Source organism: Pararoseomonas sp. SCSIO 73927, from assembly GCF_037040815.1.
Lineage (GTDB): Bacteria > Pseudomonadota > Alphaproteobacteria > Acetobacterales > Acetobacteraceae > Roseomonas.
This window is the reverse complement of record NZ_CP146232.1, coordinates 3,763,564-3,817,314: the sequence shown is the minus strand read 5'-3', so window position 1 is coordinate 3,817,314 and position 53,751 is coordinate 3,763,564. Positions and strand designations below refer to the sequence as shown.

Sequence of the window (53,751 nt, the reverse complement as noted above, 5' to 3'; positions counted from 1 at the left end):
GCATGGTCTTCACCGCCGTCGTGATCTTCGTCGGCCTCTGGGCCATGGGGATCCCGCTGGCCGGGCTGCTGGCCATCATGACGGGGATCTTCAACTTCATCCCCTATCTCGGCCCGGTGCTGGGCGCGGTGCCCGCCGTTCTCTTTGCCGCCTCACAGGACCCGTCGATGATCCCCTGGGTCATCGCCCTCTTCCTGGCCTCCCAGATGATCGAGGGCAATTTCCTCACGCCGATGGTACAGAGCCAGTCCAGCGACGTGCCGCCCGCGCTCCTGCTCGGCGCCCAGGCTCTGTTCGGCACGGGGCTGGGCTTCCTCGGCATCCTGCTCGCCGCGCCCATCGCCGCCGCCGCCCTGGCCGCCATCCGCATCTCCTACGTGGAGGGCTGGGTGGAGGACCCCGCCGACCAAGAGGGGGAGCGGCACATCATCCGGCCGTGAGCGCCGCCACCCGCGCCGGATCCACCGTCACCCCGTGGTCCAGCGGCCCGTGCCCGCGCCCGTACCCGGGCGCGGCGCGGATCGCCGCCGCCACATAGGCCAGCGCCCGCGCCACCGCGTCCCGCAGCCCCATGCCCTGCGCCAGCCCCGCCGCGATCGCGGAGGCCAGGGTGCAGCCCGTGCCATGGGTGTGCCGCGTCTCGATCCGCGGCCGCTCGAACACCTCCACCCCGTCCTCGGTCGCCAGCACGTCGTGCAGCACCGGCCCCTGCATGTGCCCGCCCTTCAGCAGCACCGCCGGCACGCCGAGCGTCATCAGCAGCTCCGCCGCGCGGCGCATCGCGTCCAGGTCCGGAATCGCCATGCCGGAGAGCACCTCCGCCTCCGGCAGGTTCGGCGTCAGGATCGTCGCCAGCGGCAGCAGGCGCCGCTTCAGCGTCTCCACCGCGCCCGGCTCCAGCAGCCGCGCCCCCGTCGTGGCCACCATCACCGGGTCGGCCACCAGCGGCACGCCGCAGCCCGCCAGCTCGTCGCAGACCGCGTCGATCGTCGCGGCGTCGGCCAGCATCCCCGTCTTGATGCAGTCCGCCCCGATATCCTCCAGCGACATGCGGATCTGCAGCCGCAGGAAATCCAGCGGCACGGGGTGCACGGCGCGCACCCCCTCCGTGTCCTGCGCCGTCAGCGCCGTGATGGCCGTTGCGGCGTAGGCCCCCAGCGCCGTCACCGCCTTGATGTCCGCCTGGATGCCCGCCCCGCCGCCGGAGTCCGATCCGGCGACGATCAGAACGCGCCCCCTCACTCCGCCGCCACCTTCGGCGAAGCGGCCGCCGCCCGGATCACGCCGGCCAGCCGCTCGGTCAGCGACTCCACCAGCGCCTCCTCCTCCGCCTCCACCATCACGCGGATCAGCGGCTCCGTCCCGCTCGGGCGGATCAGCACGCGCCCGCGCGCGCCCAGCTCCGCCTCCGCCGACGCGATCGCCTCCTCCACCCGCGGATCGGCCAGCGGGCTGCCGCCGGCGTGGCGCACGTTCACCAGCTTCTGCGGCAGCGGCCCGAAGCGGCGCAGCATCTCGCTCGCCGGCTTCCCTTCCTCCACCAGCACGGCCAGGACCTGCAGCGCCGCCACCAGCCCATCCCCCGTGGTGCCGTACTCCGAGAGGATGACGTGCCCGGACTGCTCGCCGCCGAGATTGCAGCCCCGCTCGCGCATCGCCTCGCCCACGTAGCGGTCCCCCACCTTGGTCCGGTGGAGCTTCAGCCCCCTGCCCTGGAGGAACCGTTCCAGCCCGAGGTTGGACATGACAGTCGCCACCACCTCGCCCCCGCGCAGCCGCCCCTGCGACGCCCAGGAGGAGGCGATGAGGGCCAGGATCTGGTCCCCGTCCACCACCACGCCCGTCTCGTCCACCAGCACCAGCCGGTCCGCATCGCCGTCCAGCGCGATGCCGAGGTCGGCCCGGCGCTCCCGCACCAGAGTCGCCAGCGCGCCCGGCGCCGTGCTGCCGCAACCGTCGTTGATGTTGAACCCGTCCGGCGCCACGCCCACCGGCACCACCTCGGCGCCCAGCTCCCACAGCACCGTCGGCGCGACCTTGTAGGCGGCGCCGTTCGCGCAATCGACGACGATCCGCAGCCCTTCCAGGCTCCGCCCGCGCGGGAAGCTCGCCTTCACCGCCTCGATGTAGCGCCCCGGCGCGTCCTCGAGCCGGGAGGCGCGGCCGAGCTTGCCCGGCCCCGCCAGGGCGGAGGCCAGGTCGCCCGCCATCAACGCCTCGATCGCCTCCTCCTGCGCGTCGGAGAGCTTCAGCCCGTCCGGCCCGAACAGCTTGATCCCGTTGTCGTGGAAGGGGTTGTGGGAAGCGCTGATCATCACCCCGAGATCGGCCCGCAGGCTCCGCGTCAGCAGCGCGATGGCCGGCGTGGGCAGCGGCCCCACCAGCACCACGTCCATCCCCGCGCCCACGAAGCCGGCCGTCAGCGCCGGCTCCAGCATGTAGCCGGAGAGCCGCGTGTCCTTGCCGATTACCACCCGGTGGCGGTGGCCGCCGCGGTTGAAGTAGCGCCCGGCCGCCTGCCCCAGGCGCAGGGCCGTCGCCGCATCCATGGGCGCGCGGTTGGCCACGCCCCGGATCCCGTCCGTGCCGAACAAGCGTCTCGCGCCGTCACCCATGCTCGTGCCTCCCGCCTCCGGCCCTCTGTCTAGCGCAACCCGCTGCGTGGCGGCAGGGAGGGGCTCAGGCCCCGGCCAGCGCCCGCCGGTGCGCCTCCATCCCCTCCTCCGGGATCATGGCGCAGAGGTCCACGGCCCCCGGCAGGAAGCGTCGCACCGGAAGCGGCCCCGGCCGGCGGCGCAGGATGAAGCCGGCGATCGCCAGCCGCGGCACCTCCTCCGGCCCGAGGGGGGAGGATTTGCTGGAGGCGTTCATCTCCGCCGGCCCGTCGCGCAGCACCTCCAGCCGCAGCCGGCCGCCCTGCGGGCCGACGCCGCGGCGCAGCGGCCAGATCGCGAGCATGGGCTTCTCCCGGCGGGGATCATTTTCCTTCACCGAGACGAAGATGCTCGTGCTGCCCTCCCCGCTCACCCGCAGCACGCCGCGGCTGAGGTTGAAGTCGGCGATGACGGAGATCGCCTCCCACCCCTCCTCCAGCCGCATCTCCACGATCTCGTCGCCCTCCATCAGGACGAGCGTGCCCTCGATCAGCGCCGTGCTCCGCACCACGCTCCGCACCGGCCCCAGGGCGCGCGCGGCAAGTTCGGCCAGCCCCAGGGCGACCCCCTGCTCCTCCTCCACCGGCCCCGGCCGCGCCCCGGCCAGAACCTGGCGCAGAACCGGCCCCAGTTCGCGGCCGAGCACGGTGGAGACGGGAACCTCGATGTGCATGTTGTCCCGGAACAGCCGGAAGGGCGGCGCGCCCGGTCCCGCCAGCCGGTCCAGGAAGTCGTAGCCGTCGAGGAACGGCAGGGCGTAGCGCTCCGCCAGGTCGCGGTAGATCGCGCGCACCGGGCCGCCCCCGCGCGCCCGCAGGCTCTCTACGGGAAGAATGACCAGCACGGGCAGGCAGCCCGCGGCGGAGAGCTCCGACACCGCCCAGCCGATCGCCGCCCGTACCCGCCCCTCATCCAGCATCCGGCCGCCGAGGAGGGTGGCGTCGTTGCAGGCGAATTCCAGCAGGCAGAGGTCGTAGCCGGCCGGCTCAAACTGCGGCCGGCGGAAGGCGAAGAGCTCGCTCGGGCACATCCCCAGGCAGGCGCTGTCCACGGCGGCGAAGCCGGGATCCTCGCCCAGCGCCCTGAGATAGCCCGAGACGGCGACGCTGTTGGAGGTACCGATGGCAAAGACGCGCGGCCGCGCCGCCCCGCCGGGCCCGGCCCCGCTCAGCCCTGCGGCTCCGGCGGCCCGCCCGCGCAGGCCCGCCAGAGCCGGAGCGCCGCCACCGTCTCCGCCACGTCGTGCACGCGCAGCATCGCGGCCCCGCGCGCCGCGGCGGAGACGGCCACGCCAAGGCTCCCCGCCATCCGGTCCCGCGGGCCCGACGCGCCGGAGAGCGTGCCGACGAAGCGCTTGCGCGACGCGCCGACAAGGATCGGGCAGCCCAGGTTCAGCAGCACCGGCAGCCGGTCCAGCAGCTCCAGATTGTGCTCCATCGTCTTGCCGAAGCCGATCCCGGGGTCCACCGCGATCCGGTGGCGCGGGATCCCCGCCGCCTCGCAGGCCTCGATCCGCGCGGCCAGGAACTCCAGCACCTCCAGCGCCACGTCCGCGTACTCGGCGTGCTGCTGCATCGTGGCCGGCTCGGTGCCGGGCATGTGCATCAGCACCACCGGGCACCCGGCATCCGCCACCACCGCCATCGCCTCCGGGTCGTGCCGCAGGGCGGAGACGTCGTTCACCACCTCGGCCCCGGCCTCCAGCGCCGCGCGCATGGTGGCGGCGTGGCGGGTGTCCACGCTCACCGGGGCGTCCTTCGCGATCTCCCGGATCACCGGCAGAATCCGCGCGATCTCCGCCTCCGGATCCACCGGCGCCGCGCCGGGGCGGGTGCTCTCCCCGCCCACGTCGATCATGTCGGCGCCCGCTTCCAGCATGGCGTTTGCCGCCATGATGGCCGCCCGCGGGTCGGCGTAGCGGCCGCCGTCGGAGAAGCTGTCCGGCGTCACGTTCAGCACGCCCATCACCAGCGGCCGGCCCAGGGCCGCCGCATCGGGCAGGCCGGCAAAGGGCGCGGGCGCGTTGGTGAGCGCGAGGACCGCCGCCTGCCAGTCCTCGGGCGTGTCCACGGCGGGGATCAGCCCCAGCGTCGCCCCGCCCTCGATCAGCCGGACTAGGGTGAAAGCCGTCCCCCCGCCCTCCAGCGGCACGGCGGCACCGGCGGCCACGGCGGCCAGGGCGCCGCGCCCGTGCAGGAGCCCCATCGGTTCGACCCAGCGCGCCATCGGCCCTCCCCTCGTCCGGGAATCGACACCCCCGGACGGAAACGGGGGCCGCATAGGGCCCCCGTTCCATTGAAGCGCTTCGCGGAGCCCCGCACCAGAGGGTGGCTCAGGCCCCCGCCGGCTGCATCCCGCCCGTGTCCGGACGGGGGTTGGGACGGCCGGAGCTGGGCACGCTGCCCCGCCCCTGGTTCACCGGCTCGTCCGGCCGGTCCCGCACGATCGGGTCGCCGCGCAGCAGGCTCTTGATCTCGTCGCCCGAGAGGGTCTCGTACTCCAGCAGCCCCTTGGCCAGGGCGTGCAGGTCCTCGATCCGCTCGGTCAGCGTCTTCTTCGCGCGCTGGTAGGCCGTGTCGATGATCGAGCGGATCTCGCTGTCGATCGCCTGCGCCGTCGCCTCGGAGAGGTTCTTCGACTGCGTCACCGAATGCCCCAGGAACACCTCCTGGTCGTTCGAGCCGTAGGCGACCATGCCGATCTTGTCGGACATGCCCCACTCCGTGACCATCCGGCGCGAGAGGTCGGTCGCCATCTTGATGTCGCCCGAGGCACCGTTGGACACCTTGTCCGCCCCGAAGATGATCTCCTCCGCGACGCGGCCACCCATGGCCATTGCCAGCTCGGCGTTCATCTTGGACTTGTGCTTGGAGTAGCGGTCGCCCTCCGGCAGGGACATCACCAAGCCCAGCGCGCGGCCGCGCGGGATGATGGTGGCCTTGTGGACGGGGTCGCACTCCTCCTCGCTCATCGCGATCAGGGCGTGGCCGGCCTCGTGATAGGCCGTCATCCGCTTCTCGGCCTCGCTCATGACCAGCGAGCGGCGCTCGCTGCCCATCAGCACCTTGTCCTTGGCCTGCTCGAACTCGTGCATGCCCACCGTGCGGCGCCCGGTGCGAGCCGCCAGCAGCGCCGCCTCGTTCACGAGGTTCGCCAGGTCGGCGCCCGAGAAGCCCGGCGTGCCGCGCGCGATCACCTTCGGCTCCACGTCGGAGGCCAGGGGAACCTTCCGCATGTGCACCCGCAGGATACGCTCGCGCCCGTTCACGTCGGGGTTCGGCACCACGACCTGCCGGTCGAAGCGGCCGGGGCGCAGCAGCGCCGGGTCCAGCACGTCCGGCCGGTTGGTCGCCGCGATGATGATGACGCCCTCGTTGGACTCGAAGCCGTCCATCTCCACCAGCATCTGGTTCAGCGTCTGCTCGCGCTCGTCATTGCCGCCGCCCAGCCCGGCGCCGCGATGGCGGCCCACCGCGTCGATCTCGTCGATGAAGATGATGCAGGGCGCGTTCTTCTTGCCCTGCTCGAACATGTCGCGCACGCGGCTGGCGCCGACGCCCACGAACATCTCCACGAAGTCGGAGCCGGAGATGGTGAAGAAGGGCACGTTCGCCTCGCCGGCGACCGAGCGCGCCAGCAGCGTCTTGCCCGTGCCGGGGGGGCCGACCAGCAGCACGCCCTTGGGGATCTTGCCGCCCAGGCGCTGGAACTTCTGCGGGTCGCGCAGGAAGTCCACCACCTCCTCTAGCTCGCTCTTCGCCTCCTCGATGCCCGCCACGTCCTCGAAGGTGACGCGGCCCTGCTTCTCGGTCAGCAGCTTCGCCTTGGACTTGCCGAAGCCCATGGCCCGCCCGCCGCCGCCCTGCATCTGGCGCATGAAGAAGACCCAAACGCCGATCAGCAGCAGCATCGGGAACCAGGAGATGAGGATCTGGAAGAGCGGGTTCACGTCGCTCTCCTCCGGCCGCGCCACCACGCGCACGCCCTTCTCCGTCAGCCGCTGGATCAGCTGAGGATCCTCGGGCGTGTAGGTGCTGAAGGTCCGCCCGTCCTGGAGCTGGCCGGAGACAATGCGCCCCTGGATGGTGGCGTCCCGCACATGGCCCTGCTGAACTTCGTTCAGGAAGTCGGAGTAAGCCACCTGCATCCCGCGCTGCGAGGAATTCCCCGAGGGCTGAAACAGGTTGAACAGCGCCACGAGCAGCAGGGCGACGATCACCCAGAGCGCGAGGTTGCGGCCGAAATTGTTCACGTGACGGTCCCGATCCTTGGCCGGTCCTGCCGGCTCAGCGAACAAGATAGGGATGCCCGGCTCTACATGGAACCACCGCATGACAGCGCTTTCACGCGATGGGTCCCGATTCCGGCCGGAACTCCACCCGCCAGCCCGGCCCGGGTCCTGGCCCGGCCACCACCTGCCCGGCCGCGTCCCACAGCACCGGCAGCCCCGCCACCACGAAGCCCGGCAGGCCCGGGCGGGCCGCGCCCGCCCCGCCGCGGGCGAAGCCCGGCCCTGCCGCACCGACCGACGCCGCCTCCGGCGCCTCCACCACCCGCCACCGCCCGTCCCACACCTTGCCCGGTGCCGCGGCCACGCGCGGCGCGCAGCGCCCGGGCTCCCGACCGATGAACCGCCCTCGCCAGAACGCCCCGCCCAGGCTGCCGCCCCCCCGCGCCAGCATCGCGGCCACCGCCGCCCGCGCTGGCGGGTGCGCCCCCCCGCCCAGGGCCTGCACCAGCACCGAGAGCGCCGCCTCGGCCACGGGGTCCCGCCCCAGCGCCGGCCCGTCCAGCACCGCCCACCCTTCCGGCCGGAAGCCAGCGCACGCTGCCAGCCTCTCCGCCACCGCCGCCCGCAGCCGCGCCCGCCTCGCCCCGAAGGCCCCGGCCGCCTCCACCAGCGCCGCCACCCCCGGCCCTTCGCCGCCCGGGTCACCCAGGGAGCGCCGCAGCCGGGCGCGGGCAAAGCGCGGATCGTCGTTGGAGGGATCGCGAACCGGCACCAGCCCGCGCGCGGCCAGGAAACGCTCGATCGCAGACGGCGCCACCCCCAGCAGGGGCCGCAGGATCATTACCCCGCCCGCCGGCCGCGCGGCCGCCATGCCCGCCAGCCCCGCCACGCCCGATCCGCGCAGCGCCCGGAATACCAATGTCTCCGCCTGATCCGCCCGGTGCTGCCCCAGCAGCAGCCAGGGCGCCCCCGCCGCCTCGGCCGCGCCCGCCAGGGCCGCCAGCCGCGCCACCCGCGCCCGCTCGTGCAGCCCAGATCCCGGCAACAGACCCAGCGGCAGCACCCGCGCCTCAATCCCGATCCGGGAGAGGCGCGCCGCCACCCCGGTCGCCTCGGCGGCGCTCTCCGCCCGCAGCCCGTGATCGGCCACCAGCGCCAGCACCCGCCCACCGCGCCCGGCGGCCCATCCGGCAGCCAGCACCGCAAGGGCAAGACTATGCGGCCCGCCCGAGACACCCGCCGCCAGCAAGGGCGAGGCCCCGAACGGCCCCAGCCCCGCCATCGCGGCCGCGAAATCCGCTTCCAGTCCCCCCGGCGGCGCTGCCGCCGGCACGGCCCTTAACGGCAGCCGGCGCGCTGCCGCGCCTGGGCTGCCCGGTCCGCCTGCGCCCCCGCCAGCCGCGGGAAGCCCGTCCGCAGGTTGTCCAGCGTCTGGCAGGCCTCGACCTTGGCGTTGAAGCCGTTGAACGCGTTCGCCAGCCCGATCAGCGCGTCCGGCGCCCGGCCGGAGGAGCGCGCCCGGCGATAGGCGTCGTCATAGGCCAAGGCCGCGCCCTGGAAGTCGCGCTTGCCCATCAGCGAATCACCGAGCAGCACGCCCGCATCCTGCCCCCGCGCGGTGGAGCGGGAGGCCAGCACCTCGCGCGCGGCCGACTCGGCCGCCGCGTAGTCGCGGCGCCCCAGCGCCGTCTGTCCCTCGCGCAGCGCGATCTCCGGCGTGCGGGGCGCCGGCGCCGCCGGCTGGCCCGGCGGGGGGGCTGGAGCATCACCCGGCGGGGTCAGCGCGCCCTGCTGCTGCCCGCCGGCCGGTCGCCCCGCCGGGGGGGCTCCTCCGGCCGGTGCCGCGCCGCCACCCCGGCCTTCCAGCGCGTTGAAGCGGTACTCCATGTCGCCCTGCAGCTTCTCCAGCCGCTCCTGCAGGGTGCGGTTCTGGTACTCCGCCTGCTCGGCGCGGCCGCGCTGCCGCCGCACCTCCTCCTCCAGGTCGCCCACGCGCCCCAGGAGCTGGCCGACGATCTCGTTGCCCGCCGCGGGCGCGCCGCCGCGCCCGGGCGGCGGCAGCTGCGCCTGCGGGTAACCGCCCCCGCCGCCGCGCCGCATCAGCTCCAGCTCCTGCCGCAGCTGCAGGATCTGGTTCTGCAGGAAGATGCCCTCCCGGCTCTCCGCCTGCGCCAGGGCGCCGCCGGCCGGCACCAGCCCGGCCAGCACCGCCCCTGCCATCAGCAGGCCCCTGAGCGGAAAGCGTCTGAGCGGAAAGCGTCGGGTCCGTCGCATCCCTGAAATCCCCTCGAAGCGCGCCGCGTCCTCGGCGCACCCATCCACGGCGCGGCCCGGCCGCGCCCAATCATTGGTTCCGCCCGCGAACGCGGGCAAGCATCGGTTCACCCCGCGGAAGCGGGCGAGCCGGGATCTCCGCACGCCGGAGGAGCGGGCAAGGCCCGGCGCGCGGGGCGCCGGGCCATCCGCGATCAGCGGCCCCTTAGCGGACCGTCGTCACCGCGCGGCGGTTCTGCGCCCAGGACCCCTCGTCGGAGCCGAGCGCCGCCGGGCGGTCCTTGCCGTAGGACACGGTCTGGATGCGCTGGCCGGAGACGCCGGCCGCCACCAGCAGGTCGCGCGCGTTGTTGGCGCGGCGCTGGCCGAGGGCGAGGTTGTACTCGCGGGTGCCGCGCTCGTCGGCATGGCCCTCCATGTACACCGTCACCTGCGGGTAGCGGGCCAGCCAGGCGGCCTGGCGCCCCAGGACGTCGCGGCCATCGGCGCGCACTTGGCTGCTGTCGGTGTCGAAGAACACGCGGTCGCCGACATTCGCCACCAGGTCCTCCTGGCTGCCCGGGCGGGCATTGCCGGCGCCCATGCCGCCGGCGCCCGCCAGCCCGCCCGAGCCGCCGGCGCCGGTCGCCGCCGCGTTCTGGTCCTCGTTCGAGCAGGCGGAAAGCAGGGCGATGGCGCCCAGCGCCGCCAGAATCTTCACGTTCATCATGCGCTCCTGTGGAAAGGTTTCGTTCGAAAGGCGATCAGGCCAACAAAGGTGACCAGGACGGATCGGTTGCATCGGTCGGCGTGACGATCTGCCGCTCGTTGAAGCCGGCGATGTCGATCTGCGCCAGCCGGGCGGAGTAGCCCTGCCCCCGCGCCCCGCTCGCCCGGCTCTCGCGGTAGAAGGCAAGAACGCGGCCGTTCGGCGCGAAGGTCGGCCCCTCCATGCCCCAGCCCTCGGAGAGGATGCGCTCGCCGGAGCCGTCCGGCCGCATCACGCCGATGCCGAACTGCCCGCCGGAGATGCGCGTGAAGGCGATCAGGTCCCCGCGCGGCGACCACACCGGCGTCGCGTAGCGACCGCGCCCGAAGGAGATGCGCCGCGCGCCCCCGCCGCCCGCGGACATGACGTAGAGCTGCTGGTCCCCGCCCCGGTCGGAGTTGAAGACGATCTGCGACCCGTCCGGGCTGTAGCAGGGCGAGACGTCCAGCCCGCCGCCGGAGGTGAGCTGCCGTTGCGCGCCCGATCCGGCATCGACGGCGTAGATGTTGGCGTCCCCGCCCGTGGCGTAGGAGAGCACCACCGTCCGCCCGTCCGGGCTGAAGCGCGGCGAGAGCGTCATGCCCGGGAAGGAGCCGAGCACGCGCGAAGAACCGCTGTTCAGGTCGAACAGGTACACGCGCGGCTGGTTCTGGAAGTAGGACATAAACACGATCTGCTGCGCGTTCGGGTGGAAGCGCGGCGAGAGCACCTGGAACGATCCGTCCGTCAGGAAGCGGTTGTTCTCCCCGTCCTGGTCCATGATCGCCAGGCGCCGCGTGCGCCGGTCGCGCGGCCCGCTCTCGGCCACGTAGACGATGCGCGTGTCGAAATAGCCCTTCTCGCCCAGCAGCCGCTCGTAGATCACGTCCGAGATGAGGTGCGCGATGCGGCGCCACTGCGCGGCCGGCGCCGTGAAGGCGGTGCCCTGGATCTGCAACTCGGGCAGCACGTCCCACAGGCGGAACTCCACCCGCAGCCGCCCCCCCTGGTCCTCCACCCGCCCCGTCACCAGCGCGTTCGCGCCGATCACCCGCCAGTCCTGGAAGCGCGGGGTCGCGGCCGCGGCCTCGGCGCTCTGGATGAAGGCGGCGTTGTCCACGGGGCGGAACAGGCCGGAGTTGCGCAGGTTGGCCTGGATCACGCGGGCGATATCGGCACCGCGCCCGCCGCCCGCCAGGGCCGGAACGGCGATCGGGACAGGATCGGTGCGGGCCTTCGTGATGTCGATCACGGCGCCCGCCTGGCCGCCCTGTCCACTGGGGGCGGTGCCCTGTGCGCGCGCGGTGGCCGGCACGGTGAGAAGCGCGGCGCCACCCAGGATCAGGCCACGCCGATCGGTCGTCATCATGGATGCGAAACCTCGGAGCTGCGGAGGGGGGAAAGAGCCGAAGCCGGGCCAGGGCGCAAGCCACCCCGCCCGGAATCGGCCCCGACCTGCCGGAAGTTGATGGGGGGCGCGGGCATCAACGCGTCAGCCCGCGCGGGTTGAAGCGGAAGATGGCGTTGTTGATCGCCGCCAGCTTGTCCCGCGGGAAGGGCAGCGGGGAGCAGCGCGGATCCATCAGCGCGCGCCGCGCCGCCTCGAACACCGCCCGCGCCCGGGGATCGGTGGGGATGCCGCTGGCCGGGCGCACCACGCGCACCGTCCCGCTCGCATCCGCCTCCACCTTCAGCTCCACCACGATGGAGGCGATATCGGGCGCCCCGGCATCCACGGACCAGCACTCGCTGATCTTGTCCGCCACGCCCCGGATCTCGCCGGAGGTGAGCGCGGCCGTCCCCGTCGGCGCCCCGCCGCCCCGGGCGGGCGCGCCCGCCGCCGGGTTCACGCGGCTCGTCGGCGCCTGGTTCTGCGCCTGGGCCGCGCGCAGCCGCTCCAGCGTGTTCTGCACGGAGTTGCTGTTCTCCGCCGGGTTCCGCACGGGCGGCGTCTGCCCCGTGCCCGGGCGGTTGTTGCTGTCCCGCGCCGGCGGCACGGGCGGCTGGTTCGGCACGGCGTTCGGCCGCGGCGGCGCGGGCGGGGCCGGCGGGCTGGCCGCCGCCTGCTGCTGCGTGGGCTGCGGCGGCGCCGGGGGAGAGGGCGGCGCGGGCGGGGTCTGGGCCGCCTGCCGCGGCGGCGTGGGCGCGGCCGGGCGCGGCGGCGCCGGGGGCGTCGGCGTCGGCGGCGTCTGCTGGGCCTGCTGCTGCACCCCGTCCGGCATCGGCGGGGCGGGCGGCGGCGGCAGGGGAAGCGGCGGCAGCGGCGGGGCGGGCGGCGATGCCTGGGCCTGCTGCTGCGCGGGCGCGGGCGGTGATGGCCGCGGCGGGGTCGGGGCCGGCGGCGCGGGGGTGGGCGCGGGCGGCGCCGGCAGCGGCGGCACGGCCGTCGGCGTGGGCGGCACCGGCGTCGGCGGGGCCGGCATCGGCGGCGCGGCCGGGTTCGGCGGCGGGGGCGGCGGCAGCGGCGTCGGCGGCTCGTTCCGCGGCGGCTCGGGCGGCGTGGGGCTCGGCGTCGGGGTGGGCGGCGTCTGCTCCGGCGCGGGTGGGGCCGGCAGGGGCAGCGCCTCCGGCGCCTGGGCCAGCTGCGGCATGTCCGGCGTCACCACCTCGACCGGCACCGCCGTCTCCATCGGCTCCGGAAGGTCGCGGCCGGGCAGCTCGATCAGCAGCAGCGCGAAGACGAGGGCGTGCGCCGCCAGCGACGCCACCAGCCAGGGGCGAAGCCGGTCGCCGCCCCCATTCATCACGCCCCCCCCGTGCATCACGCCCTGCGCCCCCGACATCGCCTGCTACCGCCTCGGGGCGCCCGCCGGGGCCGCCGGGGCTGTGACGGCAGGGGCGGTGGCGGCAGGGGCCGCCCCGCGCGCGGGCGCGGCGCCGGCCGGGCGGGCCGGCGCGCCCGCCGGCTGCTCCGCCAGCAGCGCGACGCGGGAGAAGCCGGCAGAGGAGACGATCCCCATCACCTCCATGATCTTGCCGTAGGCGATGCTCCGGTCTCCGCGCACGAAGATGCGCCGCTCCGGCTGGCCCTGCGGCTGGTTCTCCATGATGGCGCGGAGCTGCGGCACCAGCCCCTCTGCCTGCACCTCCGTCTCCTGCAGGAAGATCCGCCCCTCCGGGTTGATGGAGACGGTGATCGGCTCTTGCTCCTGGTTCAGCGCGGCCGCCTGGGTCTTCGGCAGGTCCACCGGCACGCCCACCGTCATCAGCGGCGCCGCCACCATGAAGATGATCAGCAGCACGAGCATCACGTCCACCAGCGGGGTGACGTTGATCTCGGCCATGGGCCGGCGGCGGCGCCCGCCGCGCCCGCCTCCGGTCTGGATCGAGGCGGCCATCGCCCTAGACCTGCGCCGGCTGCCGCGGGGGAGCGTTCGGCGGGGGCGCCGCCGGCGCCTCGTCCGCCTGGCGGGAGAGGATGGCGCCGAACTCCGTCGCGAAGCCCTCCAGCCGCCCGGTGAAGCGCGACAGGTCCGTGTTGATCTTGTTGTAGGCCAGCACCGCCGGGATGGCCGCCACCAAGCCGATGGCGGTGGCGAACAGCGCCTCCGCGATGCCCGGCGCCACCACGGCAAGGTTCGTGTTGTTCATCCCCGCGATGGCGGAGAAGGAGTTCATGATGCCCCAGACCGTGCCGAACAGCCCGATGAAGGGCCCGACGGAGCCGACGGAGGCGAGAAAGGTCATCCACTTCTCCAGCCCGTCCATCTCGCGGTTGATGGCCACGTTCATGGCCCGGTCCGCCCGCTCCTTCATCCCCGTCATGGCCAGCGCGCCCGTCAGGCCCATATCGGCCGCCCGCGACCACTCCCGCATGCCCGATCCGAAGACGGCGGCCATCGGGTGCGTCGGCCGCTCCCCCTCCGTGCGGTAGAGGTCCTCCAGGCTGCCGCCGGACCAGAACTTGTCCTCGAAGGCGTCGGCCGCGCGGTTCACCCGCCGCATCGTCGTCCACTTCTCGAACACCACGGCCCAGACCCAGACGCTGGCGAGAAGCAGCCCGATCATCACCGCCTTCACGATCCAGTCCGCCTGGAGGAACAGCCCCCAGAGCGAGAGGTCGTGCCCGGCCGCGGCCAGGTTCTGCGCAGTCACACCACCGTTCACGGGCGGCCTCCTCGTTCACGCGCCCGCACCGAGCGCCATCCCCTGGCGCCCCCCGGCGCCCCCCAGGCCCTCTCGGGCCACACCATCATCCCCGCCGGAACCTGCCCGGCCGGGAAAGCGGCAATGCGGCAGCCCCGCCACCGCAAAGCCCAACTTCGCCCGGCCAAATTCAGCCGGCCGCCGGACCGGAAGCCGGCGCCGGCCGCAGCGCGGAGCGCCAGGGCTCCGGCAACGGCACCGGCCGCAGGCTCTCCCGGGAGACGCAGACCAGCCCGACCGTCAGCCGCGCCAGCACGCCCCCGTCTTCCGCCACCACGTCCTGCCCCACATCCAGCGAGGCGGCCCCCGCCTTCAGGATCCGCGTCTCGATGAACACGAGGTCATCCAGCCGCGCGGGCCGCAGATACGCCACTTCGATGCGGCGCACCACAAGCAACGAAGCATGACGTTCCATCAAAAGATGATGCGGCAACCCTATGTCACGCAAGGATTCCGTTCGCGCCCGCTCCGCCCAGCGGAGATAGTTGGCGTGGTAGGCCACCCCGCCGGCGTCGGTATCCTCGAAATAGACGCGGATCGGATAGCGGTGCACGGCCATGGCGCCCGCCCCTAGCGCCATTCGTCGCGTCCGCCCAGGGGGGCCGCAGAGCCGATCCGCGTCGCCGCACCCCCCGTCGGGGTGAGGATCAGAGCTCCGTCCAGAACGTCCCTTCATAGGGCACCGCCGAGAAGTCCCGGTTGATCGTCGCCAGGGTAGCCGCCGGGTCCAGATCGGCGAAAAGCTCCGGCCGGATCGCCCGCGCCATCGCCTCCAGCTGCACGATGTTCGCGGCCAGGGCGTTGAAGTAGTTCCACATCCCAAGCGCCCGCCGCGATCGCGCCGCCGGCAAGGCCGAGAACTCCGGCGCCCGCAGCACCCGCTCCAGGCTGGCCCGCGCCACCTCGGCAGGCGCCCCCGGCCCCACCTGGATCCCCGCCGCGTCGCCCGGCGCGTAGAGCCCCGTCCCGATGAACACCTCCGCCTCGGAGAGCAGCACACGCTCCATCGCGATGCTGCCGCCGCGCGGATTGCCCGTCAGCCCCTCCGCCACGTTCCGCGCGCCGAGCATGGCGAGGAACTCCCCGTCGCCGCCGCTCGCTCCCGGGGACCAGCAGCAGGGCCAGCGGCCCGGGAAGGCGGCCAGCAGCACGCGCGGCCCCTGCCCGCCCGCCTCCGCCACCCGCCGCGCGATCCGGTCCCGCCGCTCCTCGTAGAAGCGCGCATAGGCCTCCGCCCTCTCCTCCGCGCCCAGCACCGCCCCGAGCAGGCGGATGCTCGGGAGCGTGTTGCGGCCGGGCTGCTGGAAGATGTCCATGTAGACCACCGGCACCCCCGTGCCCTCCAGCAGCTCCACCGCGCGCCGCATCTCCGGCAGGTTCGCCTGCCAGGTGCTGAGGATCACGAGGTCCGGCCGCAGCGCCAGGGCCCGCTCCGCCGGGAAGCCCTGGCCCACCGCGGCCGTCAGCCTGGGGATCCGCTCCAGCGCGGGGAAGCGGCGCTGATACGTCGCCTCGCCCGCCGGGTTCACCTGGGCCAGCTCACCCCCCATCCCGACGACGATGGAAACAGGGTCCGGTAGGATCAGCCCGAGGTTCAGCAGCTGGAACCCTTCGCCGAGAAGGACCGCGCGGGGCGGTGCCGTCACCGTCACCTCACGGCCGAGCAGGTCCCGCACCCGGCGCGGCCAGCCCCCCTGCGCGCCCGCCTGGGCCACCGCGCGCCCGGCCGCGAGAGCCACCGGCGCCCCAAGCAGGGCGCGGCGCGGAAGGCTGGGGATCGTGGCTGCGGTCACGGCGCGGTTCCGGCTGATGCGAACGGCTCGCAGGTAACGGCCCTCGTGCCGCCCCGCAAGCCTTGGGTCAGCCCGCTATCCCGCCCCGGCCGAGGACAGGCGGCGCACCGGAACGCCCGGCCGCACGCGGCGTCAGGAGAGGCCCCTCAAGGCTCAGCACGGCGCAGAGCGGTAGCGGGCCGCCCGGCCCTGCCCTCAGAGGACGGGGATCCTGCCCCTGCTCCGGCCGGACGCCCACCTTCACCTCACCGATCCGCAGCACGGGCCCCGCCATCACGGCGGAAAGAAGGCGCCCGAGGATCCGGGCCTCCTCCAGCGCGTCCGGAAGGCGGACGCCGAGCAGCACCCGAAGTCGGATCGGCGTGGCGGGCGCTGCACCCGGCCCAGCCGCCATACGGCCGGGAAGCGCCCCGCCCTGCGAGGGAAGGATGCTCACCTCAATGAGCCGCAGCCCCACGCCCTGCCACTCCGCGGCTGGCGCCCCGGAAGGGTAGAAGTGCACGGAACCCACCTCCGGATCGCCGGAGAGCAGGTGCTGCAGCGCGACGAGGGCGTCCTCGATCATGGGGCCGGATCCTCCAGCAGGTCCCCCTGCGCGGCCAGCGCGTTGCGCGGCGGCGTCAGTCCCAGGTGCTTCCACCCCGGCAGCCCGAGCACCCGCCCGCGCTGCGTCCGCAGGATCAGCCCCTCCTGGATGAGGTAGGGCTCGATCACCTCCTCCAGCGTGTCCCGGCTCTCCGCCAGCGCCGCCGCCAGCGTCTCCACCCCCACCGGCCCGCCGCCGTGGTGGTCGGCCAGCCGCCGCAGGTAGCGCCGGTCCATCGCGTCCAGCCCCAGCCGGTCCACCTCCAGCCGCTCCAGCGCCGAATCCGCCAGCGCCCGGTCCGCCGGCCGCCCCGCCACCGCCGCGAAGTCCCGCACGCGCCGCAGCAGCCGGCCCGCGATGCGCGGCGTGCCGCGGCTGCGCCGCGCGATCTCCCGCGCGCCGTCCGCCGTCAGCTCGAAGCCCAGCTTCTGCGCCCCCCGCGCCACGATCCGCTCCAACTCCTCCGGCGTGTAGAACTGAAGCCGCAGCGGAATGCCGAAGCGGTCCCGCAGCGGCGTCGCCAGCAGCCCCGCCCGCGTCGTGGCGCCCACCAGGGTAAAGGGCGGCAGGTCGATCCGCACCGTCCGCGCCGCCGGCCCCTCCCCGATGATGAGGTCGAGCTGGAAGTCCTCCATCGCCGGGTACAGAGTCTCCTCGATCGCCGGCTGCAGCCGGTGGATCTCGTCGACGAAGAGAACGTCCTTCGGCTGAAGGTTCGTCAGGATCGCCGCCAGGTCCCCCGCCCGCTGCAGCACCGGGCCGGAGGTGGCGCGGAACCCCACCCCCAGCTCCCGCGCCACGATCTGCGCCAGCGTGGTCTTGCCCAGCCCCGGAGGCCCGAAGAGCAGCACGTGGTCCAGCGCGTCCCCGCGCGCCCGCGCCGCCTGGACGAAGACGGACAGATTCTCCCGTAGGGCGGGCTGGCCGGTGAAGTCCGCCAGGGTCTGCGGGCGAAGCGTGGCTTCCGCCGCGTCCTCCTCCTGCCGGTGGCCGGCGGTGATCCGTTCGTCGCTCGTCGGGGGGCTCATGCAAGGGAACATAGCGTGACCGCCCGCCCCTGTCGCGACCGCCCGTCGTCCTCCACTCCCGGCCTCAGCCAAAGGCAGCCTCGACACCGGCAGCGACCGCGTAAACCTCGCTTTCATGTTCGGCGGTGCAGGCTGCGGCGCCATCCCCGGCCGGGCCCGGGGACCAGAGGGAAGGATTCCCCACCCAACCTCTCCTCCCGGAGCCCAGCATGTCCGCCGACATCGGCAACCTCGTCTTCTACCTCGTCCTGCTGCCTCTGGTGGCAGCGGTCGGGTCCATCGCCCTCGGCATCCTCGCCACCGCCATCGCGGAGCCCTGGGCGCGGCGGTCCCGCTCCGCGGCCGCCGCCCGGACCCGTGCTCCCGCTGCCGCGCCCTCCACCCCGAATGCTCCGCAGGGCGTCGGCTCCCTTCCGCAGAACCCTGCCGCAAGGAGTCCCGGCCCGGCTCACGGAACGCAGGCACCGCTCACGACGCTGAAATCCGCCTGAGCGCCCGCCCGCACCCGGGCAGGCGGCGAGGATTTTCGTTACGATCAATCACTGTTTTCATTGCGTTCTTGCTGGTGCGGAACCTAGGCTCGCCGCGGGAACCAAAGGAACAGGGCCATGCAGAACGACATGGCGCGGCGCCTCGCCGCGGAGTTCATCGGCACCTTCTGGCTCGTGTTCGGCGGCTGCGGGGCCGCCGTGCTCGCGGCGGGCTTCCCCGCCCTCGGCATCGGCTTCACCGGCGTCTCCCTCGCCTTCGGCCTCACCGTGCTCACCATGGCCTACGCGGTCGGCCACATCTCCGGCGGGCACTTCAACCCGGCCGTCACCCTTGGCCTCTGGGCGGCGGGGCGCTGCGCCAACCGGCACGCGCTACGCTACGTCGTCACCCAGGTCGCCGCGGCGATCGTCGCGGCCGGCACGCTCTGGCTCATCGCCTCCGGCAAGGCGGGATGGGAACCCGGCGCCTTCGCCAGCAACGGGTACGGCGAGCTCAGCCCCGGCGGCTATTCGATGTCGGCCGCCTTCGTCGCGGAAGCGCTGCTGACCTTCCTGTTCCTGCTCATCATCGTCGGCACCACCTCGAAGGGGGCGGCCACGGGCTTCGCCGGCATCCCGATCGGCTTCGCGCTCGTGCTCATCCACCTCATCTCCATCCCCATCACCAACACCTCGGTGAACCCGGCGCGCAGCACGGGGCCGGCCCTCTTCGCGGGCGGTGCCTATGTCGGGCAGCTCTGGCTGTTCTGGGTCGCGCCGGTGCTGGGCGCCATGCTGGCCGGCCTGCTGGCCCGCAGCCTCTATGAGCCCTCCTCGATCGAGGACACGATCGTGGTCGAGCAGCGCCGGGCCGAGTAGGGTCCCGGGGGGAGGCCGCCCGCACCCTGCGGAAGGGCCGGCGGTTCCGCCCGGCCGCTAGCGCGGCGCCATCTCCTTCAGGCTCTCCCGGATCAGGGTGTTCAGGTCCGCCCCCTCCCCGATCCGGTCCTGCACCCGCGCCACGACGGAGGCCGCCTCCGGCCGCCGCCATCCCAGGTTCAGCAGGGCCGAGACGGCATCCGCCGCCGCGCCCCGCTCCGGCCCCACCGGCGCGGCCGGCACCGCGAAGGCGGCATCGCCGGTCGGCATTCCCCCGACCTTCTCCCGCAGCTCGCTCAGCAGCCGGATCGCCAGCTTCGGCCCCACGCCGGGTGCCCGGGTCAGGCTGCCCCGGTCCCCGGCCACGATCGCCCCGGCCAGGTCGCGCGGCGACAGCGCGGAGAGCAGCCCCAGCGCCACCTTCGGCCCCACGCCCTGAATGCCCGTGAGAAGCCGGAACCAGTCCCGCTCCGCCGCGTCGGCGAAGCCGTAGAGGGTGATCGCGTCCTCCCGCACCACCGTCTCGATCCAGAGCGTCCCCACCCCGTCCGCCGGCAGCGCGGAGACCGCGCGGGATGAGGCGGAGACGAGGTAGCCCACTCCGTTCACGTCGAGGATGCACCCGCCCTCATGCACGGAATCCAGCCGCCCGCGCAGCTTGCCGATCATGCCCCGCCTCCGATGACCGGAGGGCGAAGCCCGGAGGTCTGAATCGGAGGCGACAACCAGTCTCCGATGACCGGAGGGCGGTGCCCGGAGGTCTGAGTCGGCGGCGCCCTCATGCCGTCTGGTACCCCCGCGCCAGCGCCATCCGGGTGCTGCGGTGGTTGGCGTGGCAGATGGCGATGGCCAGCGCGTCCGCCGCGTCCGCCCGCCGGATCACGGCGCCCGGCAGCAGCCGCCGCACCATGTCCTGCACCTGCACCTTGTCCGCGTGGCCGGTGCCGACCACGGCCCGCTTGATCTCCATGGCCTGGTACTCGGCCACCACCACGCCCAGCAGCGCCGGCGCCAGCAGCACCACGCCCCGCGCCTGGCCCAGCTTCAGCGCCGCGCCCGGGTTCTTGTTGACGTAGGTGTGCTCCACCGCCGCCTCGTCCGGCCGCATCTCCTCCACCAGCGCCGTCAGCGCCCGGTGGATGGCGCAGAGCCGGTCCGCCAGCGGCAGGTCCGCCTTCGTGCTCACCACCCCGTCGCCCAGGTGCCGCAGGCGGGACCCGCTGCTCTCCACCAGCCCCCAGCCCGTGTGCTGAAGCCCGGGGTCCAGCCCGAGGATCCTGACAGACCCGACGCCGCCCGCCCGATTCACGTTCCGCGGCTCCGCCGCTGCACGATCGGGCGGGGTCAAGCCGTCAGCTTCTCCAGGATCTCGTCCGGCACGTCGAAATTGGCGTAGACGTTCTGCACGTCGTCGTGGTCGTCCAGCGCGTCCACCATCTTCAGCACCCCGCGCGCGGCCTCCTCGTCCAGCGGCACGCTGGCGTTCGGGCGCCACTCCAGCTTCGCGCTCTCCGCCGGGCCCAGCTTCGCCTCCAGCGCGTCCCGCACCTCGAACAGGTCCGCGATGGCGGTGCGGATCGCGTGCCCGTCCTCGTCCGTCTCCACGTCCTGCGCGCCGGCCTCGATCGCCGCCTCCAGCACCGAATCCGCATCCCCGGCAGAGGGCGGGTAGCGCACCACCCCCTCCCGCTCGAACTGGAAGGCCACCGAATTGCTCTCCCCCAGCGCCCCCCCGTTCTTGGAGAAGATGGAGCGCAGGTCGGAGGCGGTGCGGTTCCGGTTGTCCGTCAGCGCCTCCACGATCACGGCCACGCCGCCGGGCCCATAGCCCTCGTAGCGCACCTCGTCGTAGTTCTCGGTGTCGGCGCCCTGGGCCACGCGCTTGATGGCGCGCTCCACCGTGTCCCGCGGCATGTTGGCCACCAGCGCCGCCTTCACCGCCGCCCGCAGGCGCGGGTTGTGCGCCGGGTCCGGCAGCCCCTGCTTGGCGGAGACGGTGACCTCGCGGATCAGCTTGCCCCAGGCCTGGGCGCGCTTGGCGCTCTGCGCGGCCTTGCGGTGGGCGATGTTCTTGGCGTGCGAATGGCCGGCCATGCCTGGCGTCCTGTTCTTTCTCGGGCGGCGGCGCGCCGGCCCGGAAGGAAGCCGGGTGCCGCGCGCCGGCCCGCCGGGGCCAGGCCCCCGGGCAGGTGGGGACGGCCCGCGCGGCGGGGCTGGGAACCCCTATCCTACACCGCCGCCGCCGCCCCGCGCCACCCGGGGCAGCGCCCCGCGCGGGGGAAGGCAGCGCCCCGCGCTCCCCGTGGCAGCGCCCCGGCGCCCCAGATGGCGCTTGCCCCCGCCGCCCGGACGCGCTTCACCCTGAGAGGCACCCGCAGCCGCCACCGCCCCTCGTGCCGAGGTTCCCATGGACGCAAACCCCGCCGCCCACCCCTTCGACGTCACCTCGCACGAGGCGCTCGCCACCCTCTACGACGCCCCCCGGCCCGTGGTGCTCGCCAAGGCCACCGACCGGATCGAGGGCAAGAGCGCCGCCTTCATCGCCGCCTCCCCCTTCCTCGTCCTCTCCACCGTCGGCAACCGCGGCCCCCACGCCACCCCGCGCGGCGACGCACCGGGCTTCGTCGCCCTCCTGGACGAGAAGACCCTCGTCCTGCCCGACCGCCGCGGCAACAACCGCATCGACGCGCTGCGCGACGTGCTGGACGACCCCCGCGTCGCCCTCCTCTTCCTCGTTCCCGGCATGGGGGAGACGCTGCGCGTCCACGGCACCGCCCGCATCAGCACCGATCCCGAGCTGCGCGGGCGCCTCGCCATGGGCCGCGCGGTGCCGCCCACCGTCCTCGTCGTCTCCGTCACCGAGGTCTTCATGCAGTGCCCCCGCGCCCTGCTGCGCGCGGAACTCTGGGCCGGGCGGGAGAAGCCGGCGGGCGCCCCCACCGGCGGCGAGATGATCGCCGAGCACACGAAGGGCGCCTACGACCAGAAGGTCTACGACAACGAGACCGCCCCCTACTGCGCCGACAACCTCTACTGAACCGCCACCGCTGACACCGTGCCCGACCTCCGCATCTCCCGGAGCCTGACGGTCCCCGAGGCGGCGCTGGAGGAGAGCTTCATCGCCGCCTCCGGCCCCGGCGGGCAGAACGTGAACAAGGTGGCCACCGCCGTGCAGCTCCGCCTGCACACCGCCCGCATCCCCGGGCTGAGCGAGCGCGTCATGGCGAATCTCCGCGCCCTCGCCGGCCGCCGCATGAATGAGGAGGGCGTCCTTCTCCTCGTCTCGCGGGAGCACCGGACGCAGGATCGGAACCGCGAGGCCGCCCGCGCCCGGCTGGAGGCCCTGCTGCGGGAGGCCTCGGCCCCTCCCCCACCGGTCCGCCGCCCCACCCGCCCCACGCGCGGCAGCCAGGAGCGCCGCCTGGCCGAGAAGGGGGCGCGGGCCGGCATCAAGCGCGACCGCGGGCGCATCCGGGACGAATAACCCGCGGGACGGATAAACCCCCGGGACAACAACCTACTGCGTGTTGCCCAGCGCCGCGGGCGGCGGCGAATCCTTCCTCGCTCCGGCCGCCTGGCCCGCCGGCTCCGGCTGCCTCTCCTCCCGTCGCCTCTCTTCCTTCCCAGGCAGCACCGCCTCCGCCTCGGCGGGCGTCCGTGCGAACCGCGAGAGGATCACGCTCTGGGCCGGCACCGCGATGGCGATCCCCAGCTCCTCGAAGCGCCCCTTGATGCGACGGTTGAACTCGCGCTGCACGCCCCAGCGCCCGGTGTCCGTGCAGGGCATCTGCCCCAGCACGGTGAAGGTCGCGCCATCCACCTTGTCCACGCCCCAGAGCGAGAAGTCGTCGAGGATGCTGTCCTTGAAGGCCGGATCCTCGCGCATCCCCGCCCCGATCTCCTTCAGCACGCGCCCCACCCGGTCCGGATCCTCGGAGAAGGCGACGGTCACGGAGACCGCGGCATTGCCCCGGCCCTTGTTCGTGTTCGTCACGGTGGTAACGGAGCTGAACGGGATCACGTGCACCGATCCGTCCCCGGCGCGCAGCCGGATGGTGCGGATGGAAAGGTTCTCCACCGAGCCCGACAAGCCGGAGACCGTCACCCAGTCCCCCACCTGCATCGTGTTCTCCAGCAGCAGGAAAATGCCGGTGATCACGTCCTGCACCAGCTTCTGGGACCCGAAGCCGACCGCCACGCCGAGGATGCCCGCCCCCGCCAGCAGCGGCGCGATGTTCACCCCGAGCTGCGAGAGCGCGGTGAAGCCCACGATCGCCACGATCAGCACCAGCAGTGTGGTGTGCAGCAGCGGCAGCAGCGTGCGCAGCCGGGCCGATCGCGCGCGCTCCCCACGCTCCGACATCTCCACGATCTTGCGGTCGATCCAGGCGTTCACCCCCTCCCAGATCACCACCGCCAGCACCCCCGCGACGGCCAGGATGAGCGCGGAGGCTGCCACGCGCTGCCCCAGCCCTCCCTCGCGGAATGATTCCATCACGTCCACGCCCCAGACCTGCAGCAGGGCGAGCACGGTCACGGCGCCGATCGCGGCGGAGATACCGCGCCGGAGCAGCGGCACGTAGCGGTTCGCCCGCCCCTCCAGCAGCGGCAGCCGCTGCGCCGTCTCCGCTTTGATCCGGAACGCGCGGTCCAGCAGCCCGAGCACCGTCACCGCCACCAGCCGCGCCACCACCAGCACCGCGACGGTGGCGCCGACATAGCGCAGCAGCAGCCCGTAGCCGTTCTCGATCCGCAGCGCCCACACGAACCAGAGGGCGAGCAGCAGGAAGATCGCGACGATGTGCCACACCCGCGCCAGCCAGCGCCGCGCCAGCGCCAGCCCGCCAGCGGCCCCCGGCGGCGCGTCGATCAGCGCCGCGATGCCGCGGCGGCACTGCAGCACCACCACGATCAGCAGCAGGTGATTCAGCAGCACCACCAGCTTGGCGGCGGATTCGTAGGCCGCGGGGTAGAGCCCGAGGATGCGCGCGATCTCCAGCGCCGCCATGCCGTAGATGGCGATCCCCGTCACACGCCCCAGCCACACCTCGGCATAGGCCGCCGTCTCGTCGGACATGCGGAACAGCCGCAGGAAGCGCGACCTCGGCGAGAAGACGGCGCAGCCCGCCGCCATGATCACGTGCTGGATCACGAAGGCGTTCACCGCCGCGATGATGATCAGCGGCGTCACGCCCCCGTCGCCCAGCGGCGTGGCCAGCAGCAGGTTCCCCACCAGCGCGAAGACGCCGATCGGGACCAGCTCCAGCACCAGCTTGATCCCGGCCAGCGGCGCCCGCTGCATCAGCCGCAGCTCCGCCTGGCTCGCCACGCGCGGCGCGTCAGTAGCGGAGGCCACGGTGCGCCGCGCCACCGCCTTGTCCACCGCGCGCCGCTCCAGCGCGGCCAGCGGCCGGCGCATCGCGCGCCGCAGCACCCAGCGGGCACCCCAGGCCAGGGCCAGCACCACCGCCAGCCGCCAGGCAACATCGAGGATGGCCGACTGCGCGAAGGGGTTGCTGGCCGTCCGCACCAGCCACATCCAGGCCAGCGGCAGGCTGGAGACCGTGGCCCCCACCGCCGCCAGATGGCCGGACAGGGCGGAGAGCCAGCTGGAGAGGGCGGCGATGATCTCCGCCAGCAGGCTGTCGGAGGTCAGAGAAACCTTGTCCCCCGCCGGGGCCGCTGCCGCCGCGGGAACTGCCGGTGCTGGAGCTACCGGTGCCGAGTTTGCCGGTGCCGCTGCCGTGGTACCCGGGGCGGCCACCCCCGCAGCGGGGGCTGGCGCGCCCGCTCCGCCCGGCACTACGCCTGCCACGGCGCGCAGCGCGTCCAACACCTGCTGCCGGCGGGCGTCGTCGCCGAGGATGCTCAGCGCGTTGCGCGCCTGCTCCGGCGTCAGCGCCTCCATCCCCCCGGCCGTCACCCCGCCCATGGCCACGCCCGGCTGCGCCCGGGCGGCCCCGGCGAGGAGCGCCAGCGCCGCGACCATGACCAGCAGGACACCTCCCCGGCGCCCCCGGAGGCGCCCGCTGACCTGATCACCGCCGGGGGAATTCGGCCGAGCAAAGGGGTTCAGGGCAAGGAGAAGCTTCTGCATTCCGTGGAATTCTCCAGGGGTCGTTCAGGCCGCGCCCTTTGAGGCGCGTCGGGCCGAAACCCAGGGGCGGACGAGGGCCGCAGGCCCCCGCACACGTCACGTCCGGCCGCCCCGCCCCGCCCCGTGGGCGCAAGCATGGTCCGGCACGGCAGACACCTTCCGCCGGCAGATGGGCCGCGGGGCGCACTCGGCGGAAAAGCGGCCGAAGGGGGCTCTTGGTTGCAGTTGCGAAGGCGGAAGAGGAGTCTCCGGCGCGCCGGGAGCCCGCGCCCAGAGCCCGCGCCCAGAACCCGCGCTCAGAATCCTGGCATGATCTGGGAGAGCCGCCCGCCCAGCCGCACCGGCCCGATCCGGACGGCCAGCCCCGTCGCGTCGTCCGTCTCCGCCAGCACGCCGCAGAGCGTCGCCTCGCCCTCCGCCGGCGCCAGCCGCTCGCTCGGCACCTTGCGCCAGAAGCGGATGGAGGCCCCGGCCTTCCCCATGCCGATCACGCTGTCGTAATCGCCGCACATCCCGGCATCGCTCACATAGCCGGTGCCGCCCTCCAGCACCTGGTGGTCGGCGGTCGGCACATGGGTGTGGGTGCCGCAGATGAGGCTGACCCGCCCGTCGAAGGAGTGCCCGAAGCCGAGCTTCTCGCTCGTCGCCTCCGCGTGGATGTCCACCACCACCGCCTGGACGGAGCCGTTCGCCCCCATCGTATGGCGCACCAACTCCGCCTGCGCCGCGCGGAAAGGGTCGTCCAGCGGCTCCATGAACAGCCGCCCCATCACCTGCATCACCAGCGCCCGGCCGCGGCCCGGCACCTCCACCACCGTCGCCCCGCGCCCGGGCGTGCCGGGCGGGTAGTTCATCGGCCGGATCAGCCGCGCCTCGCCCTCGATGTAGGGCACGATCTCCTTACGGTCCCAGGCGTGGTTGCCGAGCGTCAGCACGTCGGCGCCGGCCTCCAGGAAGGCCCGCGCCATGTCCGGCGCCAGACCGAAGCCGTGGGAGGCGTTCTCGGCGTTCAGCACCACGAGGTCGGCCAGCAGGTCCCGCCGCAGCCCCGGCAGGCGCGACACCACCGCGTCCCGCCCCGCGCGCCCGACCACGTCGCCCAGAAAGAGGATCCTCAACCCGCCGAAACCCCGAACCGCATCACGCCAAGCTCCGTCGCTACCGCGTCCAGCGGCGCGTCATGCGGCCCGCAGGGCACGCTGTCCATCTCCTGGCAGGCGAAGGCCACCCCGAGCGTCCCCGCGCCCGGCAGGGCCACGAGCGTCCGGTCGTAGTAGCCGCCACCATAGCCAAGCCGCCGCCCCGCCCGGTCGAAGGCCAGCAGCGGCACGATGAGCCAGTCCGGCACCAGGGCCGGCGCGTCCTCTCCCGGTTGCAGGGTCCCGAAAGGCCCCTTCGCCATGGGGTCGCCGAAGGCAAAGGCCCGGAAATCCAGCGGCAAGCCGCGCTTCGGAGTGCGCGGCAGGCAGAGCCGGTGCGCCCGCCCCTCCAGCGCCCGCAGCAGCGGCCGGACGTCGATCTCGTGCCCCATGGGCCAGAACCCTGCCACCACGGCGCCCGCCGGCGGCGGCGCGTCCCGCAGCACATGGGCGGCCAGGGCCGGGCCGGTGCCCGCCGCCTCGGCGCGCGCGCGCCGGGCCTGGGCCTCCTCGCGCGCCACGATCTTCGCCGCGCGGAGGGCGGCGCCGTCGCCGGTACCGGAAGGGGAAAGGTGCGGAGCCGCCATGACCGCTGGCGATTCGTCCTCCAAGGCCTGCTAACGCAGGTGGGCGCCAGGTATCCGGACCAGGGCCCGGACAGAGCCAGCTCCCGGAGGGTGCTTATTGGCCCAGGGGATGATGTGCCTGGCGCGAAAGGCAGCCCCGCCGGACCTATCTAGTGCCGCGCCCGCCCTTCCGCCAGACCCCCCAGTGCCAGAGCCCCGGCGCCAGAGCCCCGGCACCAGGCCGGCCTCAGCCCTTTCCAAGGTCGGAGGCGATTCCCTCGATCCGCTCCGCCACCCGCGCCAGCCGCTCCGCCAGCCGCGGGTCCGTCGGCGCCGCCGGCGGCAGCATCCCCGCCCGCGCCTGGGCGAGCTCCACCTTCAGGTCGTGCACCTCGTCCGCCAGCAGGAGGGAGGCGAGCAGCAGCAGCCTCGGCTCGCCGTAGGACCCGCCCATGGTCCGCACGGAGGAGACGCGGCGGTCCACCTCCGCCGCCAGGGCGACGAGATGCGCCTCCTGCCCGTCCTCGCAGGATACGGGATGGCTGTAGCCGCCGACGCGAACCGTCACCTGTCCCAAAGCCTAGCCCTCCAACGCCATCCAGAATCGCCTGCGAAAAACCGCCGGGCCCGAACCGCCCGGCCACGCCCGCTACCCGAGATTCGGGCCGGAGGGACCGCTTCTGCCGCCCTCCTCCTCCGACAGCCCGGCCTCGTCGAACCCGGCCTCGTCACCCATCCCCTCCTCGCCGAGGCCTTCGCCCAGGCCCTCGTCGGAGAGGACGGCGGAACCCTCGGGCAGCGCCGCGCGCAGCCGGGCGATCGTCGCCTCCAGCCGTGCGGAGAGCGCCGCCACCTCCTCGACCGGCACGCCCGCCGGGGCAGGCTGGCCACGCGGCACCGAGGCCGCCGCCCGCGCCAGCCGCTCCACCGCCGCTTCCAACCGTGCGGCCGCCTCTGCCAGGCTGTCCGACATGCCGCTCCCAACCTCCGCACCCGCACCGGACGGCGGGCCAAGCCTCACGAACGACCCGCCGCAGGCCGGCCTGACACGTCAGCGTGATGGCTTTACCGGTCCCCTCGCAAGGGGGTCAACCGCGCCCCCGCCCGCCATCCGCTTCCATTCCGCCGACGAGGCGGCCGCCGCCCTCGCCCTGGCCCCTGCCGGCGGCGTGCTCCTCCTCTCCGCCCCCGGGGCCGCGGCCTGGCCCGGCGCGGCCGTGGTGGCCGCCATGGTCGCCCGCGCCGCCACCGCCCATCCCGATGCCTCCTACCTGGCGGCGCTGGACTGCGGCAGCGCCCCCGGCCTCGCGCTGGACGCCCTGCGCCAGGGCTGGCGCCTGCTGATCCTGGACCCGTCCCACCCGTCCTTCCCCGCCCTGCACGCCGCGGCGCAGGAGGTGGGCGCCACCCTCTGGCGCCAGGCCCCGGAGGCGCTGGACCTCGCGCGCCTCGACCTGCGCCGCCCCGGCGGCCGCGCCCTGCTCGCCCGTCATCTTGGCGCCGGGGTGCCGGATCCCTGACCCGCCCCTGGCAAGGGCCGGAACCCGCCTCCTCCCCGCGGCGCCCTCCCCCCGGCCCGTAACCCCCGGCCCGTGACAAGGTCCGCGCCCTGCGGCTTACTCCGGCCCCGCCCACGGCCCGGCAGAGGAGGAACGCCCCATGCAGCTCACCCCACAAGTCCGCGAAATCCTCGGCTGGTACGAGAGCGACAACCCCGGCACCAAGACCAACCTCGCCCGCATCCTGATGGAGGGAAGGCTCGGCGGCACCGGCCGCATGGTCATCCTGCCCGTGGACCAGGGCTTCGAGCACGGCCCCGCACGCTCCTTCGCTCCCAACCCCGCCGCCTACGACCCGCGCTACCACTTCGAACTGGCGATCGAGGCCGGGCTGAACGCCTACGCCGCCCCGCTCGGCATGATCGAGGCCGGCGCCGCCACCTATGCCGGCGCCATCCCCACGATCCTGAAGGTCAACAGCAGCAACTCCCTCTCCACCACCAAGGACCAGGCCGTCACCGGCACGGTGGCGGACGCGCTGCGCCTGGGCTGCTCCGCCATCGGCTTCACCATCTATCCGGGCAGCGAGTACCAGTTCGAGATGATGGAGGAGCTGCGCGAGCTGGCGGAGGAGGCCAAGGCCTCCGGCCTCGCCGTGGTGGTCTGGAGCTACCCGCGCGGCCCGATGCTGGACAAGACCGCCGAGACCGCGCTCGACATCTGCGCCTACGCCGCGCACATGGCCGCCCTTCTCGGCGCCCACATCATCAAGGTGAAGCCGCCCACCGAGGCCATCTCCCTCGACGCCGCGAAGAGGACCTACGAGAAGAGCCCGGTGCCCGACATCGGCACCCTCTCCGGCCGCATCGCCCACGTGGTGCAGGCCTGCTTCGGCGGCCGCCGCCTCGTCGTCTTCTCCGGCGGCGAGTCCGGAACGAGCGAGGCCATGGTGGAGATGGCGCGCGGCATCCGCGCCGGCGGCGGCAACGGCTCCATCATCGGCCGCAACACCTTCCAGCGCCCCAAGGCGGAGGCGCTGAAGCTGCTGTCGGACATCATCGACGTCTACAAGGCCTGAAGCAGCACAAGGGACAGTCCGTTCGGGGCGCGCCGCCGCGGCGCCGCGCCCCGGACAGCCGAAGGCGAACCCAAGCGTCGTCCCACCTTCCGCAACGCCGCGACCCCCGCGCTTCGGAGGAGGAGCCCCTTGGCCGGATCAGTGAATCCTGAAGCCCGGACGGCTGGCGACAAGCGCCTCGGCCGTCTCCCTGCTGCGTAACTCGAGCCACGGACAGGGCGACAGCCCCAGGTGGCCGGTCGCTTCCGCGTAGAGCCAGTCCGCGATCTCGTCGACGGACGCTTCCTGGTCCATCAGCATGACATAGGCCCGACCAACATAGGCATCGTACTCGCCATGAGCGTTCGGAGCATCTCGGACGCCGATGGGATCCCATACGTCCAGCATGATCTGACGGACCACCTCCCGGTTCTCCCGGGACCGATACTTGTCGCGTCCGTTCGGCATGTCGTCACGATCCTGGTTCGGGTCCGCAGTGCGAGCAGACAATTCATTTCGAGATCGCTACAATAGTGCCTTGCGCGCGCAAGCGCAAACAGCTCCCCCTCAGCACAACCGGGCCGGCACGCGTGGCGGCGACGGAGACGTGGTATCACCGCCCCATACCCGCCCACCGGACCGACTCACGCACATGCCCGACTGCCGCCTTTACCTCATCACCCCGCCTCGCATCGACCTCGCGACCTTCCCGGACAGCCTCGCCCGCGCCCTCGACGCCGGCGACGTCGCCTGCCTCCAGCTCCGCCTGAAGGAGGCCCCGGAGGACGAGGTGCGGCGCGCCATCGACGCGCTGCTGCCCGTGGCCCAGTCCCACGACGTCGCCTTCCTACTGAACGACAACGCCGAGCTCGCCGCCCGCAGCGGCTGCGACGGCGCCCATCTCGGCCAGGAGGACGGAGACCACGAGCGCGCCCGGCGCCTGCTGAAGGACGGCACGCTCGGCATCACCTGCCACGCCAGCCGCCACCTCGCGATGGAGGCCGGGGAACTGGGCGCCGACTACGTCGCCTTCGGCGCCTTCTTCCCCACCGGGACGAAGGAGGCAAAGCACAAGGCGGAGCCGGAGATCCTGGAGTGGTGGTCGAACCTCTTCGAGATTCCCTGCGTCGCCATCGGCGGCATCACCGCGGAGAACTGCGCCCCCCTCGTCCGCGCCGGGGCCGATTTCCTCGCGGTGGTCGGGGCGGTGTGGAAGCACCCCGAGGGCCCCGCCGCCGGGGTGCGTGCGATGAACGCCGCCATCGCCGCGGCCTGAAAAGCCGAAGGCCGCGCCCCCTTCCGGGAACGCGGCCTTCGAACCGGAACCGCCCGGCGTCAGCGGACGATGGCGACGCCCGGGTTGCGCGTGCCCTGCGGCGTGATGGAGCCGGCCGGCGCCGTCTGCTCCGGCATCGGGGCCGGGGCACCCGGGGCACCCTCCAGCACCATTCCGCCGCCGTTGTAGGCGCGGTCGGAATCGGCGGTGCGCCCGCCGCGGTCGATCGGCGGGCCGGGGGAACGGCCGGTGCTGCTCCGGCCGTCGTACATGTTGGCCATCGCCGGGCCGGCGAGGAGCGCGGCGGCGGCCGCGAGGGCGAGAACGCGCATGGTGGACCTCCGTGATCGTCCCACCCCCAACGCCACCCCCCTTTCGCGGTTGCAGCCCCGCCCGGCCGCCGCCAAGTCGCGGCCATGGACGAGCTGACCTTCCTCACCGCCCTCCACCGCCCGGGCACGCTGGTGGATGTGGGCGCGCATGACGGCCTGCTCGCCCTGCCCCTTGCCGCCCTGCCCGGCGCCCGAGTGATCGCCTTCGAGCCCCTGGCCGAGGCCCGCGGCAGGCTGGCCGCGCGCGCCCCCGGCCTCACCCTCCGCGCGGAGGCGCTGGGCGAGGCGCCCGGCACGATCGACCTCTCCGTCCCCGTGCTGGACGGCGCGCCGCAGTGGCAGTGGGCGAGCACCGCGAAGAGCTTCTCCGCGCATGAGGGGCCGCGCCTCGCCGTCCGGCGGCGGCCCGTCCCCGTCATCGCGCTGGACAGCCTCGCGCTGCCCGACGTCACCGCCATGAAAATCGACGCGGAGGGCGCCGAGTACGCCGCGCTGCGCGGCGCGCGGACCACCCTGGCGCGCTGCCGCCCCGTGCTGACACTGGAACTGGAGGAGCGCCATGCGGAGGGCTGCACCTGGGCCGTGCCCGCCTTCCTCGACGCGCTGGGCTACGAGACCTGCTTCGCCCATGAAGGCCGCTGGCACCCCATGGAAGCGCTGCACCGCCCGACCATGCAGCGCGCCAGCCCGGATCCCGCGGTGTTCGAGGCTTCGGACCCCTACGTCTTCAACTTCTACGCCTGGCCCGTGGAGCGCGCGGCGGAAGCCCGCGCGCTCCTTCCGACATAGGCCCGCTAGCTCTGGCCGGCTAGCTCTGGCCGCCGAGCTCGCCGGACTGCACGAGCTGCTGCGCCTCCGCCGCCTGCGCGTCCAGCGACTGCCGCAGACCGGAGGCCAGCCCCAGCCGATGCGCCAGCGCGTCGAGATAGGCCCGCTCCGCCGCCGTGTCCGGCTCCGCCACCAGGCGGGAGACCATGTAGATCTCGGACTTCTGCGCGTCGGTCCGAGCCATCGCCGCCACGGCAGAGGGGTCGACCGGCGCGTCCAGCGCCTGGAACACGAAGCCCTTCGCCTCGGCGTCCAGCCCCAGCCGCTCCACCTCGTCGAAGATCCGGCCGCGCTCCTCCTCGTCCAGGTGCCCGTCCGCCTTCGCCGCCGCGATCATCGCGCGGATGAGGGAGAGGCCGAAGGGCTGCCCGTCCGCCCCCGGCGCGTCGTCCCGCGCGAACTCCGCGGGCGGCGGCACGGCGGGCGCCCCGTTGGCGGACGGGGCACCGGACCACGGCCCGGAGGAGGGCGCCGGCGCCTGCGCGCCGCCGAACCCGCCTCCTGCCTGACTCCCAGTCTGACCACCCTGCTGGCCCTGCGATTCCTGCCACTGCTTCCACGCGCGGTAGGCCAGCGTGCCCAGCACGGCCATGCCGCCCATCTTCAGCAGCCCGCCGCCGCCGCCTCGCCGGCGACCGCCGAGAAGGGAGCCGAGCAGCCCGCCCGCCGCCGCGGTGCCGATGCCACCGCCGAGCATTCCGCCCAGCCCGCCGCCCAGCCCGCCACCCAGCCCGCCACCCAGCCCGCCACCCAATCCACCACCGGTCCCGCTGCCCGCGGACCCGCCAAGGCTGCCGATCGGCCCGCCGAAGAAGCCGCCGCCGCTCCGGTCGCTGTCCTGGTCGCCCGCCCGCCCCGGAGAGGCCACGGCGCCGCCGGTGTCGCGATCCCGCCCGAGGCTGCCAATGGGCCCCCCGAACATCCCGCCGCCGCGCGACCCGCCCCCGCCGCCGAGGCTGCCGATCCCGCCGCCGAGCAGCCCGCCCAGCACGTCCCGCAGCGACCCGCCGCCTCCGCCACCGAGGCTGCCAATCCCGCCGCCCCCGCGTTGATCCGTCCCGCGCCCGCCCGAGCCCCCTCCGAGGAACCCGTCCAGCAGCCCTTTCGTGTCGAACATCTGCGCCTCTCCCGATCAGACCCGGGAAACGCCGCAGCCGGCGCTTCGATGCGCCGCGCCCTTCCGTTCCCCAAGCCCCCCGGGGATCCGCCTCAGGCCGCCGTCCCCGCCCAGGCGGCCCCGCGCGCCAGCCCGGCCTCCGCCTCCCGCAGCAGCGCCGCGAAATCCTCCGCCGCGCCCGGCCCGGTGGCCATGCCCACCCGGAGCTCCATCCCCGGCCCCTCCCGGAAGGGGTCCTCTGGCCCCAGCCGCTCCGGGACCAGCCGAGGCAGGTCATCCGCCAGGCGCCGCGCGGCGGCCGGCGGGATCCCCTCCAGCAGCAGCGCGAAGCCCCGGGCGCCGTGCCGGAACACCAGGTCGTCCGCCCGCAGCGTCCCCGCGAGGGCCAGCGCCAGGTTGCGCAGCGGCACCGCCCCCTCCGGCCCCGAGGCTTCCACCAGCAGCAGCGCGAGTCCCCGCCCCCGCCGGCGCGCATGTCGGAACCGCTCCGCCCCCACCGCCCCCAGCAGGTGGGAGGAGATCGTCCCCGTCGCGGGATCCTTCTGCAGCCCGCGCTCCGCCGCCAGCCGCCGCCGGTAGGTCAGCAGCTCGAAGAGGTCGCCCAGCGGCCGGCGCATCCCCGCGTCGCCCCGCGTCTCGAAGTGCCGGAGATAGGCGGCCAGCAGCGCGCCATAGACCAGCGCCGCCCCCATCTTCGCCGCCCAGCCGCCGAACAGCGCCGCCAGCGGCACCCCCGCCACCAGCCGCAGCACGCCGAAGAAGGCGAGCTGGTCGAAGCTCAGCACCGCCGCCAGGCAGAGGACGATCCGCATCATCTGGCGCCCGCGGAACAGGGGCGCCACCGCCTCGTAGAGGAGGAGGAGGAGCAGGCTGTCCACGAAGAGCAGCAGCGTGCCCCAGACCATCAGCACGCCCATCTCGTCGATGAAGGCGAGGTTCAGCGGCGCGCCGCCGAAGCTCGCCGGCGTGTAGAGGCGCAGGAGGAGGCAGGTGACGACGACGATGAGATTGCCGATCAGCAGCCCGTAGACCGGCTGCCGCACCGCCTCCGCATCCTCCTTCACGTAGAGCAGCAGCACCATCGCCAGCTTGCCGGAGAAGAGCACCACGGAGCCCGGCGAGATCAGCCCGAAGGGCAGCCGGATGAAGAAGACCGCGGCCAGGTACGTCTCCAGGAAATGCATCACCCCCAGGGCGCAGACGAAGACGCCCGTCCCGAGAGCGCCGCGCGCCCGGAACAGGGCCGCCATCGTGCCGAAGTACAGCACGGCCTGGAGAAGCAGCAGCGCGGCCCCGCTCAACGCGCGGGCGTCCCGTGCCAGTGAACCCTTCGCTCAGGAATCACGCGCCCACCCCGTGCCGCTCCGGAGAGCATGCCGGAGGAACGTGGAAAATCAACCCGAGGTTGTTCGGCGCGAAAATGTCACGTCCGGTGGCCGAACCCAGACCTCCGCCCTCACTCCGCGGAACCGAAGGGCCATCCACTCAGCCAGCGCACCTCCTCCAGGCTCGGCACCCCGGCCGCCAGCATCGCCAGCCGGTCGAAGCCCAGCGCGATCCCCGCCACGGGCGGCATCCCCTGGCGCAGCGCTGCCAGGAAGTCCGCGTCCACCGCCCAGCCCGCGCCGTAGAGCGCCTCCCGCTCCGCCACGTCGCGGGCGAAGCGCGCGGCCTGCTCCTCCGGGTCCAGCAGCTCGTCGAAGGCGTTGCCCAGTTCCAGCCCGGCCGCGAATACCTCGAAGCGCAGCGCCGCGCGGGGATCGGCCGGGTCCCGCCGCGCCAGCGCCGCCTGCGGCGCCGGCCAGTGCGTCAGGAAGGTCCCCCGCCCGCGCCCGAGCGCAGGCTCCACCTGCTCCAGCATCAGCCGGAAGAACAGGTCCTCCCACCCCAGCTCCTCCGACACTGAAAGCCCCGCCGCCCGCGCGGAGGCCGCCAGGGCTGCCGCATCCCCCTCCGCCGTCGCGGGATCGACGGAGGCCAGCACGTCCACCCCCACCCGCGCGAAGGCCTCCGCCACCGTCACCCGCTCGAAGGGAAGGGACAGGTCCGTCTCCACCCCCGCATGGGCCACGCGGGGCGGCAGCACGGCGCGCAGATAGCTCTCCACCGCGTCCATCAGCCCCTCCAGCCCGGCGCCGAGGAGATAGACCTCCAGCATCGTGAACTCCGGCGCGTGGCGGGGCGAGACCTCGCCGTTCCGCCACACCCGCGCCAGCTCAAACACGCTGCCCGCGCCCCCCACCAGCAGCCGCTTGATCGCCAGCTCCGGCGAGGTCCGCAGCCACAGCTCCTGCCCCTCCCCGCGCCCGAGATGCGGCTCGAAGCGGCTGCGGAACCCGTGCAGGTGCACCTCCATCCCCGGCACGGGCACGAGGCAGGGCGTCTCCACCTCGGTGCACCCCCGCGCTTCCCAGAAACCGCGCGTCTCCCGCGTCAGCGCCGCCCGCCGCCGCAGGGCCGGCAGCCGCGCCGCCAGGGACTCCGGGTGCCAGGCGGGAAAGGGGTCATGCGCCACGCTCGGGCCTCCGTTCCGAAGGGCATCCCGTGACACAACCACCCGCTCCGGGCTACCAGCCCCCGCCATGCCCGACGGCTTCCCTTCCCCCCAACCTCCTCCAAGCGAACCGGTCACCCGCCCCCTGCGGGACGCGGATGCCCTCGCCGCCGCCGGCCTCGTCGCGCCCGCCTCCCTGCCCGCGCTCCGCGCCGTGGCCGCGCGCTACGCCGTCTCCGTCACCCCCGCCATGGCCGCGCTGATCGACCCGGCCGACCCCGCCGACCCCATCGCCGCCCAGTACCTTCCCCACCCGGCCGAGCTGGACGCCACCCCGCTCGAGCTGGAGGATCCGATCGCCGACGGCCCCCACTCCCCGGTGAAGGGCGTCGTCCACCGCTACCCCGACCGCGCCCTGCTGAAGCCGCTCCTGGCCTGCCCGGTCTACTGCCGCTTCTGCTTCCGGCGGGAGCAGGTCGGCCCCACCGGCGGCGTGCTGGACGAGGCGGATCTGGATGCCGCGCTGGACTGGTTCGCCGCCCACCCGGAGGTGCGGGAGGCCATCCTGACGGGCGGCGACCCGCTGATGCTCTCCCCCCGGCGCCTGGGCCACATCATGCGCCGCCTCTCGGCCATGCCCCACATCGGCATCATCCGCCTGCACACCCGCGTCCCCGTGGCGGACCCCGCGCGCGTGAACGCCGCGCTGGCGGAGGCGCTGGACACGGAGACCGCCCTCTTCCTCTGCCTGCACGCCAACCACGCCCGCGAGTTCACCGGGGAAGCCCGCGCGGCGCTCCGCCGCCTGTCCCGCGCCGGCGTCGCCCTCCTCGGCCAGGCCGTGCTGCTGCGCGGCGTGAATGACACGGCGGAGAGCCTGGAAGGCCTGCTCCGCACCATGCTGGAGCACCGGGTGAAGCCCTACTACCTGCACCAGCTGGACCGCGCCCCCGGCACCGCCCGCTTCGAGGTGCCCATCGCGGAAGGGCGCGCCCTGCTGGCCTCCCTGCGCGGCCGCGTCACCGGCCTCGCCTGGCCCACCTACGCGCTGGACCTGCCGGGCGGCCAGGGCAAGGCCCCGATCGGCCCGGACTTCGCGGAGCGCGCGGAGGGCGGGTGGAAGGTCCGCGGCCCCCTTGGCGGCGGCCACTTCCAGGCGGATGCGGCGTCGCCCGAAGGCGATCCGGCCGCGGGCTGAGCCCCGCGCAGGCCGCCCACGTCCCAGGCCGATCCTGGCGCGCTATGCTGCCGGGAACGCCACGAAACACGGGGATTCGATGGAAGGTGTTCACACGCCGCTGAAAGCCGCCTTCGCGGAGGCGCGCGCCGCGCGCGACATGGGCACGGTCCTGCCCGTGTTCCTCCGCTCGCCCCTCTTCGTGGTCGCCGTGGCGGAAGGCGAGCGGCTGGAGCCCTTCATCACCAAGTCGCCCATCCCCGACCGGATGTGCGTGACGGTCGCGGAGAGCCGGGAGGCGCTCGCCAGCGTCCCCGCGCACCTCGTCCATCCGATCGGCATGGACCGGCTCCTCCGCTGCATCATCGGCACCTGGGACATCGTCGTCACCTACCCCGACGGCGGCGACATCCTGCAGGCCGAGTACGTGCCCGATCTGCGCGACATGCTCGCCAGGACAGGGGGCGCCTGACCCGCCCCGGTCAACGAGAAAAGGCCCGGGCAGCAAGCGCTGCCCGGGCCCCGTCACCTCACCCGAAGGCGCTCAGCGCGACTTCTGGTACAGCTTCGTCGCGATCTCGAACATCTCCTCCGGCGCGTAGTCCGGCGTGAAGGCAGAGGGAACGCCCGTCAGCTGGTGGATCTTGCCGCCCTCGGGCATGCCGTCCACCACCGTCAGCTCGCCCGGCGGATCGCCCGGCAGCGCCTGCTCGCCATTCCCCCAGACGCCCGCGATCTCCTTGTAGTCGTTCGGGCTCCAGGTATAGAGCCGGCGGTGCGAGCCCTCCTGCAGGTACTTCTGGCACTCCGGGATCTTGCCCAGCGGGATGTTCGGCGTCGGCAGGAACTTCTCCAGCTCCACGCCCGTGATCTGCTTCAGCGCCAGCGCGTAGGCGTGCGCGTGGACGGAGCCGCGGACGAGGAGGTAGCCGCAGACCTCGCGGCCCGTCGGGTCGGACAGGGTCTCATAGACGCGCAGCTTGTGCAGCCGCGCGCCGCATTCCAGGTGGAAGTTGTGCAGCAGGTCCACCACCACGTTGCCCGTGGTCGTGATCATGTCGTTGTTCCACGACATGGAGTTGCTGTTCACGGGCATCGCGCCGCCCGCGCCCGAGAGGAAGGAGGCGGCGGACCGGATCTCCTTCATCGCCTCGAAGGGCGTCATGGAGATATCGCCGCCGTCACCAGCATCGCCGCCGGGCACGTCCGGGCCGTTGTTCAGCATGGCCACGCCGTTGCTGACCAGTTCCACATGCCCCAGCTCCTCCGCCGTGATGGAGGCGACGAGGCTGTAGAAGGGCCGCAGCTTGTCCTTGGAGCGGAAATTGAAGCTCTGGAACATGTAGTTCCCGAGCGTGGACATCTCGCCGTACTTGCCGCCCAGCAGCTCCTGCAGAGCCGCGCCCGCGTTGGGGTCCTGCTTCTTGGGCGGGGGCAGCTCGGCCTGGAGCTTGTCGACGCGCATAAACATAGGTTGGCCTCCAACGACGGGGGTTGCGTCGAAGAACGGGTGGGGCCGCCAGGGGTTATCCGCCTGACGAAGCCGTGTTCGATTGTTTCGATGAAATCGGCGGCCCCTTCCCCCCGCCCCGCCCGCCGGTTCAACATCCCCCGGACAAGCGGCGCCCGCGAACGGGACGCCGCGGGGGAGACATCCATGACCAGCACCACCCGCCGCGCCCTCGCGGCGACCGGCCTCGCCGCGCTCGCCGGCCCCCGCATCGCCCGCGCTCAATCCGTCTTTCCCGCCCGCGCCGTCACCATGGTCATTCCCTTCGCCCCCGGCGGCCCCACCGACATCGTCGGCCGCCTCCTCGCCGAGACCATGGGCAGGGAACTCGGCCAGCCCGTGGTGGTGGAGAACAGCACCGGCGCCGGCGGCACGATCGGCGCCCAGCGCGTCGCCCAGGCCCGGCCGGATGGCCACACGGTGCTGCTGCACCACATCGGCATGGGGGTGATCCCCACCATGTACCGCCGCCTGGCCTACGATCCCGTCAACGGCTTCGAGCCGCTCGGCCTCGTCACCGAGGTGCCGATGACCCTGGTGGGCCGGCGGGAGCTCCCCGCGAACAGCCTCGCGGAGCTCATGGCCCTGATGAGGACGCAGGGCGACCGCTTCAACCTGGCCGATGCCGGAATCGGCTCCTCCTCCGCCCTCTGCGGCACCCTCCTCGCCAACGCCATCGGGGCGCGCCCCACCGTCATCCCCTTCCGCGGCACCGGCCCCGCGATGCAGGAGATCCTCGGCGGCCGCGTGGACCTTCTCTGCGACCAGACCACCCAGACCACGGAGTACATCCGCGGCGGCACGGTGAAGGTCTTCGCCACCCCCTCCCGCACCCGCATCGCCACGCTGCCGGAGATCCCCACCACGGCCGAGGGCGGGCTGCCGAACTTCGTCATCACCGTCTGGCACGGCCTTTACGCGCCAAAGGGCACCCCGGCCCCGGTCCGCGGCCGCCTCACCGCCTCCCTCCAGGCCGCCCTGAGGGACCCCCGCATCGTCCAGCGCTTCACCGAGATCGGCACCGCCCCGGTGTCCCAGGCGGACGCCACGCCGGAGGCGCACCAGCGCTTCTGGACGGCCGACATCGCCAGGTGGAAGCCCGTGATCGAGGCGACGAACGGCTACGCGGACTGATCCGGCCAGCCGTCATCCCCAGGGATGGCGGCCCGGCAGTACCGCTTGCCAACAGAGTTATCCACAAGCCGCCCCCAGGCAGTTCCGAAGCAAAACAGTACATTGCAGGTCGGTTCGGCGACCATCGCACAGCTTTTCCCACTAAGTGCACTCTCGAAACCGTGAGTAACGCCGCACGGCACCAGGGGCGGCGTTCCCCGATCCCCGTCAGGGCCGCGCACCCGCCGGAATGTTGCCAAGCTCAGGGCCCGCGTGTAGAGCCCGCCGCCTGATCCTTCCCCCTCGCGGCGCCCCTCCCGCGCCGCGCCAGACGACGAACAGGACGCCCCCATGGCGAAGATGCAGGCCAACCAGATGCGCGCCGGCATGGTCATCGAGTTCGAGGGCCAGCGCTACACGATCCTGAAGCAGAACATCATGATCCCCGGCAAGGGCGCCGCGGTGATCCAGGTGGACATGCGCAACATCAAGACCGGGGCGAAGAAGGACCAGCGCTGGCGCACCGCCGACACCGTCGAGCGGCTGATGACCGAGGACAAGGAGTTCACCTACTCCTACGCCGAGGGCGAGAACATCGTCCTGATGGATCCCGAGACCTTCGAGCAGACGACCGTGCCGAACTCCATCCTCGGCGACCGCCTGCCCTTTCTCGTCGAGAACATGACCGTCAACGTCCGCCTCATCGAGGGCGAGCCGGTGGCCATGGAGCTGCCCGACACGGTGGTGCTGGAGATCGTCGAGGCCGACCCGGTGGTGAAGGGGCAGACTGCCTCCTCCTCCTACAAGCCGGCCGTGCTGTCGAACGGCGTGAAGACGATGGTCCCGCCCTTCATCACCGCCGGCGAGAAGATCGTCGTCCGCACCGAGGACGCGTCCTACCTCGAGCGCGCCAAGGGCTGAACCAGGCACCATGTCCGGCGCACAGCCCTCCGCACGCCTCTCCCCCGCGCTGACCGTCGTGGTGAACGCCGCCCGCAAGGCCGGGCGGCGCCTGCTGCGCGACTTCGGCGAGGTGGAGAACCTCCAGGTCAGCAGCAAGGGCCCCGGCGACTTCGTTTCCCAGGCCGACCTGCGCGCCGAGGAGACGCTGCGCGAGGAGCTGCGCCGCGCCCGCCCGGGCTTCGCCTTCCTGATGGAGGAGAGCGGCGAGAGCGGCGAGGCCGACTGGGAGTGGCGCTGGGTCGTCGATCCGCTCGACGGCACCACCAACTTCCTGCACGGCATCCCGCAGTGGTGCATCTCCGTCGGCATCGAGAGGCGCGTCGCCGACAAGGCCTCGGAGATCATGGCGGGCGTGATCTACAACCCCGCCTCCGACGAGCTCTTCTGGGCGGAGAAGGGCCGCGGCGCCTTCCTCAACGACCGGCGCCTGCGCGTCTCCGGCCGGCGCGACATGAACGCCGCCCTCTTCGCCACCGGGATCCCCTTCGCGAAGGTGCCGCAACGCGCGGAGTTCTCCACCACCCTCGCCCGCCTCATGCCGCACGTCGCGGGCATCCGCCGCTTCGGCTCCGCCGCCCTCGACCTCGCCTGGACGGCGGCCGGCCGCTACGAGGGCTACTGGGAGCTCGGCCTGAAGCCCTGGGACTGCGCGGCCGGGATCATCATGGTGAAGGAGGCCGGCGGCTACGTGACCGGCCCCGGCGAGGAGGACCCCTACGCCACCGGCAACATCGTCGCCGGTAATCCCTTCCTGCACGGCAAGCTGCGGGAAGCGGTGGTCGAGGGCATGGCCTACGTGGCGGAGCGCCGCGGCGCGGCGGGCGAGGCGGCGGCCACCGCCTGAGGCTCCCGGCCCCGGACCGGGTTCCCAACCCGCATCGGACACCCGGCATCGCTTCAAGCCCGCCGCGTCCTGGGCTAGCTTCCCGCGCGTGATCGCCCCCGCCCTCCGCCGGGCCGCCCCTGCCGCGGCCCTGGCCCTCCTCCTCGCCGCCCAGCCGGCGCTGCCGCAGCCCGCTGCTTCGCCCGCCCCTTCACCGGCCGCGGAGGAGGAACCGGGCGACCCCGCCGATTCCGCCCCCGTCCCGGCCGACCTCTCCGCCGCCCCCCGCCCTTCCGAGCCGATGGAGGTGGCGAACCTCGTCCTCGCCCCGGAGCTCGCCCGGCGCCATGCCGGCGGATGGCGCCTCTCCGGCCGGACCGGCGCGGGCGAGCCCGACCACGGCGCCCGCCTCTCCCTCGAGACGATCGGCCGCTACCTCGCGAACCAGAGCACCGGCCGCGTCACGATTATCGCCCAGGTCAGCGGCCCGGCGGACGACCCGTCCCTCGCCCGCCGCGCCAGCCTCGCCCGCGCCATCACGATCAAGGCCTCCCTCGTCCGCGGCGGCCTCGCCGCCACGCGCATCGACCTCCGCCCGCTGGGCAGCACGCCCGAAGGGCTGGACGTGATCGACGTCCTCGCCCCGCCCGCCGCCCGCCCGAAGGAGGCGGCCGCCCCCGCGCCGGCCGCCACGCCGGCCACGGCGCCCGCCGCGACGCCCCGCCCCAACCCCGCCCCGAGAGGCGGCTGAACGCCATGACGAACCCCACCCGCTACCTGCTCCGCATGGTGCTGTTCCTCGTGGTGGTGGCGCTGGTGGCCGCCCTTCTCTTCGGGGAGCTGCGGCACGCCTTCGCCGTGAACCCCGTGCTGAACGCCCTCATCCTCGCCGTGCTCCTCCTCGGCGCGGGCTGGTGCATCCGCCAGGTCCTCCTCCTGAAGCACGAGGTGGATTGGCTGAACGCCTTCCGCGCGACGAAGCCCGGCGCTGCGGCATCCGCGGCCGCCGCCCGGCCGCCCCGCCTCCTCGCCCCCATGGCCTCCATGCTGGCCAGCCGCCGGTCTTCCGACCGGCTGATGCTCTCCACCGGCGCCATGCGCAGCGTCCTGGACGGCATCGCCTCCCGCCTGGACGAGCAGCGCGAGCTCTCCCGCTACATGACGGGGCTCCTGATCTTCCTCGGCCTGCTCGGCACCTTCTGGGGCCTGATCCTCACCATCGGCTCCGTCTCCGACGTGATCCAGAACATGTCCGTCGGCTCCGGCGACGTGACCACGCTGTTCAACCAGCTGAAGTCCGGCCTCGCCCAGCCGCTGCAGGGCATGGGGGTCGCCTTCTCCTCCTCCATGCTCGGCCTCGCCTGCGCCCTCGTGCTCGGCTTCCTCGACCTCACCGCAGGCCAGGCCCAGACCCGCTTCTACAACGAGCTGGAGGAGTGGCTGGCCGGCGTCACCCGCCTCTCCTCCGGCGTGCTGGGCGAGGGCGGCGCGGAGGGCGGCTCCGTCCCCGCCTATGTCCAGGCCCTGCTGGAGCAGACCGCCGAGAACCTGGAGGGCCTGCAGCGCATCCTCATCCGCGGCGAGGAGCGCAGCGCCGGTGCCGGCCGTGCCCTGGAGACCCTGGCCGAGCGCCTGACCGTCCTCACCGACCAGATGCGCGCCGGCCAGCTCCTGATGCAGCGCGTGGCGGAGGCCCAGTCCGGCCTCGCCCCCGTCCTCCAGCGCCTGGGCGAGACGGGGGAGCACGACGCCGCCTCCCGTAACCACCTCCGCAACGTGGAGCTCTACCTCGCCCGCCTGCTGGAGGAGAGCGCGCAGGGCCGCGCCCAGTCCACGCAGGAGATCCGCTCCGAGATCAAGGTCCTGGCCCGCACCATCGCGGCCATGGCCGAGACGCCGCAGGGTCAATGAGGGCATGGCCGCAATGACCCGCCACCTCGGCCCGAGAATCGCGCGGGTCGTCATCCTTACCCTCTGGTGGAGCGCGGTCGCCGCCTTCCTTGAGGCTAGCTTCGGTGGTCATGACTTCGCGCCGACCTTCCTAGCTAGGCTCCTGCTCCTCGGAACGGTCCTGCTCGTGACCGAGCCCTTCCGCCGCCCGCCCAGGATGGGCTTCACAGCGGCCGGCGGCCCGGAGGGATCCGGGTCGCGACCCAGCCTGCAGGCCCGCCCATGACCTCGCGGCCGCTTCGATGCCTTTAGGCGCTTCCCGCCGCAACCGGGGCGAGGGCCTCAACGCTTGGCCGGGCTACGTGGACGCCCTCGCCACGCTGCTCATCATCATCATCTTCGTCCTGCTCGTCTTCGTCCTCGCCCAGGGCTTCCTCTCCGTCGCCCTCTCCTCGCGCGACCGCGCGCTGGACCGGCTGAACCGTCAGGTGGCCGAGCTCGCCGAACTTCTCTCGCTCGAGCGCGGCGGGGCGGAGGAGCTGCGCGCCGCCCTCGGCCGCGCGCAGGAGGAGGCCCGCGCCACCGGGGCGGAGCGCGACGCCACCCGCCGCGACCTCGCCTCCCTGCAGGCGGAGGCCGCCCGCACCACCTCCGCCCGCGACGCGGCGCGGGAGGAGCGGGACCGCCTCGCCGCCCGCCTCGCGGACGCGGAGCTGGCCACCTCCGGCAACGGCCAGCGCATCGCCAGCCTGGAGGCCCGCCTCGCCGACGCCCTCTCCGGTGCCGAGGCCGCCGGCGCCGACACCGCCCGCACCGTCCGCGGCCTCACCGAGACCCGCCGGGCGCTCGCCACCGAGAACGCCGCCCGCCAGGGTGCGGAGCGGAGCCTCGCCGAGGCTCGCGCCTCCCTGGAGGCCGCGCGCCGCGAGCTGGCCGGGCTGCGCCAGGAGATCGCCCGCCTCGACACCCAGACCCTCGCCGACCGCGCCATCATTGAGACCCGGGCTTCCGACATCGCCCGCCTCAACGATCAGATCCGCGCCCTCACCGCCCTCCGGGACCAGGCGGAAGCCTCCGCCCGGGCCGCTCTGGCCCGCGCGGGCGATGAGGAACGCCGCCGCCGCGCGGCCGAGCTGGCCACCGCAGGGGCCGAGAACGCCGCCGCTGAGGCCGGCACCGCCCGGGACGACGCCAGGGCCGCGGCCGTGTCCGCCGCCGCCGCTCAGAGGGCGGCCGAGACCCGCGCCACCGAGGCGACGACTGCGCGCCAAGCCGCTGAGGCGGCGGCGGCCGAGGCCGCGCGCGGCCGCACTGCCGCCGAGACCCTGCTCGCCGAGGCCACCCGCAGCGCCCGCACGGAGGGCGAGGCCCGCCGCGCCGCCGAGGCCCAGAACCAGACACTCTCCGGGGAATATGCCCGCCTCGCCGAGAGCGCCCGCGCCCAGGCCGCCCTCCTCACCCAGCAGCTCGACGCGCTCCGCGCCGAGCTCCGCCGCGTGGCTGGCGCGCTCGACGCCCAGGAGGCACAGGACCGGGAGAAGGACGCCCAGATCGCCGCCCTCGGCCAGCGCCTGAATGCCGCCCTGGCCGCCCGGGTGGAGGAGCTGCAGCGCTACCGCTCCGACTTTTTCGGCCGCCTGCGCGACGTGCTGGGCGACCGCCCGGAGATCCGCATCGCCGGGGACCGCTTCGTCTTCCAGTCCGAGGTCCTCTTCCCCATCGGCAGCGCGGAGCTGTCCGACACCGGCCGGGAGGGGATCGCCAACGTCACCCGCCTGCTGCTGGACATCGCCGGCCGTATCCCCGAGGGCACGAACTGGGTGCTGCGGGTGGACGGCCACGCCGACAACTCCCCCGTCCGCCCCGGCGCCCGCTACGGCAGCAACTGGGAGCTCTCCTCCGCCCGCGCCATCGCCGTGGCCCAGCTGATGATCCAGAACGGCCTGCCCGCGAACCGCGTGGCCGCCACCGCCTTCGGCGAGTTCCAGCCCCTCGACCCCGCCGACACCCCCGGCGCCCGCGCCCGCAACCGCCGCATCGAGCTGCGCCTCACGGATCGCTGATCGGGCCGGGCCCCGCCGGCCTTGAATCCGCCATGCCCGGCTGCAACTGGAAAAGGGACCGGGAAGGAGACCCCGGGCACCTCAGGCCAGGAGAAACGGCCCCATGAATCCCGAGGACGCCGCCGCCATCGCCGCGAAGAACGAGGAGGAGCTGGAGCGCGCCCGCCGCGCCGCCGAGGAGGGCGGCAAGTCCAGCACCCTGGACAACATCGGCGAGACCGCCACCGCAATGGACACCTTGGACAGGGCGGCAGGGCTCGTCGGCGATGTCGGGGGCTTCCTGTGGGATGGCGCCTGCTCGGTCGGCCGGGGCATCGGCGCGGCCTGCGAGGCGGTGGAGAGCGTAATCCCGAAGCTGGACTAGAGGATCACCGCCTCGAAGGGCGGCAGCAGGTCCGGCGTCTCGAATTCCAGCACCCAGAGGTCCGGGTCCCGCTTCACCTGCCGGGCGACGTAGGCGTCCAGCGCCTCGTCATCGACCGGCGCCGCGCCCGTGCCCCGTACCCAGGCCGGGCGCCCCATCGCGTCCCGCGTCTGGGCCAGGGCCACCAGCCCCTCCCGACCGCGCAGCACCACCAGGATGCCGCCGCTGTCCGGATCGCCCTTCCGCAGCACCGCCCCGGGCCGCCCGGCGGCGTCCCCCATCCGCAGCGCCATCGAGGCCCAGAGCCCCGCCTTCACCCGTGCTTCCATGCCCTGCCTCTTCCCACCCCTCGGCGCCCCGGGGAAGGGGAAACGCAAGGGGGCTTGATGCCCGCCCGCCGCCGCGCCATTCACCCGCCATCCACGCGCGTCCTTCCCGCACGCGTCCTTCACGGGCCGGCAGTCTGCCGCCCCCTCTCCCGCGAGACCTCCGCATGGCCAACCCGCCGCCGCGCATGACCGACGCCCAACGCGCCTACGAGGCCCGCCGCGCCGCCAAGGCCGGCCTCTCGCTGGAGAAGTGGCTCGCCGCAAAGGAGAAGGACCGCGAGGAGGAGCGCCGCGCTGCCGCAGGGGCCGCCGCCGCCCGCGCCGCCGCCACGGAGCCGGGGAAGAAGCCCAACCTCTTCCGCCGCCTGCTGGACCGCGCCCAGCAGCCCCTGAAGGGCTCCTGACCCCGGATCTCACCGCGGCCCACGCCGACTGGTCCGCCCACCCCGGCAAGCGCTGGATCAGCGTCGCCCGCAAACGCGGCGGCGCCTGGACCGCCGAGGCCCCGGCACCGGTCGGCGACCCCGCCGCCCGCACCGCCGCCCTGATGGCGGAAGGCCCGCCCCTCGCCCTCGGGCTGGACCTTCCCCTGGGCCTGCCGCGCGCCTGGGCCGCCCTTTGGGCCGCCGCGCGGCCGGAATCCGGCTTCCCCGCTTTCCTCCGCGCGCCGCCCCCCGGCTTCCTGGAGGTGAGCGACACCCTGGAGACGGTCGGCCCCGCCCGGCCCTTCTACCCGCGGGTCGGCCTGCGCGGCATGACCCGCGCCGCCCACGCCGCCGCGCTCGGCTTCGCCGGCCCCGCCGACCTCTCCCGCCTCTGCGACCGCGCCACCGCGGAGCGCCCTGCCGGCGCCCCCCTGTTCTGGACCCTCGGCGCGAACCAGACCGGCAAGGCCGCCATCGCCGCCTGGCGGGACTGGCTCTCCCCCGCCCTGGCAGGCGGCGCCCCCTACCGCCTCTGGCCCTTCGAGGGCGGGCTGCACGCCCTGCTCGCCCCCGGCACCGCCACCCTCGCCGAGACCTACCCCGCCGAGGCCATGCGCCACCTCGCCGTCCGCCTGTCCGGCAGCAAGCGCGCCCAATCCGTCCGCCGCGCCGCCGCCCCGGCCCTTCGCGCCGCGATGGAGCGCCTTTGCGTCGCCCCCGATCCGGCGCTCGAGGTCACGATCGCCGACGGTTTCGGCGCGAACGCGGCGGGCGAGGACCGGTTCGACAGCCTTCTCGGCCTCCTTTGCGTGGTTGCCGTGCTGGACGGCGCCCGCCCGGACCTCGTCCCGAACGATCCCTGGGTGCGCCGCTGGGAGGGATGGGTCCTCGGCCAGACCGCCCTTCCCCCTCCCCTTCCCGCAGCCGGCGCCCCATATGGGCGTTACGACGAGGCGCAGGGGGTGGACTGAGATGGGCCGCCGCGGGGAACCACGAAGGCACCCCGCCCCCGCCACAATCCCGCGCCATTTCGCCGCCAGGATCGCAGCATCAAGAGAGCCCAGGAGGGCCGTTCCGATGACCAGGTTTCGCACTCTCGCCCTCGCCGGCGTCGCGGCCGCCGCGCTGACGGCCGCCTCCGCGGCCCCCGCCGAGGCCCAGGGCTGGCACCGCCATCGCGGCCATGGCGGCGCCGTCGCGGGCGCCATCGTCGGCGGCCTCGCCCTCGGCGCCATCGCGGGCGCCACCCTGGCCCCGCCGGGCTACTACGCGCCCCGCGCCTACTACGCCCCGCCGCCGCCGGTCTATTACGCGCCGCCGCCCGTCTACTACGCGCCGCCGCCGCCGCCGGCCTATTACGCGCCCCGCCCCTACTACGGCTGGTAAGCCGGGGCACGGAGCCCACAGAAAAGGCCGGACGGGTCCCCCCGTCCGGCCTTTCTCATGCCCGGCCGCTACCCCGCCGGCGCGTACTGCCCCGAGGCCTCGGCCGCCTTGCGCGCCAGCCCCACGAGCAGGTCCAGGGTCGGCGTCTCCACCCCGGCCATGCGCGCCAGCGCCAGCGGCTGCACCAGCATTGCCTCCATCTCCACCGCCTTCCCGGCCTCCATGTCCTGGAGGATCGAGGGCTTGTGGGCGACCCCCTCGGAGCCCTTCACCCGGGCGTCCACATCGAACTCCAGCGGAATGCCGAGCCGGCGCGCGATCGCCCGCGCTTCCTCCAGCGCCCGCACCGCGGCAGCCCGCAGCACCGGCTCGGCCAGCGTCGGCCCGATCCCCTGGCGGGAGAGCAGGCAGAGCGGCCCGAAGGAGATGTTGGAGACGAGCTTCAGCCACACCTCGCGCCGGATATCCGGCACCACCGGGCTTGCCAGCCCCCCGGCCGCGATCGCCGCCGAGAGCGCCTCCACCCGCCCACTCGCCGAGCCGTCGAGCTCGCCCAGGATCACCTTCCCGCCCGCGTTCTCCACGTGCACGGTCCCCGGCTCCGTCACGGTGCAGGCGGAGTAGACCACTCCGCCGATCGTGCGCCGCACGCCCACGGCGGCGCGCACCGCCCCGCCCGGGTCCAGCGCCGGCAGAGCCCGCCCGTCCAGCGCGCCCCCGTGGCGGTCGAAGTACCACCAGGGAATGCCGTTCATGACGAAGGCCACCGCCGTCTCCGGCCCCAGCAGCGGCGCGATCGCGGCGGCCGCACCGGGGAGCTGGTGCCCCTTCACCGTCACCACCACTGCGTCTTGCGGCCCGAGCGCCGCCGGGTCGTCGCTCGCCGCCGGGCGCACCGTGAAGGTCGCGTCCGGCGCCTGCACCGTCAGCCCCTTCTCCCGGATGGCCGAGAGGGCGGGGCCGCGCGCCACCACGCTCACCTCGGCCCCGCCGCGGGCCAGCCGCCCCGCCAGGTGCCCGCCGATGGCCCCCGCCCCGAAAATACAGACCTTCATGCCAGGATCTCCAGCGCCGCGCGCGAGAGGGCCTGCACGCCCACGGCGATGCAGCCCTCATCCGGCTGATACCCCGCATTGTGCAGCTTGTCCGCCCGCCCCGGCGCGCCGGAGCCGATCCGCAGGTGGGCGGAGGGCACAAGCCGCGCGAACTCCGCGAAATCCTCGCTCCCCATGCTCGGCACGCCCGCCCTCGGCGCCTCGCCCAACTGGGCCGTCACCGCCGCCAGCAGCCGGTCCAGCACGGAATCGTCGTTCACCAGAGGCGGCACCAGCCGGCGGTAGTCCAGCGCGCACTCCACCCGGAACCCCGCCTCCAGCCCGGCGCAGAGCCGCCGGATAGCCGCCCCGGCGATCTCCCGCGTCCCTTCGTCCAGCGTGCGGATCGTGCCCTTCAGGTGAACTCGCTCGGGGATGATGTTGTAGGTGGCGCCGCCCTGGAACATGCCGATCGTCACCACCGCCGGGCGCAGCGGGTCTACCTCCCGGCTCACCACCGTCTGCACCTGGGAGACGAAGTGGGCCGCCGCCACGATCGGATCCACCGCCGATTCCGGGTGCGCCGCGTGGCCGGACTTCCCGCGCACCACCAGGTCGAACCGGTCCGAGGCCGCGAGGCAGGCCCCGCGCGCGAACCCCGTCTCCCCCACCGGCATGTCCGGGTGGTTGTGGAAGCCCAGCGCCAGGTCGATCCCCTCCGCCGCCCCGTCCGCGATCATGGCGGCGGCGCCCCCCAGCACCTCCTCGGCCGGCTGGAACACCAGCGCCACCCGCCCGGCCAGCATCGGCGCCATGCCCCGCAGCACCTCCGCCACCCCCAGCAGGGTGGCGGTGTGGATGTCGTGCCCGCAGGCGTGCATCTTGCCGTCGGCGGTGCTGGCGAAGGGCAGCCCTGTCTCCTCGTGGATCGGCAGCGCGTCCATGTCCGCCCGGATGGCCAGCGTCGGCCCGGGCCGCCCGCCCTCGATCATCCCGACCACGCCGGTTCCGCCCAGCCCGGTCCGGTGCGGAATTCCCATCCGCGCCAGCTCGGCGGCGACGATTCCGGCCGTCCGCACCTCCTCGAAGGCGAGCTCGGGGTGTGCATGAATGTCACGCCGGATGGCGGAAAGCGCGGGCAGCAGCGCCGCCGCCTGCTCGGCGATCCGCCGCCCCGGCTCATTGATTCCCGTGACCTGCGCGTTTGTCATGACATGGAATCTCGCAACGATGTTGCGCCGCATCGTAGGTGAAGAAGCATCCATGACAAGGAGGGGATCAAACCGGTGCTTGTAGCTTGGCGCGCGGGCAAATAGGTTGCGCCACCTCTCTCTATCGGGGGGAGCGTCAGGATTCTGGGAAGAAGGCACGGAAGATGCCGGCCGCGGAGCCCTCATGGGCCTCCGCGGGCGGCAGCGTGCCCACCCCTCAGCCCTCGGCGCCCCTCCCGTCGGACGGTATCTTTGAGGGACTTAGGGGTGGAGAGTTCATGAAGATCAGCGCGAAGGACCTATGGGCGGGGGGACTCCTGATGTTCCTCGCCGTGATGGGCCTGTACATCAACGGCGGGTTCCTCGGGCTGGGGCTGGAACAGCACACCCTCGGATCCGCGCGCCGCATGGGCCCCGGCTACATGCCGATGCTCGTCTTCTGGCTGCAGTTCGGCCTCGGCGCCATCGTGTTCCTCATCGGCCTCACCGGCGGCCCTGACCCGCTGGAGCGCTGGACGAAGCTCGATTTCACTACCCTCGCCGCCAGCGTCATCGTCGGCGTGGTGATCTGGCGGGTAATGGAGGCCGCGGGCTACAACAACAACTACATCCAGGTGGGCGCGGCCTGCCTCGTCGCGATGCTCGTGCTCGCGATCTCGCCGGCCTGGCGGGCGCTCGGCCTCACCCTCGCCTCCTTCGCCGTGTTCGGCCTGTCGCTGGAGCCGCTGGGGCTGATCCTCTCGATCGTCCTGCTCTGCATCATCGCCGCCCTGGCCGACCGCGAGCACAACCCGATCAGCATCGCGGGGATGACCCTCTTCCTCTGCGTCCTCTGCTGGTTCGTCTTCATCAAGGAACTCGACATCCGGGTTCCGCTGTGGCCGACCATCTTCGGTTAAGCGCCAAGAAAGGAAGGGCCAGAACAAACCCATGGAACTGCTTCTCGGAAACCTGGCGCACGGCTTCGGCGTCGCCCTGTCGCTGGACAACCTGCTCTTCGCGCTGCTCGGCGCGCTGATCGGGACCGCGATCGGCGTGCTGCCGGGCATCGGCCCGGTCGCCACGATCTCGCTGCTGCTGCCGATCACCTTCGGCCAGCCCGCCACCACCGCCATCATCATGCTCGCCGGCATCTACTACGGCGCGCAGTACGGCGGCTCCACCACCGCCATCCTGCTGAACCTGCCGGGCGAGGTCTCGTCGGTCGTCACGACCCTCGAGGGCTACAAGATGGCGCGCAACGGGCGCGCCGGCGCGGCGCTCACCATCGCCGCCGTCGGCTCCTTCTTCGCGGGCACCGTGGCCACCCTCGTCGTCGCGGCCTCCGGCCCGCTGCTCACCTCCGTGGCGCTCTCCTTCGGCCCGGCGGACTACTTCTCGCTCATGCTGCTCGGCCTCATCATCTCCGCGGTGCTGGCCCAGGGCTCGGTCCTGAAGTCCATCGCCATGGTGGTGCTCGGCGTCGCGCTGGGCCTCGTCGGCACCGACGTCCAGACCGGCCAGCAGCGCTTCACCTTCGGCGTGCCGGAGCTGTCCGACGGCCTTGGCTTCGTCTCCATCGCCATGGGCATCTTCGGCATCGGCGAGATCATCCTGAACCTCGAGCGCCCGGAGGCCCGCTCGGTCATGTCCGGGAAGGTGGGCAGCCTCATGCTCACCGGCGCCGAGTTCAAGCGCTCCATTCCCTCCGTGCTGCGCGGCACGGTGGTCGGCTCGATGCTGGGCATCCTGCCCGGCGGCGGCGCCTCGCTCGCGGCCTTCGGCTCCTACATGATGGAGCGGAAGATCTCGCGCTACCGCCACGAGTTCGGCAACGGCGCGATCGAGGGCGTGGCCGGTCCGGAATCCGCGAACAACGCGGCCGCCCAGACCTCCTTCATCCCGCTGCTCACCCTCGGCATCCCCGCCAACGCCGTGATGGCGCTGATGGTCGGCGCGCTCATCATCCAGGGCATCCAGCCCGGCCCCCGCATGGTGGAGGCCCAGCCGGACCTGTTCTGGGGCCTGATCTGCTCCATGTGGGTCGGCAACCTCATGCTGCTCGTCATCAACCTGCCGCTCATCGGCATGTGGGTGAAGCTGCTGCAGGTGCCCTACAAGTTCCTCTACCCGTCGATCCTCGTGTTCTGCGCCATCGGCGTCTACTCGCTGAACAACTCGGTCTTCGACGTCTACCAGACCCTGTTCTTCGGCATCCTCGGCTACATCTTCTCCAAGCTCCGGATGGAGGCCGCCCCTCTCCTCATCGGCTTCGTGCTCGGCCCGATGATGGAGGAGCACCTGCGCCGCGCCATGCTGCTCTCCCGCGGCGATCCGATCGTCTTCGTGGAGCGCCCGATCAGCGCGACGCTTCTGGCCATCGCGGCCATCGTCCTCGCCGCCATGCTCCTGCCCGGCCTGCGCGCCGGCAAGAACAAGGCCCTGGCCGAGTAGTCCCCGCGCGGCCCAGTGCCGCGGAACGAGAAGGGCCGCCCCGGGGGACCGGGGCGGCCTTTTTCATGCCCCGCACGCCCCGGCGCGGCAGCAACGTCCTATCCTCCGCCACCGCACGGCCCCAGACTTCCCCCATGAATCTCCTCGAGGTCATCCTGGCCCTGCTGGCGGCCTGCGTCGCCCTGGCCGTCCTCGCCCGGCGGACGCGCCTGCCCTACGCCGTGGTGCTCATCATCGGCGGCATGGCCCTGGCCTTCATCCCCGGCATGCCGCGGGTCGAGCTGGACCCGACCCTGGCGCTCGCCGCCTTCCTCCCCCCGCTCCTCCAGGCCAGCGCCTGGCGGACCGACTGGGAGGAGTTCCGCGCCTCCATCCGGCCCATCCTGCTCCTCGCCGTCGGCGCCGTGCTCTTCACCGCCGCCTGCGTGGCCCTGGTCGCCAAGCTCCTCCTGCCGGACCTGCCCTGGGCGGCCGCCATCGCCTTCGGCGCCGTCGTCGCCCCGCCGGACGCCGTCGCCGCCGCCGCCATCCTCAAGCGCCTGCCGCTCCCCCGCCGCATCGTCACGGTGCTGGAGGGCGAGAGCCTCGTGAACGACGCCTCCGCCCTCGTCCTCTTCCGCCTCGCCGTCGGCGCGCTCGCCACCGCCAGCGTCAGCCCCGCGGTCGCCGCCCTCACCTTCCTTGGGGTCGCCCTCGGCGGCCTCGCGGTGGGCTGGGCGGTGGCCTGGGCCGCCTCGCGCCTCCTGCCCCTGCTGGAGGACACGGCGCTGGAGGTCGCCGTCACCTTCCTCATCGCCTACGCGGCTTTCCTGGCGGCGGAGGCCGTGCACGTCTCCGGCGTGATCGCCGTCGTCACCACCGGCATCATCGTCTCCGGCCGCCAGCGCGCCCTCCTCGCTCCTCAGACCCGGGTGGAGGCGATCGCGACCTGGAACTTCGTGGAATTCACGCTCACCAGCCTCGTCTTCATCCTCGTCGGGCTGCAGCTCAACGGCATCCTGGAACGGCTGGAGAAGGAACCGGCCGGCACCGTGGTTCTCGCCGCGCTCGCGGTCTCCCTTACCCTCGTCGTCTCGCGCCTGGCCTGGGTGATGCCCTTCGCCTACCTGCCGCGCCTCTTCCCCTCCCTCTCGCACGACCACGCCCTGCCCCGGCCGCGCCACGCCGCAATCATCGGCTGGGCCGGCATGCGCGGCGTCGTCTCGCTGGCCACCGCCCTCGCCCTGCCGCTCGAGGTGCCGCATCGCGACCTCCTTATCTTCCTCGCCTTCATCGCCATCCTCGTCACCCTCGTCGTCCAGGGCACCACCCTCGAATGGCTCATCCTCCGCCTCGGCGTGGTGGAGCCCCGCCGGAACGGGATGAGCGCGGGCGAAGCCGCCGCCCGCCGCCTCATGGCCCACGCCGCCCTGGCAGAGGTCCAGGGACGCCTCGACAGCCCGCTGGACGGCGCCATCGCGCGCGACATCGTGGGCGAGTTCCGGGACCTCGACCGCGTCTTCGGCGGCGTGGCCGCCGGCGGCCCGCAGGCCGAACTCCAGGCCCGCCTGCAGATCCGCCTCGCTGCCCTGCGTGCCGGGCGCCAGGCCCTGCTGGACCACCACGGCACGAAACCCGTCCCGGAAGAACTCCTGGTCGGCCTCGTCTCCGAAACCGACCACGAGGAGCTGCGCCTCACGCAGCAGCTCAATCAGCTGGGCTGAGGTGGGCGCGGCCGGCCCCAAGGGGCTCCGCCCCCTGGACCCCCGCCAAGGGCCTGAGGCCCTTGGATCCCCATCTGGCTGCCGCCGCACCGTTCTGACACGGGGTTTCGGCGGGAAAGGACCCGGTCCTGCCC

At 73.6% G+C, this 53,751-nt stretch carries 58 protein-coding genes and 1 other RNA gene (1 of these 59 only partly in view); 25 read left to right on the top strand and 34 right to left on the bottom strand.

All coding sequences use genetic code 11. The features are described from left to right. Positions 1 to 440 carry the end of an AI-2E family transporter gene (locus VQH23_RS17985; RefSeq protein WP_338662105.1) on the top strand. 595 nt of this gene lie to the left of the window's left edge, so only the last 440 of its 1,035 coding nucleotides appear in the window; its start codon lies off the left edge, out of view; its stop codon occupies positions 438 to 440. Here VQH23_RS17985 and thiD read toward each other — a convergent pair. From thiD to ruvB, 16 genes are all read right to left on the bottom strand, one after another. Further along, complete coding sequence (gene thiD, locus VQH23_RS17980) at positions 427 to 1,242, bottom strand: bifunctional hydroxymethylpyrimidine kinase/phosphomethylpyrimidine kinase (RefSeq protein WP_338662104.1); 816 nt, start codon at positions 1,240 to 1,242, stop codon at positions 427 to 429. The two genes, VQH23_RS17985 and thiD, sit on opposite strands and share 14 nt — an antisense overlap. Further along, positions 1,239 to 2,615 carry a phosphoglucosamine mutase gene (gene glmM, locus VQH23_RS17975; RefSeq protein ID WP_338662103.1) on the bottom strand — a complete coding sequence of 459 codons (1,377 nt, stop codon included), beginning with the start codon at positions 2,613 to 2,615 and terminating at the stop codon, positions 1,239 to 1,241. Before glmM ends, thiD begins: the two co-directional genes overlap by 4 nt. Positions 2,616 to 2,679: 64 nt before the next feature. Further along, positions 2,680 to 3,705, bottom strand: coding sequence for a hypothetical protein (locus tag VQH23_RS17970; RefSeq protein WP_338662102.1), 1,026 nt, complete (start codon positions 3,703 to 3,705; stop codon positions 2,680 to 2,682). Positions 3,706 to 3,821: 116 nt separating this feature from the next. Beyond that, entirely contained in the window at positions 3,822 to 4,880 is a 1,059-nt protein-coding gene (gene folP, locus VQH23_RS17965) for a dihydropteroate synthase (protein ID WP_338662101.1), read from the bottom strand. A gap of 106 nt (positions 4,881 to 4,986) precedes the next feature. Further along, a complete protein-coding gene (ftsH, locus tag VQH23_RS17960) occupies positions 4,987 to 6,906 on the bottom strand; it encodes an ATP-dependent zinc metalloprotease FtsH (RefSeq protein WP_338662100.1) in 1,920 nt (639 codons plus the stop codon). A gap of 91 nt (positions 6,907 to 6,997) precedes the next feature. Further along, positions 6,998 to 8,218 carry a tRNA lysidine(34) synthetase TilS gene (gene tilS / locus VQH23_RS17955; protein ID WP_338662099.1) on the bottom strand — a complete coding sequence of 407 codons (1,221 nt, stop codon included), beginning with the start codon at positions 8,216 to 8,218 and terminating at the stop codon, positions 6,998 to 7,000. Positions 8,219 to 8,223: 5 nt separating this feature from the next. Then, positions 8,224 to 9,105, bottom strand: coding sequence for a hypothetical protein (locus VQH23_RS17950; RefSeq protein ID WP_338662098.1), 882 nt, complete (start codon positions 9,103 to 9,105; stop codon positions 8,224 to 8,226). Between the two features lie 259 nt (positions 9,106 to 9,364). Further along, complete coding sequence (gene pal / locus VQH23_RS17945) at positions 9,365 to 9,865, bottom strand: peptidoglycan-associated lipoprotein Pal (RefSeq protein WP_338662097.1); 501 nt, start codon at positions 9,863 to 9,865, stop codon at positions 9,365 to 9,367. A gap of 37 nt (positions 9,866 to 9,902) precedes the next feature. After that, positions 9,903 to 11,252, bottom strand: a complete 1,350-nt coding sequence (gene tolB / locus VQH23_RS17940; RefSeq protein ID WP_408904345.1) for a Tol-Pal system beta propeller repeat protein TolB — start codon at positions 11,250 to 11,252, stop codon at positions 9,903 to 9,905. 118 nt (positions 11,253 to 11,370) lie between these two features. Further along, the gene (locus tag VQH23_RS17935; protein ID WP_338662095.1) at positions 11,371 to 12,669 is read right to left on the bottom strand and encodes a hypothetical protein; all 1,299 of its coding nucleotides are present in this window, start codon (positions 12,667 to 12,669) and stop codon (positions 11,371 to 11,373) included. 6 nt (positions 12,670 to 12,675) lie between these two features. Continuing rightward, complete coding sequence (gene tolR, locus VQH23_RS17930) at positions 12,676 to 13,224, bottom strand: protein TolR (protein ID WP_338662094.1); 549 nt, start codon at positions 13,222 to 13,224, stop codon at positions 12,676 to 12,678. Positions 13,225 to 13,228: 4 nt separating this feature from the next. After that, positions 13,229 to 13,993 carry a protein TolQ gene (gene tolQ, locus VQH23_RS17925; protein ID WP_338662093.1) on the bottom strand — a complete coding sequence of 255 codons (765 nt, stop codon included), beginning with the start codon at positions 13,991 to 13,993 and terminating at the stop codon, positions 13,229 to 13,231. 169 nt (positions 13,994 to 14,162) lie between these two features. Beyond that, complete coding sequence (locus VQH23_RS17920) at positions 14,163 to 14,591, bottom strand: YbgC/FadM family acyl-CoA thioesterase (protein WP_338662092.1); 429 nt, start codon at positions 14,589 to 14,591, stop codon at positions 14,163 to 14,165. Between the two features lie 88 nt (positions 14,592 to 14,679). Then, positions 14,680 to 15,825: an ABC transporter substrate-binding protein gene (locus VQH23_RS17915; protein ID WP_338662091.1), complete on the bottom strand. Its 1,146-nt coding sequence runs from the start codon at positions 15,823 to 15,825 to the stop codon at positions 14,680 to 14,682. 67 nt (positions 15,826 to 15,892) lie between these two features. After that, positions 15,893 to 16,390 carry a hypothetical protein gene (locus tag VQH23_RS17910; RefSeq protein ID WP_338662090.1) on the bottom strand — a complete coding sequence of 166 codons (498 nt, stop codon included), beginning with the start codon at positions 16,388 to 16,390 and terminating at the stop codon, positions 15,893 to 15,895. Next, positions 16,387 to 17,439 carry a Holliday junction branch migration DNA helicase RuvB gene (ruvB, locus tag VQH23_RS17905; protein WP_338662089.1) on the bottom strand — a complete coding sequence of 351 codons (1,053 nt, stop codon included), beginning with the start codon at positions 17,437 to 17,439 and terminating at the stop codon, positions 16,387 to 16,389. The genes VQH23_RS17910 and ruvB overlap by 4 nt, the downstream gene beginning before the upstream one ends. A gap of 209 nt (positions 17,440 to 17,648) precedes the next feature. Between ruvB and VQH23_RS17900 the strand changes: the two genes are divergently transcribed. Together VQH23_RS17900 and aqpZ are read left to right on the top strand one after the other, a co-directional pair. Next, on the top strand, positions 17,649 to 17,930 hold the full coding sequence (locus tag VQH23_RS17900) for a hypothetical protein (RefSeq protein WP_338662088.1): 282 nt from the start codon (positions 17,649 to 17,651) through the stop codon (positions 17,928 to 17,930). 117 nt (positions 17,931 to 18,047) lie between these two features. Beyond that, positions 18,048 to 18,788 (top strand): aquaporin Z, encoded by a 741-nt coding sequence (gene aqpZ, locus VQH23_RS17895; RefSeq protein WP_338662087.1) that lies wholly within the window; start codon positions 18,048 to 18,050, stop codon positions 18,786 to 18,788. A 57-nt stretch (positions 18,789 to 18,845) separates the two neighbouring features. Here aqpZ and ruvA read toward each other — a convergent pair whose 3' ends face one another. The 3 genes from ruvA to VQH23_RS17880 form a co-directional block, all read right to left on the bottom strand. Next, complete coding sequence (gene ruvA, locus VQH23_RS17890; RefSeq protein WP_338662086.1) at positions 18,846 to 19,457, bottom strand: Holliday junction branch migration protein RuvA; 612 nt, start codon at positions 19,455 to 19,457, stop codon at positions 18,846 to 18,848. 109 nt (positions 19,458 to 19,566) lie between these two features. After that, positions 19,567 to 20,097 carry a crossover junction endodeoxyribonuclease RuvC gene (gene ruvC, locus VQH23_RS17885; protein WP_338666121.1) on the bottom strand — a complete coding sequence of 177 codons (531 nt, stop codon included), beginning with the start codon at positions 20,095 to 20,097 and terminating at the stop codon, positions 19,567 to 19,569. Between the two features lie 35 nt (positions 20,098 to 20,132). Continuing rightward, positions 20,133 to 20,882, bottom strand: coding sequence for a YebC/PmpR family DNA-binding transcriptional regulator (locus VQH23_RS17880; RefSeq protein ID WP_338662085.1), 750 nt, complete (start codon positions 20,880 to 20,882; stop codon positions 20,133 to 20,135). A gap of 313 nt (positions 20,883 to 21,195) precedes the next feature. Here VQH23_RS17880 and VQH23_RS17875 point away from each other — a divergent pair, with 313 nt between their 5' ends. Further along, a complete protein-coding gene (locus VQH23_RS17875; protein ID WP_338662084.1) occupies positions 21,196 to 21,825 on the top strand; it encodes an MSMEG_1061 family FMN-dependent PPOX-type flavoprotein in 630 nt (209 codons plus the stop codon). Between the two features lie 18 nt (positions 21,826 to 21,843). Continuing rightward, the gene (gene arfB, locus VQH23_RS17870; RefSeq protein WP_338662083.1) at positions 21,844 to 22,272 is read left to right on the top strand and encodes an alternative ribosome rescue aminoacyl-tRNA hydrolase ArfB; all 429 of its coding nucleotides are present in this window, start codon (positions 21,844 to 21,846) and stop codon (positions 22,270 to 22,272) included. 33 nt (positions 22,273 to 22,305) lie between these two features. Here the strand turns inward: arfB and VQH23_RS17865 are convergent, their stop codons facing one another. The 6 genes from VQH23_RS17865 to VQH23_RS17840 form a co-directional block, all read right to left on the bottom strand. Beyond that, positions 22,306 to 24,885: a mechanosensitive ion channel domain-containing protein gene (locus VQH23_RS17865; protein WP_338662082.1), complete on the bottom strand. Its 2,580-nt coding sequence runs from the start codon at positions 24,883 to 24,885 to the stop codon at positions 22,306 to 22,308. 296 nt (positions 24,886 to 25,181) lie between these two features. Then, a complete protein-coding gene (locus tag VQH23_RS17860; RefSeq protein WP_338662081.1) occupies positions 25,182 to 26,003 on the bottom strand; it encodes a TIGR00282 family metallophosphoesterase in 822 nt (273 codons plus the stop codon). After that, entirely contained in the window at positions 26,000 to 26,611 is a 612-nt protein-coding gene (locus VQH23_RS17855) for a 5-formyltetrahydrofolate cyclo-ligase (RefSeq protein WP_338662080.1), read from the bottom strand. Before VQH23_RS17855 ends, VQH23_RS17860 begins: the two co-directional genes overlap by 4 nt. Further along, positions 26,598 to 26,751: non-coding RNA, 6S RNA (gene ssrS / locus VQH23_RS17850), on the bottom strand. Before ssrS ends, VQH23_RS17855 begins: the two co-directional genes overlap by 14 nt. Positions 26,752 to 26,837: 86 nt before the next feature. Next, positions 26,838 to 27,167, bottom strand: coding sequence for a cell division protein ZapA (locus VQH23_RS17845; protein ID WP_338662079.1), 330 nt, complete (start codon positions 27,165 to 27,167; stop codon positions 26,838 to 26,840). A 72-nt stretch (positions 27,168 to 27,239) separates the two neighbouring features. Further along, a complete protein-coding gene (locus VQH23_RS17840) occupies positions 27,240 to 27,563 on the bottom strand; it encodes a hypothetical protein (protein ID WP_338662078.1) in 324 nt (107 codons plus the stop codon). Between VQH23_RS17840 and VQH23_RS17835 the strand changes: the two genes are divergently transcribed. Continuing rightward, positions 27,562 to 28,110, top strand: coding sequence for a hypothetical protein (locus VQH23_RS17835; RefSeq protein ID WP_338662077.1), 549 nt, complete (start codon positions 27,562 to 27,564; stop codon positions 28,108 to 28,110). The two genes, VQH23_RS17840 and VQH23_RS17835, sit on opposite strands and share 2 nt — an antisense overlap. A 139-nt stretch (positions 28,111 to 28,249) precedes the next feature. Continuing rightward, on the top strand, positions 28,250 to 29,167 hold the full coding sequence (locus VQH23_RS17830) for a class I fructose-bisphosphate aldolase (protein WP_338662076.1): 918 nt from the start codon (positions 28,250 to 28,252) through the stop codon (positions 29,165 to 29,167). Between the two features lie 138 nt (positions 29,168 to 29,305). On the opposite strand, the gene VQH23_RS17825 is transcribed toward VQH23_RS17830, so the two are convergent. Next, positions 29,306 to 29,614: a hypothetical protein gene (locus tag VQH23_RS17825; protein WP_338662075.1), complete on the bottom strand. Its 309-nt coding sequence runs from the start codon at positions 29,612 to 29,614 to the stop codon at positions 29,306 to 29,308. A 184-nt stretch (positions 29,615 to 29,798) separates the two neighbouring features. Between VQH23_RS17825 and thiE the strand changes: the two genes are divergently transcribed. Continuing rightward, positions 29,799 to 30,422 carry a thiamine phosphate synthase gene (gene thiE, locus VQH23_RS17820; RefSeq protein WP_338662074.1) on the top strand — a complete coding sequence of 208 codons (624 nt, stop codon included), beginning with the start codon at positions 29,799 to 29,801 and terminating at the stop codon, positions 30,420 to 30,422. Positions 30,423 to 30,481: 59 nt separating this feature from the next. Here thiE and VQH23_RS17815 read toward each other — a convergent pair whose 3' ends face one another. Next, positions 30,482 to 30,754, bottom strand: a complete 273-nt coding sequence (locus tag VQH23_RS17815; protein WP_338662073.1) for a hypothetical protein — start codon at positions 30,752 to 30,754, stop codon at positions 30,482 to 30,484. 84 nt (positions 30,755 to 30,838) lie between these two features. On the opposite strand from VQH23_RS17815, the gene VQH23_RS17810 reads away from it, so the two are divergent. Next, positions 30,839 to 31,543, top strand: coding sequence for an FkbM family methyltransferase (locus VQH23_RS17810; protein ID WP_338662072.1), 705 nt, complete (start codon positions 30,839 to 30,841; stop codon positions 31,541 to 31,543). A 19-nt stretch (positions 31,544 to 31,562) separates the two neighbouring features. Here the strand turns inward: VQH23_RS17810 and VQH23_RS17805 are convergent, their stop codons facing one another. The 3 genes from VQH23_RS17805 to epmA all read right to left on the bottom strand — a co-directional run bounded on the left by VQH23_RS17805 (position 31,563) and on the right by epmA (position 35,214). Further along, positions 31,563 to 32,699 carry a tellurite resistance TerB family protein gene (locus tag VQH23_RS17805; RefSeq protein ID WP_338662071.1) on the bottom strand — a complete coding sequence of 379 codons (1,137 nt, stop codon included), beginning with the start codon at positions 32,697 to 32,699 and terminating at the stop codon, positions 31,563 to 31,565. 92 nt (positions 32,700 to 32,791) lie between these two features. After that, the gene (locus tag VQH23_RS17800) at positions 32,792 to 34,000 is read right to left on the bottom strand and encodes a hypothetical protein (protein ID WP_338662070.1); all 1,209 of its coding nucleotides are present in this window, start codon (positions 33,998 to 34,000) and stop codon (positions 32,792 to 32,794) included. 155 nt (positions 34,001 to 34,155) lie between these two features. Further along, positions 34,156 to 35,214 (bottom strand): EF-P lysine aminoacylase EpmA, encoded by a 1,059-nt coding sequence (gene epmA / locus VQH23_RS17795; RefSeq protein WP_338662069.1) that lies wholly within the window; start codon positions 35,212 to 35,214, stop codon positions 34,156 to 34,158. Between the two features lie 67 nt (positions 35,215 to 35,281). Here epmA and VQH23_RS17790 point away from each other — a divergent pair, with 67 nt between their 5' ends. Beyond that, positions 35,282 to 36,391, top strand: coding sequence for a lysine-2,3-aminomutase-like protein (locus VQH23_RS17790; RefSeq protein ID WP_338662068.1), 1,110 nt, complete (start codon positions 35,282 to 35,284; stop codon positions 36,389 to 36,391). Between the two features lie 79 nt (positions 36,392 to 36,470). Beyond that, positions 36,471 to 36,842, top strand: coding sequence for a hypothetical protein (locus tag VQH23_RS17785; RefSeq protein ID WP_338662067.1), 372 nt, complete (start codon positions 36,471 to 36,473; stop codon positions 36,840 to 36,842). A 72-nt stretch (positions 36,843 to 36,914) separates the two neighbouring features. Here the strand turns inward: VQH23_RS17785 and VQH23_RS17780 are convergent, their stop codons facing one another. After that, a complete protein-coding gene (locus tag VQH23_RS17780; RefSeq protein ID WP_338662066.1) occupies positions 36,915 to 37,835 on the bottom strand; it encodes a manganese catalase family protein in 921 nt (306 codons plus the stop codon). Positions 37,836 to 38,027: 192 nt separating this feature from the next. Between VQH23_RS17780 and VQH23_RS17775 the strand changes: the two genes are divergently transcribed. From VQH23_RS17775 to VQH23_RS17740, 8 genes are all read left to right on the top strand, one after another. Beyond that, positions 38,028 to 39,014, top strand: coding sequence for a tripartite tricarboxylate transporter substrate-binding protein (locus VQH23_RS17775; protein WP_338662065.1), 987 nt, complete (start codon positions 38,028 to 38,030; stop codon positions 39,012 to 39,014). 330 nt (positions 39,015 to 39,344) lie between these two features. Continuing rightward, positions 39,345 to 39,914: an elongation factor P gene (efp, locus tag VQH23_RS17770; protein WP_338662064.1), complete on the top strand. Its 570-nt coding sequence runs from the start codon at positions 39,345 to 39,347 to the stop codon at positions 39,912 to 39,914. Between the two features lie 10 nt (positions 39,915 to 39,924). Next, complete coding sequence (locus tag VQH23_RS17765) at positions 39,925 to 40,800, top strand: inositol monophosphatase family protein (RefSeq protein WP_338662063.1); 876 nt, start codon at positions 39,925 to 39,927, stop codon at positions 40,798 to 40,800. A gap of 88 nt (positions 40,801 to 40,888) precedes the next feature. Beyond that, positions 40,889 to 41,530 (top strand): hypothetical protein, encoded by a 642-nt coding sequence (locus tag VQH23_RS17760; protein WP_338662062.1) that lies wholly within the window; start codon positions 40,889 to 40,891, stop codon positions 41,528 to 41,530. Between the two features lie 5 nt (positions 41,531 to 41,535). Continuing rightward, positions 41,536 to 42,690, top strand: a complete 1,155-nt coding sequence (locus VQH23_RS17755) for a flagellar motor protein MotA (protein WP_338662061.1) — start codon at positions 41,536 to 41,538, stop codon at positions 42,688 to 42,690. A gap of 13 nt (positions 42,691 to 42,703) precedes the next feature. Beyond that, positions 42,704 to 42,955 carry a hypothetical protein gene (locus VQH23_RS17750; RefSeq protein WP_338662060.1) on the top strand — a complete coding sequence of 84 codons (252 nt, stop codon included), beginning with the start codon at positions 42,704 to 42,706 and terminating at the stop codon, positions 42,953 to 42,955. Between the two features lie 16 nt (positions 42,956 to 42,971). Continuing rightward, positions 42,972 to 44,732 carry a peptidoglycan -binding protein gene (locus VQH23_RS17745; RefSeq protein ID WP_338662059.1) on the top strand — a complete coding sequence of 587 codons (1,761 nt, stop codon included), beginning with the start codon at positions 42,972 to 42,974 and terminating at the stop codon, positions 44,730 to 44,732. 103 nt (positions 44,733 to 44,835) lie between these two features. After that, positions 44,836 to 45,096, top strand: a complete 261-nt coding sequence (locus VQH23_RS17740) for a hypothetical protein (RefSeq protein WP_338662058.1) — start codon at positions 44,836 to 44,838, stop codon at positions 45,094 to 45,096. On the opposite strand, the gene VQH23_RS17735 is transcribed toward VQH23_RS17740, so the two are convergent. Continuing rightward, the gene (locus VQH23_RS17735; protein ID WP_338662057.1) at positions 45,093 to 45,425 is read right to left on the bottom strand and encodes a DUF1491 family protein; all 333 of its coding nucleotides are present in this window, start codon (positions 45,423 to 45,425) and stop codon (positions 45,093 to 45,095) included. The two genes, VQH23_RS17740 and VQH23_RS17735, sit on opposite strands and share 4 nt — an antisense overlap. A gap of 185 nt (positions 45,426 to 45,610) precedes the next feature. Here VQH23_RS17735 and VQH23_RS17730 point away from each other — a divergent pair, with 185 nt between their 5' ends. The 3 genes from VQH23_RS17730 to VQH23_RS17720 all read left to right on the top strand — a co-directional run bounded on the left by VQH23_RS17730 (position 45,611) and on the right by VQH23_RS17720 (position 47,236). Then, complete coding sequence (locus VQH23_RS17730) at positions 45,611 to 45,829, top strand: hypothetical protein (protein WP_338662056.1); 219 nt, start codon at positions 45,611 to 45,613, stop codon at positions 45,827 to 45,829. Positions 45,830 to 45,972: 143 nt separating this feature from the next. Then, on the top strand, positions 45,973 to 46,821 hold the full coding sequence (locus VQH23_RS17725; protein ID WP_338662055.1) for a hypothetical protein: 849 nt from the start codon (positions 45,973 to 45,975) through the stop codon (positions 46,819 to 46,821). Between the two features lie 106 nt (positions 46,822 to 46,927). Next, positions 46,928 to 47,236 (top strand): hypothetical protein, encoded by a 309-nt coding sequence (locus tag VQH23_RS17720; protein WP_338662054.1) that lies wholly within the window; start codon positions 46,928 to 46,930, stop codon positions 47,234 to 47,236. A 68-nt stretch (positions 47,237 to 47,304) separates the two neighbouring features. Here VQH23_RS17720 and VQH23_RS17715 read toward each other — a convergent pair whose 3' ends face one another. Both VQH23_RS17715 and VQH23_RS17710 read right to left on the bottom strand, forming a co-directional pair. After that, positions 47,305 to 48,291, bottom strand: coding sequence for a 2-dehydropantoate 2-reductase (locus VQH23_RS17715; protein ID WP_338662053.1), 987 nt, complete (start codon positions 48,289 to 48,291; stop codon positions 47,305 to 47,307). Next, complete coding sequence (locus VQH23_RS17710) at positions 48,288 to 49,481, bottom strand: M20 family metallopeptidase (RefSeq protein ID WP_338662052.1); 1,194 nt, start codon at positions 49,479 to 49,481, stop codon at positions 48,288 to 48,290. The genes VQH23_RS17715 and VQH23_RS17710 overlap by 4 nt, the downstream gene beginning before the upstream one ends. Before the next feature lie 278 nt (positions 49,482 to 49,759). Between VQH23_RS17710 and VQH23_RS17705 the strand changes: the two genes are divergently transcribed. From VQH23_RS17705 to VQH23_RS17695, 3 genes are all read left to right on the top strand, one after another. Further along, positions 49,760 to 50,380, top strand: coding sequence for a tripartite tricarboxylate transporter TctB family protein (locus VQH23_RS17705; protein ID WP_338662051.1), 621 nt, complete (start codon positions 49,760 to 49,762; stop codon positions 50,378 to 50,380). A gap of 31 nt (positions 50,381 to 50,411) precedes the next feature. Beyond that, a complete protein-coding gene (locus VQH23_RS17700) occupies positions 50,412 to 51,914 on the top strand; it encodes a tripartite tricarboxylate transporter permease (RefSeq protein ID WP_338662050.1) in 1,503 nt (500 codons plus the stop codon). 134 nt (positions 51,915 to 52,048) lie between these two features. Further along, entirely contained in the window at positions 52,049 to 53,617 is a 1,569-nt protein-coding gene (locus VQH23_RS17695; protein WP_338662049.1) for a Na+/H+ antiporter, read from the top strand. The last annotated feature ends 134 nt before the right edge of the window (positions 53,618 to 53,751 follow it).

What these genes read in the sequence shown, in the direction of transcription:
- VQH23_RS17785 (WP_338662067.1), top strand. Translation starts at nt 36,471, where the DNA reads ATGGAAGGTGTTCACACGCCGCTGAAAGCCGCCTTCGCGGAGGCGCGC.
- VQH23_RS17700 (WP_338662050.1), top strand. Translation starts at nt 50,412, where the DNA reads ATGGAACTGCTTCTCGGAAACCTGGCGCACGGCTTCGGCGTCGCCCTG.
- VQH23_RS17775 (WP_338662065.1), top strand. Translation starts at nt 38,028, where the DNA reads ATGACCAGCACCACCCGCCGCGCCCTCGCGGCGACCGGCCTCGCCGCG.
- VQH23_RS17695 (WP_338662049.1), top strand. Translation starts at nt 52,049, where the DNA reads ATGAATCTCCTCGAGGTCATCCTGGCCCTGCTGGCGGCCTGCGTCGCC.
- VQH23_RS17730 (WP_338662056.1), top strand. Translation starts at nt 45,611, where the DNA reads ATGACCGACGCCCAACGCGCCTACGAGGCCCGCCGCGCCGCCAAGGCC.
- VQH23_RS17880 (WP_338662085.1), bottom strand. Translation starts at nt 20,882, where the DNA reads ATGGCCGGCCATTCGCACGCCAAGAACATCGCCCACCGCAAGGCCGCG.
- VQH23_RS17790 (WP_338662068.1), top strand. Translation starts at nt 35,282, where the DNA reads ATGCCCGACGGCTTCCCTTCCCCCCAACCTCCTCCAAGCGAACCGGTC.
- VQH23_RS17855 (WP_338662080.1), bottom strand. Translation starts at nt 26,611, where the DNA reads ATGGCGGCTCCGCACCTTTCCCCTTCCGGTACCGGCGACGGCGCCGCC.
- VQH23_RS17920 (WP_338662092.1), bottom strand. Translation starts at nt 14,591, where the DNA reads ATGGCCGTGCACCGCTATCCGATCCGCGTCTATTTCGAGGATACCGAC.
- VQH23_RS17735 (WP_338662057.1), bottom strand. Translation starts at nt 45,425, where the DNA reads ATGGAAGCACGGGTGAAGGCGGGGCTCTGGGCCTCGATGGCGCTGCGG.
- glmM (WP_338662103.1), bottom strand. Translation starts at nt 2,615, where the DNA reads ATGGGTGACGGCGCGAGACGCTTGTTCGGCACGGACGGGATCCGGGGC.
- tolB (WP_408904345.1), bottom strand. Translation starts at nt 11,252, where the DNA reads ATGACGACCGATCGGCGTGGCCTGATCCTGGGTGGCGCCGCGCTTCTC.
- VQH23_RS17865 (WP_338662082.1), bottom strand. Translation starts at nt 24,885, where the DNA reads ATGCAGAAGCTTCTCCTTGCCCTGAACCCCTTTGCTCGGCCGAATTCC.
- VQH23_RS17715 (WP_338662053.1), bottom strand. Translation starts at nt 48,291, where the DNA reads ATGAAGGTCTGTATTTTCGGGGCGGGGGCCATCGGCGGGCACCTGGCG.
- aqpZ (WP_338662087.1), top strand. Translation starts at nt 18,048, where the DNA reads ATGCAGAACGACATGGCGCGGCGCCTCGCCGCGGAGTTCATCGGCACC.
- VQH23_RS17740 (WP_338662058.1), top strand. Translation starts at nt 44,836, where the DNA reads ATGAATCCCGAGGACGCCGCCGCCATCGCCGCGAAGAACGAGGAGGAG.
- efp (WP_338662064.1), top strand. Translation starts at nt 39,345, where the DNA reads ATGGCGAAGATGCAGGCCAACCAGATGCGCGCCGGCATGGTCATCGAG.
- VQH23_RS17725 (WP_338662055.1), top strand. Translation starts at nt 45,973, where the DNA reads ATGGCGGAAGGCCCGCCCCTCGCCCTCGGGCTGGACCTTCCCCTGGGC.
- VQH23_RS17830 (WP_338662076.1), top strand. Translation starts at nt 28,250, where the DNA reads ATGCAGCTCACCCCACAAGTCCGCGAAATCCTCGGCTGGTACGAGAGC.
- VQH23_RS17745 (WP_338662059.1), top strand. Translation starts at nt 42,972, where the DNA reads ATGCCTTTAGGCGCTTCCCGCCGCAACCGGGGCGAGGGCCTCAACGCT.
- VQH23_RS17825 (WP_338662075.1), bottom strand. Translation starts at nt 29,614, where the DNA reads ATGCCGAACGGACGCGACAAGTATCGGTCCCGGGAGAACCGGGAGGTG.
- pal (WP_338662097.1), bottom strand. Translation starts at nt 9,865, where the DNA reads ATGAACGTGAAGATTCTGGCGGCGCTGGGCGCCATCGCCCTGCTTTCC.
- VQH23_RS17780 (WP_338662066.1), bottom strand. Translation starts at nt 37,835, where the DNA reads ATGCGCGTCGACAAGCTCCAGGCCGAGCTGCCCCCGCCCAAGAAGCAG.
- VQH23_RS17810 (WP_338662072.1), top strand. Translation starts at nt 30,839, where the DNA reads ATGGACGAGCTGACCTTCCTCACCGCCCTCCACCGCCCGGGCACGCTG.
- VQH23_RS17935 (WP_338662095.1), bottom strand. Translation starts at nt 12,669, where the DNA reads ATGTCGGGGGCGCAGGGCGTGATGCACGGGGGGGGCGTGATGAATGGG.
- ruvA (WP_338662086.1), bottom strand. Translation starts at nt 19,457, where the DNA reads ATGATCGGCAAGCTGCGCGGGCGGCTGGATTCCGTGCATGAGGGCGGG.
- VQH23_RS17765 (WP_338662063.1), top strand. Translation starts at nt 39,925, where the DNA reads ATGTCCGGCGCACAGCCCTCCGCACGCCTCTCCCCCGCGCTGACCGTC.
- VQH23_RS17910 (WP_338662090.1), bottom strand. Translation starts at nt 16,390, where the DNA reads ATGATCGAGGACGCCCTCGTCGCGCTGCAGCACCTGCTCTCCGGCGAT.
- VQH23_RS17840 (WP_338662078.1), bottom strand. Translation starts at nt 27,563, where the DNA reads ATGTCGGACAGCCTGGCAGAGGCGGCCGCACGGTTGGAAGCGGCGGTG.
- VQH23_RS17705 (WP_338662051.1), top strand. Translation starts at nt 49,760, where the DNA reads ATGAAGATCAGCGCGAAGGACCTATGGGCGGGGGGACTCCTGATGTTC.
- VQH23_RS17815 (WP_338662073.1), bottom strand. Translation starts at nt 30,754, where the DNA reads ATGCGCGTTCTCGCCCTCGCGGCCGCCGCCGCGCTCCTCGCCGGCCCG.
- VQH23_RS17720 (WP_338662054.1), top strand. Translation starts at nt 46,928, where the DNA reads ATGACCAGGTTTCGCACTCTCGCCCTCGCCGGCGTCGCGGCCGCCGCG.
- VQH23_RS17900 (WP_338662088.1), top strand. Translation starts at nt 17,649, where the DNA reads ATGTCCGCCGACATCGGCAACCTCGTCTTCTACCTCGTCCTGCTGCCT.
- ruvB (WP_338662089.1), bottom strand. Translation starts at nt 17,439, where the DNA reads ATGAGCCCCCCGACGAGCGACGAACGGATCACCGCCGGCCACCGGCAG.
- VQH23_RS17755 (WP_338662061.1), top strand. Translation starts at nt 41,536, where the DNA reads ATGACGAACCCCACCCGCTACCTGCTCCGCATGGTGCTGTTCCTCGTG.
- VQH23_RS17805 (WP_338662071.1), bottom strand. Translation starts at nt 32,699, where the DNA reads ATGTTCGACACGAAAGGGCTGCTGGACGGGTTCCTCGGAGGGGGCTCG.
- folP (WP_338662101.1), bottom strand. Translation starts at nt 4,880, where the DNA reads ATGGCGCGCTGGGTCGAACCGATGGGGCTCCTGCACGGGCGCGGCGCC.
- VQH23_RS17875 (WP_338662084.1), top strand. Translation starts at nt 21,196, where the DNA reads ATGGACGCAAACCCCGCCGCCCACCCCTTCGACGTCACCTCGCACGAG.
- VQH23_RS17835 (WP_338662077.1), top strand. Translation starts at nt 27,562, where the DNA reads ATGCCGCTCCCAACCTCCGCACCCGCACCGGACGGCGGGCCAAGCCTC.
- VQH23_RS17950 (WP_338662098.1), bottom strand. Translation starts at nt 9,105, where the DNA reads ATGGCAGGGGCGGTGCTGGCCGGGCTGGTGCCGGCCGGCGGCGCCCTG.
- VQH23_RS17750 (WP_338662060.1), top strand. Translation starts at nt 42,704, where the DNA reads ATGACCCGCCACCTCGGCCCGAGAATCGCGCGGGTCGTCATCCTTACC.
- tolR (WP_338662094.1), bottom strand. Translation starts at nt 13,224, where the DNA reads ATGGCCGCCTCGATCCAGACCGGAGGCGGGCGCGGCGGGCGCCGCCGC.
- VQH23_RS17710 (WP_338662052.1), bottom strand. Translation starts at nt 49,481, where the DNA reads ATGACAAACGCGCAGGTCACGGGAATCAATGAGCCGGGGCGGCGGATC.
- thiE (WP_338662074.1), top strand. Translation starts at nt 29,799, where the DNA reads ATGCCCGACTGCCGCCTTTACCTCATCACCCCGCCTCGCATCGACCTC.